Origin of the sequence: Aquipseudomonas guryensis (assembly GCF_014164785.1) — a bacterium.
Classification (GTDB): Bacteria; Pseudomonadota; Gammaproteobacteria; order Pseudomonadales; family Pseudomonadaceae; genus Aquipseudomonas; species Aquipseudomonas guryensis.
This window is the reverse complement of record NZ_JACJFN010000003.1, coordinates 506,122-561,330: the sequence shown is the minus strand read 5'-3', so window position 1 is coordinate 561,330 and position 55,209 is coordinate 506,122. Positions and strand designations below refer to the sequence as shown.

58 protein-coding genes (2 of these 58 cut by a window edge) are annotated in these 55,209 nt (G+C 61.8%); 22 read left to right on the top strand and 36 right to left on the bottom strand.

Annotated elements, in window-relative coordinates; translation table 11 throughout:
* From H3H45_RS14250 to H3H45_RS14225, 6 genes are all read right to left on the bottom strand, one after another.
* Positions 1 to 667, bottom strand: the 5' portion of a protein-coding gene (locus H3H45_RS14250) for a class I SAM-dependent methyltransferase (protein WP_182834396.1). The gene continues 56 nt to the left of window position 1, outside the view; only the first 667 of its 723 coding nucleotides appear in the window; the start codon lies at positions 665 to 667; its stop codon lies beyond the left edge, outside the window.
* A gap of 194 nt (positions 668 to 861) precedes the next feature.
* On the bottom strand, positions 862 to 1,473 hold the full coding sequence (locus H3H45_RS14245) for a hypothetical protein (protein WP_182834395.1): 612 nt from the start codon (positions 1,471 to 1,473) through the stop codon (positions 862 to 864).
* Between the two features lie 144 nt (positions 1,474 to 1,617).
* Positions 1,618 to 2,565 (bottom strand): lysylphosphatidylglycerol synthase transmembrane domain-containing protein, encoded by a 948-nt coding sequence (locus tag H3H45_RS14240; protein WP_182834394.1) that lies wholly within the window; start codon positions 2,563 to 2,565, stop codon positions 1,618 to 1,620.
* A gap of 201 nt (positions 2,566 to 2,766) precedes the next feature.
* Entirely contained in the window at positions 2,767 to 5,067 is a 2,301-nt protein-coding gene (locus tag H3H45_RS14235) for an FdhF/YdeP family oxidoreductase (RefSeq protein ID WP_182834393.1), read from the bottom strand.
* A complete protein-coding gene (gene fdhD, locus H3H45_RS14230; RefSeq protein ID WP_182834392.1) occupies positions 5,064 to 5,915 on the bottom strand; it encodes a formate dehydrogenase accessory sulfurtransferase FdhD in 852 nt (283 codons plus the stop codon). The genes H3H45_RS14235 and fdhD overlap by 4 nt, the downstream gene beginning before the upstream one ends.
* 238 nt (positions 5,916 to 6,153) lie before the next feature.
* Entirely contained in the window at positions 6,154 to 7,050 is an 897-nt protein-coding gene (locus tag H3H45_RS14225) for a LysR family transcriptional regulator (protein ID WP_182834391.1), read from the bottom strand.
* A gap of 373 nt (positions 7,051 to 7,423) precedes the next feature.
* On the opposite strand from H3H45_RS14225, the gene H3H45_RS14220 reads away from it, so the two are divergent.
* The 5 genes from H3H45_RS14220 (at position 7,424) to argE (ending at position 12,900) form a co-directional block, all read left to right on the top strand.
* Entirely contained in the window at positions 7,424 to 8,863 is a 1,440-nt protein-coding gene (locus H3H45_RS14220) for a sodium:solute symporter family protein (RefSeq protein WP_182834390.1), read from the top strand.
* Between the two features lie 284 nt (positions 8,864 to 9,147).
* Positions 9,148 to 10,467, top strand: coding sequence for a flavin-containing monooxygenase (locus H3H45_RS14215; protein ID WP_182834389.1), 1,320 nt, complete (start codon positions 9,148 to 9,150; stop codon positions 10,465 to 10,467).
* Positions 10,468 to 10,538: 71 nt separating this feature from the next.
* On the top strand, positions 10,539 to 10,970 hold the full coding sequence (locus H3H45_RS14210) for a RidA family protein (RefSeq protein WP_182834388.1): 432 nt from the start codon (positions 10,539 to 10,541) through the stop codon (positions 10,968 to 10,970).
* 10 nt (positions 10,971 to 10,980) lie between these two features.
* Positions 10,981 to 11,655, top strand: coding sequence for a DUF1028 domain-containing protein (locus tag H3H45_RS14205; protein WP_182834387.1), 675 nt, complete (start codon positions 10,981 to 10,983; stop codon positions 11,653 to 11,655).
* A gap of 81 nt (positions 11,656 to 11,736) precedes the next feature.
* Positions 11,737 to 12,900 carry an acetylornithine deacetylase gene (gene argE, locus H3H45_RS14200; RefSeq protein WP_182834386.1) on the top strand — a complete coding sequence of 388 codons (1,164 nt, stop codon included), beginning with the start codon at positions 11,737 to 11,739 and terminating at the stop codon, positions 12,898 to 12,900.
* A 4-nt stretch (positions 12,901 to 12,904) separates the two neighbouring features.
* On the opposite strand, the gene H3H45_RS14195 is transcribed toward argE, so the two are convergent.
* Together H3H45_RS14195 and H3H45_RS14190 are read right to left on the bottom strand one after the other, a co-directional pair.
* The gene (locus tag H3H45_RS14195) at positions 12,905 to 13,759 is read right to left on the bottom strand and encodes an alpha/beta fold hydrolase (protein ID WP_182834385.1); all 855 of its coding nucleotides are present in this window, start codon (positions 13,757 to 13,759) and stop codon (positions 12,905 to 12,907) included.
* Between the two features lie 62 nt (positions 13,760 to 13,821).
* On the bottom strand, positions 13,822 to 14,646 hold the full coding sequence (locus H3H45_RS14190; RefSeq protein WP_182834555.1) for an alpha/beta fold hydrolase: 825 nt from the start codon (positions 14,644 to 14,646) through the stop codon (positions 13,822 to 13,824).
* A gap of 345 nt (positions 14,647 to 14,991) precedes the next feature.
* On the opposite strand from H3H45_RS14190, the gene H3H45_RS14185 reads away from it, so the two are divergent.
* Positions 14,992 to 15,375 (top strand): helix-turn-helix domain-containing protein, encoded by a 384-nt coding sequence (locus H3H45_RS14185; protein WP_182834384.1) that lies wholly within the window; start codon positions 14,992 to 14,994, stop codon positions 15,373 to 15,375.
* Here the strand turns inward: H3H45_RS14185 and H3H45_RS14180 are convergent.
* The 3 genes from H3H45_RS14180 to H3H45_RS14170 form a co-directional block, all read right to left on the bottom strand.
* On the bottom strand, positions 15,362 to 16,321 hold the full coding sequence (locus H3H45_RS14180) for a helix-turn-helix domain-containing protein (RefSeq protein WP_182834383.1): 960 nt from the start codon (positions 16,319 to 16,321) through the stop codon (positions 15,362 to 15,364). The genes H3H45_RS14185 and H3H45_RS14180 overlap by 14 nt on opposite strands.
* 213 nt (positions 16,322 to 16,534) lie before the next feature.
* Positions 16,535 to 17,650, bottom strand: coding sequence for a DmpA family aminopeptidase (locus H3H45_RS14175; RefSeq protein WP_182834382.1), 1,116 nt, complete (start codon positions 17,648 to 17,650; stop codon positions 16,535 to 16,537).
* A gap of 97 nt (positions 17,651 to 17,747) precedes the next feature.
* Positions 17,748 to 18,857, bottom strand: coding sequence for a polyamine ABC transporter substrate-binding protein (locus tag H3H45_RS14170; protein ID WP_182834381.1), 1,110 nt, complete (start codon positions 18,855 to 18,857; stop codon positions 17,748 to 17,750).
* A 110-nt stretch (positions 18,858 to 18,967) separates the two neighbouring features.
* Between H3H45_RS14170 and H3H45_RS14165 the strand changes: the two genes are divergently transcribed.
* On the top strand, positions 18,968 to 19,741 hold the full coding sequence (locus H3H45_RS14165) for a helix-turn-helix transcriptional regulator (protein WP_182834380.1): 774 nt from the start codon (positions 18,968 to 18,970) through the stop codon (positions 19,739 to 19,741).
* A 195-nt stretch (positions 19,742 to 19,936) separates the two neighbouring features.
* On the top strand, positions 19,937 to 20,686 hold the full coding sequence (locus H3H45_RS14160) for a substrate-binding periplasmic protein (protein WP_182834379.1): 750 nt from the start codon (positions 19,937 to 19,939) through the stop codon (positions 20,684 to 20,686).
* A 90-nt stretch (positions 20,687 to 20,776) separates the two neighbouring features.
* Here the strand turns inward: H3H45_RS14160 and H3H45_RS14155 are convergent, their stop codons facing one another.
* The 20 genes from H3H45_RS14155 to H3H45_RS14060 all read right to left on the bottom strand — a co-directional run bounded on the left by H3H45_RS14155 (position 20,777) and on the right by H3H45_RS14060 (position 33,766).
* Entirely contained in the window at positions 20,777 to 21,178 is a 402-nt protein-coding gene (locus H3H45_RS14155; RefSeq protein WP_182834378.1) for a GFA family protein, read from the bottom strand.
* 78 nt (positions 21,179 to 21,256) lie between these two features.
* Positions 21,257 to 21,694 (bottom strand): GFA family protein, encoded by a 438-nt coding sequence (locus H3H45_RS14150; RefSeq protein ID WP_182834377.1) that lies wholly within the window; start codon positions 21,692 to 21,694, stop codon positions 21,257 to 21,259.
* Positions 21,695 to 21,758: 64 nt separating this feature from the next.
* Positions 21,759 to 22,175 (bottom strand): bleomycin resistance protein, encoded by a 417-nt coding sequence (locus tag H3H45_RS14145; protein ID WP_182834376.1) that lies wholly within the window; start codon positions 22,173 to 22,175, stop codon positions 21,759 to 21,761.
* Between the two features lie 221 nt (positions 22,176 to 22,396).
* Positions 22,397 to 22,702 carry a cupin domain-containing protein gene (locus H3H45_RS14140; RefSeq protein ID WP_182834375.1) on the bottom strand — a complete coding sequence of 102 codons (306 nt, stop codon included), beginning with the start codon at positions 22,700 to 22,702 and terminating at the stop codon, positions 22,397 to 22,399.
* 80 nt (positions 22,703 to 22,782) lie between these two features.
* Positions 22,783 to 23,112 carry a DUF2834 domain-containing protein gene (locus tag H3H45_RS14135; protein WP_182834374.1) on the bottom strand — a complete coding sequence of 110 codons (330 nt, stop codon included), beginning with the start codon at positions 23,110 to 23,112 and terminating at the stop codon, positions 22,783 to 22,785.
* Positions 23,113 to 23,201: 89 nt separating this feature from the next.
* Positions 23,202 to 23,663 (bottom strand): FxLYD domain-containing protein, encoded by a 462-nt coding sequence (locus H3H45_RS14130; RefSeq protein ID WP_182834373.1) that lies wholly within the window; start codon positions 23,661 to 23,663, stop codon positions 23,202 to 23,204.
* A gap of 87 nt (positions 23,664 to 23,750) precedes the next feature.
* Positions 23,751 to 24,335 (bottom strand): DUF6151 family protein, encoded by a 585-nt coding sequence (locus H3H45_RS14125; protein ID WP_220494282.1) that lies wholly within the window; start codon positions 24,333 to 24,335, stop codon positions 23,751 to 23,753.
* 423 nt (positions 24,336 to 24,758) lie between these two features.
* Positions 24,759 to 25,148 carry an MAPEG family protein gene (locus H3H45_RS20425; protein WP_407926699.1) on the bottom strand — a complete coding sequence of 130 codons (390 nt, stop codon included), beginning with the start codon at positions 25,146 to 25,148 and terminating at the stop codon, positions 24,759 to 24,761.
* Between the two features lie 140 nt (positions 25,149 to 25,288).
* Positions 25,289 to 25,822, bottom strand: coding sequence for a hypothetical protein (locus H3H45_RS14115; RefSeq protein WP_182834370.1), 534 nt, complete (start codon positions 25,820 to 25,822; stop codon positions 25,289 to 25,291).
* Between the two features lie 77 nt (positions 25,823 to 25,899).
* Complete coding sequence (locus H3H45_RS14110; protein WP_182834369.1) at positions 25,900 to 26,283, bottom strand: hypothetical protein; 384 nt, start codon at positions 26,281 to 26,283, stop codon at positions 25,900 to 25,902.
* Between the two features lie 535 nt (positions 26,284 to 26,818).
* Entirely contained in the window at positions 26,819 to 27,193 is a 375-nt protein-coding gene (locus H3H45_RS14105; protein WP_182834368.1) for a hypothetical protein, read from the bottom strand.
* Between the two features lie 908 nt (positions 27,194 to 28,101).
* Entirely contained in the window at positions 28,102 to 28,332 is a 231-nt protein-coding gene (locus tag H3H45_RS20420; RefSeq protein ID WP_182834554.1) for a zinc ribbon domain-containing protein, read from the bottom strand.
* A gap of 235 nt (positions 28,333 to 28,567) precedes the next feature.
* Positions 28,568 to 29,071: a hypothetical protein gene (locus H3H45_RS14095; protein ID WP_182834367.1), complete on the bottom strand. Its 504-nt coding sequence runs from the start codon at positions 29,069 to 29,071 to the stop codon at positions 28,568 to 28,570.
* 111 nt (positions 29,072 to 29,182) lie between these two features.
* Complete coding sequence (locus H3H45_RS14090) at positions 29,183 to 29,509, bottom strand: hypothetical protein (protein ID WP_182834366.1); 327 nt, start codon at positions 29,507 to 29,509, stop codon at positions 29,183 to 29,185.
* A 73-nt stretch (positions 29,510 to 29,582) separates the two neighbouring features.
* Positions 29,583 to 29,945, bottom strand: coding sequence for a hypothetical protein (locus tag H3H45_RS14085; protein ID WP_182834365.1), 363 nt, complete (start codon positions 29,943 to 29,945; stop codon positions 29,583 to 29,585).
* A gap of 975 nt (positions 29,946 to 30,920) precedes the next feature.
* Positions 30,921 to 31,430 carry a hypothetical protein gene (locus tag H3H45_RS14080; RefSeq protein ID WP_182834364.1) on the bottom strand — a complete coding sequence of 170 codons (510 nt, stop codon included), beginning with the start codon at positions 31,428 to 31,430 and terminating at the stop codon, positions 30,921 to 30,923.
* Between the two features lie 85 nt (positions 31,431 to 31,515).
* The gene (locus tag H3H45_RS14075) at positions 31,516 to 31,893 is read right to left on the bottom strand and encodes a hypothetical protein (RefSeq protein WP_182834363.1); all 378 of its coding nucleotides are present in this window, start codon (positions 31,891 to 31,893) and stop codon (positions 31,516 to 31,518) included.
* A 101-nt stretch (positions 31,894 to 31,994) separates the two neighbouring features.
* On the bottom strand, positions 31,995 to 32,237 hold the full coding sequence (locus H3H45_RS14070; protein WP_182834362.1) for a hypothetical protein: 243 nt from the start codon (positions 32,235 to 32,237) through the stop codon (positions 31,995 to 31,997).
* A gap of 83 nt (positions 32,238 to 32,320) precedes the next feature.
* Positions 32,321 to 32,566 carry an Imm32 family immunity protein gene (locus H3H45_RS14065; protein WP_182833919.1) on the bottom strand — a complete coding sequence of 82 codons (246 nt, stop codon included), beginning with the start codon at positions 32,564 to 32,566 and terminating at the stop codon, positions 32,321 to 32,323.
* A gap of 285 nt (positions 32,567 to 32,851) precedes the next feature.
* Complete coding sequence (locus H3H45_RS14060; RefSeq protein ID WP_182834361.1) at positions 32,852 to 33,766, bottom strand: LysR family transcriptional regulator; 915 nt, start codon at positions 33,764 to 33,766, stop codon at positions 32,852 to 32,854.
* Positions 33,767 to 34,038: 272 nt separating this feature from the next.
* Here H3H45_RS14060 and H3H45_RS14055 point away from each other — a divergent pair, with 272 nt between their 5' ends.
* From H3H45_RS14055 to H3H45_RS14015, 9 genes are all read left to right on the top strand, one after another.
* A complete protein-coding gene (locus H3H45_RS14055) occupies positions 34,039 to 35,532 on the top strand; it encodes an aldehyde dehydrogenase (RefSeq protein ID WP_182834360.1) in 1,494 nt (497 codons plus the stop codon).
* Positions 35,533 to 35,623: 91 nt separating this feature from the next.
* A complete protein-coding gene (locus tag H3H45_RS14050; RefSeq protein WP_182834359.1) occupies positions 35,624 to 37,048 on the top strand; it encodes an APC family permease in 1,425 nt (474 codons plus the stop codon).
* A 62-nt stretch (positions 37,049 to 37,110) separates the two neighbouring features.
* On the top strand, positions 37,111 to 38,493 hold the full coding sequence (locus tag H3H45_RS14045; RefSeq protein ID WP_182834358.1) for an aspartate aminotransferase family protein: 1,383 nt from the start codon (positions 37,111 to 37,113) through the stop codon (positions 38,491 to 38,493).
* 249 nt (positions 38,494 to 38,742) lie between these two features.
* On the top strand, positions 38,743 to 39,981 hold the full coding sequence (locus tag H3H45_RS14040; protein WP_182834357.1) for an RNA polymerase sigma factor: 1,239 nt from the start codon (positions 38,743 to 38,745) through the stop codon (positions 39,979 to 39,981).
* An 88-nt stretch (positions 39,982 to 40,069) separates the two neighbouring features.
* Positions 40,070 to 40,420 (top strand): YciI family protein, encoded by a 351-nt coding sequence (locus H3H45_RS14035; protein ID WP_182834356.1) that lies wholly within the window; start codon positions 40,070 to 40,072, stop codon positions 40,418 to 40,420.
* Positions 40,421 to 40,536: 116 nt separating this feature from the next.
* Positions 40,537 to 41,310 (top strand): DUF899 domain-containing protein, encoded by a 774-nt coding sequence (locus H3H45_RS14030; protein WP_182834355.1) that lies wholly within the window; start codon positions 40,537 to 40,539, stop codon positions 41,308 to 41,310.
* An 18-nt stretch (positions 41,311 to 41,328) separates the two neighbouring features.
* A complete protein-coding gene (locus H3H45_RS14025; protein ID WP_182834354.1) occupies positions 41,329 to 41,754 on the top strand; it encodes a YybH family protein in 426 nt (141 codons plus the stop codon).
* A 314-nt stretch (positions 41,755 to 42,068) separates the two neighbouring features.
* Positions 42,069 to 42,995 (top strand): ABC transporter ATP-binding protein, encoded by a 927-nt coding sequence (locus tag H3H45_RS14020; RefSeq protein ID WP_182834353.1) that lies wholly within the window; start codon positions 42,069 to 42,071, stop codon positions 42,993 to 42,995.
* The gene (locus tag H3H45_RS14015) at positions 42,992 to 43,753 is read left to right on the top strand and encodes an ABC transporter permease (RefSeq protein ID WP_182834352.1); all 762 of its coding nucleotides are present in this window, start codon (positions 42,992 to 42,994) and stop codon (positions 43,751 to 43,753) included. The genes H3H45_RS14020 and H3H45_RS14015 overlap by 4 nt, the downstream gene beginning before the upstream one ends.
* Before the next feature lie 783 nt (positions 43,754 to 44,536).
* Here H3H45_RS14015 and H3H45_RS14010 read toward each other — a convergent pair.
* The 5 genes from H3H45_RS14010 to H3H45_RS13990 all read right to left on the bottom strand — a co-directional run bounded on the left by H3H45_RS14010 (position 44,537) and on the right by H3H45_RS13990 (position 49,500).
* The gene (locus H3H45_RS14010) at positions 44,537 to 45,913 is read right to left on the bottom strand and encodes an L-serine ammonia-lyase (protein ID WP_182834351.1); all 1,377 of its coding nucleotides are present in this window, start codon (positions 45,911 to 45,913) and stop codon (positions 44,537 to 44,539) included.
* 147 nt (positions 45,914 to 46,060) lie between these two features.
* A complete protein-coding gene (locus H3H45_RS14005; protein ID WP_182834350.1) occupies positions 46,061 to 46,231 on the bottom strand; it encodes a hypothetical protein in 171 nt (56 codons plus the stop codon).
* A gap of 136 nt (positions 46,232 to 46,367) precedes the next feature.
* Entirely contained in the window at positions 46,368 to 47,300 is a 933-nt protein-coding gene (locus H3H45_RS14000; RefSeq protein WP_182834349.1) for a MurR/RpiR family transcriptional regulator, read from the bottom strand.
* A 155-nt stretch (positions 47,301 to 47,455) separates the two neighbouring features.
* Positions 47,456 to 48,568 (bottom strand): succinylglutamate desuccinylase/aspartoacylase family protein, encoded by a 1,113-nt coding sequence (locus H3H45_RS13995; protein ID WP_182834348.1) that lies wholly within the window; start codon positions 48,566 to 48,568, stop codon positions 47,456 to 47,458.
* A 155-nt stretch (positions 48,569 to 48,723) separates the two neighbouring features.
* Entirely contained in the window at positions 48,724 to 49,500 is a 777-nt protein-coding gene (locus tag H3H45_RS13990; RefSeq protein ID WP_182834347.1) for an ABC transporter substrate-binding protein, read from the bottom strand.
* A gap of 553 nt (positions 49,501 to 50,053) precedes the next feature.
* Here H3H45_RS13990 and H3H45_RS13985 point away from each other — a divergent pair.
* From H3H45_RS13985 to H3H45_RS13965, 5 genes are all read left to right on the top strand, one after another.
* Entirely contained in the window at positions 50,054 to 51,820 is a 1,767-nt protein-coding gene (locus tag H3H45_RS13985; protein ID WP_235983700.1) for a cyanophycinase, read from the top strand.
* Between the two features lie 87 nt (positions 51,821 to 51,907).
* Positions 51,908 to 52,231 carry a hypothetical protein gene (locus tag H3H45_RS13980; RefSeq protein ID WP_160489205.1) on the top strand — a complete coding sequence of 108 codons (324 nt, stop codon included), beginning with the start codon at positions 51,908 to 51,910 and terminating at the stop codon, positions 52,229 to 52,231.
* A 63-nt stretch (positions 52,232 to 52,294) separates the two neighbouring features.
* Entirely contained in the window at positions 52,295 to 53,590 is a 1,296-nt protein-coding gene (locus H3H45_RS13975; RefSeq protein WP_182834345.1) for an OprD family porin, read from the top strand.
* 195 nt (positions 53,591 to 53,785) lie between these two features.
* Positions 53,786 to 54,526, top strand: coding sequence for a transporter substrate-binding domain-containing protein (locus H3H45_RS13970; RefSeq protein ID WP_182834344.1), 741 nt, complete (start codon positions 53,786 to 53,788; stop codon positions 54,524 to 54,526).
* Between the two features lie 79 nt (positions 54,527 to 54,605).
* On the top strand, positions 54,606 to 55,209 hold the 5' end (the start) of the coding sequence (locus H3H45_RS13965; RefSeq protein ID WP_182834343.1) for a cyanophycinase. 665 nt of this gene lie beyond the right edge of the window; 604 of the gene's 1,269 nt are visible here — the first part of the coding sequence; it begins with the start codon at positions 54,606 to 54,608; its stop codon lies off the right edge, out of view.

Below are 55,209 nucleotides of genomic sequence, written 5' to 3'. Positions count from 1 at the left end.
AGCCGAGGCGGGCGAACAGGTATAGCGGGTGCCGTTGGTAGTACAGCAGCACGGCATTGCCAACGCCTTCCGAGCGATGTTGCTTGGCCTGATCCGGGCGCTTGGAGAACAACCCCTTGAACTGCCACCACTGGATCTGCTCGAAGTGCTCCTGCGGGCGCAGACCATGCTGGCGGAACAGGGCGAAGAACGAGCGACGGCTGAAGTCGTGCAGGTGGTGCGGGTTGCCGTCCAGGGTCGGGGTGATCGGCACCGAGGCGATCACTCGACCCCCTGCGGCCAATAGGCGGGCGTAGTTGTCGATCAGGCGCTGCGGGCTGGGCAGGTGTTCGATGGTTTCCAGGCTGACGATGCTGTCGAACGCTTGCTCGGCGGCGAAAAGCTCGGCATCGGCGCAGACGTAGCGCAGGTTGGGTAGCTGGTAATGCTGCTGGGCGTAGGCAATGGCGGCCGGGTCGATATCGACCCCGGTGATCTGCCGTTGCGGATTGCGCTCGGCCAGTAGGGCGGTGCCGTAGCCGCAGCCACAGGCCATGTCGAGAATGCGCTCGCCGCTGAGCTGGCTGGCGGCGAACTCGTAGCGCTCCATGTGGATGCGCAGGGTGTTCTGGTCGTCGCTGCTGTGCGGGTCGAGATCTTTGGGGTAGATCCGCTCGATGGTGTGCATGGCTGCCCTGCCTGATTCTGGTCGGGGAGGACTATAAGGCAGTCAGCTATAGCGCGCCCAGTCGGGTCTGTCGTCGGGCATGAAAAAGCCGGTGAATGCTGGGCAGTCACCGGCTCGTTCGGCTGGGTTGTAGTGCGTCACTGGCAAGACCTTACTGCTGGCGGATATCGATCAGCGTGAGAGGCCTGCTGGCTTCAGGCTACGCGGAATGCCTTGGTGCGCTCGGAGCCGTTCTCAGCGACATCGTCACGCTGGTTCAGGCGGTCGGCACCGCCTTCAGCTACGCGGAATGCCTTGGTGCGTTCGGAGCCGTTCTCGGCGACATCGTCACGCTGGTTCAGACGGTCGGCACCACCTTCAGCTACGCGGAATGCCTTGGTACGTTCGGAGCCGTTTTCGGCGACATCGTCACGCTGGTTCAGACGGTCGGCACCACCTTCAGCTACGCGGAAGGACTTGGTGCGTTCGGAGCCGTTTTCGGCGACATCGTCACGCTGGTGCAGACGGTCGGCACCACCTTCAGCTACGCGGAATGCCTTGGTGCGCTCGGAGCCGTTCTCGGCGATATCGTCACGCTGGTTCAGGCGATCTGCACCACCTTCAGCTACGCGGAAGGACTTGGTGCGTTCTGCGCCATCCTCGGCTACATGGAAAGCCTTGGTGCGCTCGCTACCGTTTTCGCTGAGGGTTTCGCTGCTGTGGGCGGCTTTGACTTCGGTCAGCGGTGGCTGGTCTTTGCCGGGCAGGGCGAAGGCGGAAGTGGTCAGGGTGGCCAGGATCAGGCTGGCGAGAATCTGCTTTTTCATTTTGGGCTCCTTGTGGGGGCGTAAGTGAGTACGGAGCCCATACTACTCACGGAGCCTGAATACAGAACTTGACCCTCCTAATAGTAACCATCGATACGCTTGATGGTCCGCTTTGGAGGCTCTACAGCAGGGCTTTTGGCCTGATCAAGGCTGCTCGCGCTGCTTGCGCCGGCTCGACCACTGGCCCCATTCGAAGCCCAGTACCACCAGCAGCGACAAGGCAAACGGCAGCAGCAGGTAGAAACCGCGGAACACGATCAAGGCGGCCAGCACGTCGGCGGTGGGCAGTTCCGGCATCGCCGCGAGGAAGGTCACCTCCAGCACGCCAAGGCCGCCTGGGGCGTGGGACAGCAAGGCCAGAGAGAAGGAGGCCAGGAACACGCCGAGTACCACCAGGTAGCCCGGGTTGTTATCGGCTGGCAGGGCGAAATAGATGATCGCAGCGGCGCAGGCCAGCTCCAGCGGACCGGCCAGAAGTTGCTTGGCGACGATACCCAGGCGTGGGTATTCAACGTGCAGCTTGCCCCATTTCCAGGGTTTGAACTGGCGCCAGGAGCCGAGCACATAGAGTGCCACCAGACCAAGCATCAGCGAGCCGATCAGCACCGACAGCCAGGGGCTGACATCGGCGACGCGCTTGATCAGCTCGGGTTGGCTGACCAGTACCACGCCGCCGGAGAACAGGGTGCCGAGGGCAAAGGTGAACGAGCAGAAAACAATCAGCACACCAATGTCATGGGGCCCCAGGCCCTTGCTGGTGTAGGCGCGGTAGCGCACCACGGCGCCGGAGAACACCGAGGCGCCGATGTTGTGGGCCAGGGCGTAGGTGGTGAAGGAGCACAGGGTGATGAACCACCAGGAAATCTTCTTGCCCAGGTGGGCGATGGCGATGCGGTCGTACCAGGCCAGAGCGACATAGGCGCCCAGCGTCGCGCCGGCGGCCATCAACCAGTTGTGCGCACGAATGGCGTGCAGGCTGTCGGTGAGCTCGTCGAGGGAGATGGTATGGATTTCCCGGTACAGCAGGTAGCAGGAAAATACGACTGCGGCCAAACCGATAATGGTCCAGATCCAGTCGCTTCTTTTCATCATTAGCGGTGGCTCCTTGAACCAGTGCGGCCATCCTGGGTGGTACGCGGCCGGTACGTTGTTTGGGTATAGCAGGCCGGCTGGCGTGAATCGGGCTGCAGTATCAGGGAGGCAGGCGCCCGGCTCAAGCGATTCGCTTGGCACGGGCGTAACCAGCTGTTACGACATCAGAGCAGATGCTGCGGTGACGGGCCTTGCCGCAGGTCAGTGGATGCGCTGATCGGGGCTGGCGGGGAGCAGGCGGATGGCGATGAATTTGGAGGTGGGCGTGTGGCTGCCGACGCCGAAGCTGTCCAGCGGCACCAGCGGGTTGGTCTCCGGATAATAGGCGGCGGCCTGGCCGGCGGGAGTGTCATAGGCGAGCAGGGTGAAACCCCTGACCCGCCGCTCGATGCCGTCGTCCCACAGTGACAGCAGATCAACCTTTTGCCCCGCCTCGAAGCCCAGGCGCTGGATATCCGCGGCGTTGACGAAGAGCACCTCGCGCATGCCATGCACGCCACGGTAGCGGTCATCCAGGCCATACAGGGTGGTGTTGTACTGGTCGTGGGAGCGCAGGGTCTGCAGCACCAGATGGGGTTGTTCTTCCTGGCTGCGCACCTCGGCCGGCAGCAGGTGCTCGGGCAGGGCGTGGGCGATGAAACGTGCCTTGCCGCCCTCCGTGTTCCAGCGTCGCGCGCCGGCGGCGTTGCCCAAGTAGAAACCGCCGGGCTGGGTAATCTGCTGATTGAAGTTGGCGAAGCCGGGCAGGGTGTCGGCGATCAGCTCGCGGATGCGCGCGTAGTCCTCGATCAGCCATAGCCAGTCCACCGGCTGGCGGCCCAGCAGGGCGTGAGCGATGCCGGCGACGATCGCCGGCTCCGAACGCATCTGCGCCGACAGCGGTGCCAGCTGGCCCCAGGATGCATGCACCATGCTGAACGAATCCTCCACCGTCACCGCCTGTGGGCCATGGGCCTGGCGGTCGATGTCGGTGCGCCCCAGGCACGGCAGGATCAGCGCCTGGCGGCCGTGCATCAGGTGGCTGCGGTTGAGCTTGGTGCTGATCTGCACGGTCAGCTCGCACCGCTGCAGGGCCGCATGGGTGCGCGGGCTGTCCGGGGTGGCCTGGGCGAAGTTGCCGCCCAGGCCGATGAACACCTTGGCCTGACCGGCCAGCATGGCGTTGATCGCCTCTACCGTGTTGTGTCCGTTGGCGCGCGGCACCTGGAACTGGAAGCGTCGCTGCAGGGCGTCAAGGAAAAAGGCCGGCGGGCGCTCGTTGATGCCCATGGTGCGGTCGCCCTGCACATTGCTGTGGCCGCGTACGGGGCACAGGCCGGCGCCGGGCTTGCCGATATTGCCGCGCAGCAGCATCAGGTTGGCGATTTCCTGGATGGTTGCCACCGAATGCCGGTGCTGGGTGATGCCCATGGCCCAGCAGGTGATCACCCGCTCGGCGCCGACATACAGGCGCGCGGCCTGCTCGATCTCGCTGCGCGCCAGGCCGGACTGCTGTTCGATCTGCGCCCATTCGCTGGCCGCCACCGCCGTCAGCCAGTCAGCCAGCCCGTCGGTGTGGGCGTCGATAAAGGCCTGGTCGAACACGCTGCCCGGCTGCTCGCGTTCCCACTGCAGGAGGCACTTGGCCATGCCGCGCACGGCGGCCATGTCGCCACCCAGATGTGGGCGGAAATAGGCGCTGCTGGTCGGCCGGTCGCCGTTGCTGAGCATTTCCAGCGGGTGCTGCGGGTGCTGGAAACGCTCCAGGCCACGCTCCTTCAGCGGGTTGAAGCAGACCACACTGGCGCCGCGCTCGACCGCCTCGCGCAGCGGTTCGAGCATGCGCGGGTGGTTGGTGCCGGGGTTCTGGCCGAACACGAAGATGGCGTCGGCGTGCTCGAAATCGGCGAAGGTCACCGTACCCTTGCCCACCCCGATACTCTCGCCCAGGGCCACGCCACTGGCCTCGTGGCACATGTTCGAACAGTCAGGGAAGTTGTTGGTGCCGTAGGCACGCACCATCAGTTGGTAGAGAAAGGCTGCCTCGTTGCTGGCCCGGCCGGAGGTGTAGAACTCAGCCTGGTGCGGGCTGTCGAGGCCCTTGAGCACGCCGGCGATCAGATTGAAGGCGGCATCCCAGCTGATCGGCAGGTAGCGATCGCTGGCGGCGTCGTAACGCAGCGGCTCAATCAGTCGGCCCTGGTGTTCCAGCCAGTAGTCGCTCTGCTCGCGCAGCTGGGCGACGCTGTAGCGGGCGAAGAATTCGCGGCCGATGCCGCGCTTGGTGGCTTCCCAGTTGACCGCCTTGGCGCCGTTCTCGCAGAACTTGATGTGGCCGCTTTCCGGCGAGTCGCCCCAGGCGCAACCGGGGCAGTCGAAACCGCCGTTCTGGTTGGTCTTGAGCAGGGCGCGCAGGTTCTTGAATGGCTGTTTGCTGTCTAACCAGTGCTGGGTCACGCTGCGCAGCGCGCCCCAGCCGGCGGCCGGGCCACTGTAGGGCTGGTAACGCGGCTGGCTGCTCATGGGCGGCTTTCCTCTATGGCCGGGGCGGGGCTGTAGACCCGTGGCGCGCTGTGGTGCGGCAGGTGGATCAGGTTGAGCTGCTGGCAGCGCGCCCAGTCCACGGTCAGGGCGGTCGGTGCCGAGAGGCTGACCAGGCTGCTGATGCCAGCGCGCACGGCCTTGTGCAGCAGCTCCAGACTGCAGCGGCTGGTGACCACGGCAAAGCCACGGCTGCTGTCCAGGCCTTCGCGTTTGAGGGCGCCGATTAGTTTGTCCAGGGCGTTGTGCCGGCCGATGTCCTCGCGGCACAGGCGGATCGCCCCGTCGCTATCGACAAACAGCGCCGCATGCAGGGCGCCGCTTGACCGTGCCTGGTGCTGCACGGCGGCGATGCGCTGGCGCAGTTCATGGAGATGAGCGACCGGCGGCAGTGGGCTGACGGGCAGCACCGGCAGTTGCGGCAGTGCCTGCTCCAGGGCCTCGACCCCGCACAGGCCGCAACCGCTGTTTCCGGCCAGCTGCCGGCGTTGCTGCTTAAGTGCCCAGAAGGCGCGGCTGCTGATCTGTACGTCGGCGCGCAGGGCGGCGCCGGTACCACTCAGCTGGATGTCATAAATATCGTCGATGGATTCGATCAGGCCGGCACCGAGGCTGAAGCCGCGGACGAAGTCTTCCAGCTCGCCGGGCGAAACCATCATCACCGCCTGGCTGATGCCGTTGTAGCTGATGGCCAGCGCCGCTTCCCCGGCCAGGCTGGTCTGGCCCATGCCTGGCGTGCCTTGCAGCTCGGCATAGGCATAGCCGGCAACGCTGGCGTACAGCTCGCTGGGGATGATGGCTTGGGTGGGGCAAACAGCGCGACGTGGCATGGGCGCGACCCTCGGTGTGGCGGGTATGCGCACAGCCTAGGCCGCCTGCTAGGGAGCGTCTAATCGCTATTGCTGATGCGGTGATCGAGTCGGTCTATCAGGTATATGGTGGTGCACCCTACGGCCCGATCCTGTAGGAGCCAGCTTGCTGGCGATAGGCAGACAGCATCCCGCTGATCGCCAGCAAGGACTAGGCGTCCGCCTGGTTCCTACAAAAGGTTGGGTTGAATAACAGTTTCTACGGGGGCGGCGTTTCGGCCAACAAGCGCTGCGCTTCGGCGAGGCAGGCTTCGGCCAGGGCCGAGCGGGGTGCGCTGTTGCGCAGGATCAGGCCGAGCGGGGCGAGGGTGTGGGCATCGACGATAGGCGTCAGGGCCAGGTGCTGGTTGAGTTCATCCAGGCCACTGGCCAGCGGCATGATCGCGCAGCACAGGCCAGCGCTCACCGCCTGCAGCAGCTGGTGCACGGCGTCGCTTTCCAGGCGCGGCTGCGGGGTCAGGCCGCGGCTGCGGAAACTGTGGTCGATCGACTGGCGAAAGTGCATGCCGGCCGAGAGCAAGCCGAGCGGCAGTTCGCTCAATTCTTCCCAGCTCAATTGCGCCTGTTCGAAGCAGAAATGCCGACGATCATGCAGCAGGCCCATGCGCGTCTCGGCCAGCTCCAGGCTGCTGAAATGCTGGCGGTCGAGGCGCTCCAGGTAGGACAGGCCGAGGTCGAGCTGGTTACGCCCGAGGCGTTCGAGTATCTGCTCGCTGCTCAGGGCGAACAGCTGGAAGCGCAGGCCCGGATGCTCTGCAGCGAACAGCCTGACCAGGCGCATCGGATCGAAGCCGCCGAGCGGCACCACGCCCAGGCGCAGGGTGCCAACCAGTTGCCCGCGGCAGGCCGCCGCCTCGGCATACAGGCCGTCCTCGGCTGCCAGCAGGCTGCGCGCCCAGGCCAGCACGCGCTGGCCGGCTTCGGTGAAGCCTTCGAAGCGCTGGCCGCGCTGCACCAGTTCCAGGCCGAGCTCTTCCTCCAGATTGCGCAGGCGCATGGACAGGGTCGGCTGGGTCACATGGCAACGCGCCGCGGCCTGGCCAAAGTGGCGGGTTTCATCGAGGGCGACGAGGAACTTGAGCTGTTTGATATCCATGGGATCGACTGGCCGGGCGACCGGCTTGGCCGCGCGTCGACGATACAGGCCCGGCCGGCGCCAGTCAGCCCGGGCAACTGCGCATGGTTGGCGTGTGTCAAAAATATGCAACTACCGATATAGGTGCAACTTGTAGCAACCGCAGTAATTACAGTCTGTTACACGACATATTCGGATGAGTGGCCGCTCTGTGTGCAGGCAATTCGTCGTTTTTGTTTGACATATTTTACGTATTTGCCAGACTGCGCGGCCTTGAGTGGCGCGTGCAGCCTCTCATGCATGGTCATAACAAAAACCTGTAGTCCGCCGTCCCCTCCCGTGCCTTTGCACGTGGCGCGCATGCGGTGGGCTGAAGTCTGTGGAACGGGAAAGCATGCTGATCTGGTTCGTTGCGCTCTATCTGCTGGTCACCGTGGGTATCGGCTTCTACGCCGCCACCCGTGTGAAAAACTCCCGCGACTTCGCCGCCGGCGGTCGCAGCATGGGCTTCCCCATCGTCGCCGCCATGGTGTTCGCCACCTGGTTCGGCTCCGAGGCGGTGCTGGGCATTCCGGCCACCTTCATCGAAGAAGGCTTCGCCGGCATCATCGAGGACCCGTTCGGCTCCTTCGGCTGCCTGATGCTGGTAGGCCTGATCATCGCCCGCCCGCTGTACCGGATGAACCTGCTGACTATTGGCGACTACTTCCGCAAGCGTTTCGGGCCGAATGTCGAGCTGATCATCAGCCTGGTCATCGTGGCGTCCTACCTGGGCTGGATCGCCGCGCAACTGACCGCGCTGGGTCTGGTGTTCAACGTGATCTCCGACGGTGCCATCAGTACCACCCAGGGCATGTTCCTCGGCACTTTCGTGGTGCTGCTGTACACCCTGTTCGGCGGCATGTGGTCGGTGGCTCTGACCGACTTCTTCCAGATGATCATCATCGTCGCGGGCCTGGTCTATCTGACCTGGCTGATCGGTGATATGGCCGGCGGCGTCGATGTAGTTGTCAGCAAGGCGGCTAGCGAAGGTAAGTTCACCTTCATCCACAGCTTCGAGCCGAAGGATATTGTTGCCTTCATCGGTGCGGCGGTGACCCTCATGCTCGGCTCGATCCCGCAGCAGGACGTGTACGCCCGGGTGATGTCGGCCAAGACTGAGAACATCGCTGCGCGCGCTTCGATGTTTGGTGCTGGCTTCTACCTGTGCTTCTGCATGCTGCCGATCTTCCTGGCCTACGCCGCCTCCATCATTGATCCAGAAATGGTCAAGCGCTGGCTGGCCGAGGACGCGCAGATGATTCTGCCGCACCTGATCCTGGAGAAGACCCCGCTGTTCGCCCAGATCATGTTCTTTGGTGCGCTGCTGTCGGCGATCATGTCCACCGCCTCCGGTACCCTGCTGGCGCCGTCGGTGACCTTCACCGAGAACGTGCTCAAGCGTTTCGTACCGGTGATGAGCGACAAGCAGTTCTTGCTGGCCATGCGCATCAGCATCGTGGTCTGCGCCATCGCCACCCTGAGCTTCGCCCTGTACTCGGATGCGAGCATCTACGAGATGGTCGGCAACGCCTACAAGGTGACTTTGGTCGCTGCCGTGGTGCCGCTGTTCGCCGGGCTGTTCTGGAAGCGTGCGACCACCCAGGGCGCGCTGTTCGCCATCGTCTTCGGCCTGGCCTCCTGGATCTACCTGGAATACAGCCTGACCGACGAAGCCTTCTGGCCGCCGCAGCTGGCGGGTCTGCTGTTCAGCATGGCTGGCATGCTGATCGGTACGCTGCTGCCGCAGTGGAGCAGCAATCGGAGCAATACCCTGGTGACTCAGCCCGAGTAAAGCTGAACGCTGGATGACAAGACCCCGCCCATTGGCGGGGTTTTGTTTTTCTGCCTGCGCCGAAGGTCTGTTGCGCCCAACTAATTTGTTGCCTCTGCTGCTAAAAAACCTCTAGCCAAGGCCTTGCGCTACGCGGGCCGCAGGCTTGGCCTGCGGGCACGCTTTTACCTTGCCAGCGACTACAAAAATCATAATTTCGCCAATCCCCGGCTCCGAACAGAATGCGGCCAACACCCATAGCCGCAGCAGTGGAAACCCCTGTTCGGAGTCAGAGGAGGCAAGCCATGACCGACCTGAATCAACCCGCCTTTCAGCAGCACACAGGCGTGACCCTTGAAGGAACAGAAATCGACACCCTGGTGGTGGGCGCTGGTCAGGCCGGCGTGGCCATCAGTGAGCATCTGAGTAAGCTCGGCGTACCGCACCTGGTGCTGGAGCGCAACCGCATCGCCGAAGCCTGGCGCACCGGCCGCTGGGATTCGCTGGTGGCCAACGGCCCGGCCTGGCACGACCGCTTTCCGGGCCTGGAATTCGATGATGTCGACGCCGATGCCTTCGCGCCGAAAGATCGCGTAGCGGCCTATTTCGAAGCCTATGCGCAGAAGTTCGCCGCGCCGATCCAAACCGGAGTCGAGGTACGCAAGGTGGTACGCAATGCCGACCGTGCCGGCTTCACCGTGGAAACCTCGGCGGGCGTGATTCAGGCCAATCGCGTGGTCTGCGCCACCGGCCCGTTCCAGCGCCCGGTGATCCCGCCGATTGCACCCAAGGACGAGCGGCTCACGCAGATCCACTCCGCGCAGTACTACAACCCGCAGCAGTTGCCCGAGGGCGCGGTGCTGGTGGTAGGCGCCGGCTCGTCGGGGGTGCAGATCGCCGATGAACTGCAGCGTGCCGGGCGCAAGGTCTACCTCTCGGTCGGCCCGCACGACCGGCCGCCGCGCGCCTACCGCAAGCGTGATTTTTGCTGGTGGCTCGGGGTGCTCGGCGAATGGGATGCGGAAGTCGCCCAGCCGGGCAAGGAGCACGTGACCATCGCCGTCAGCGGTGCCCGTGGCGGTCATACCGTGGACTTCCGTGGCCTGGCCCATCAGGGCATGACGCTGGTCGGTCTGACTCAGTCGTTCGACAACGGCGTGGTGACCTTCCAACAGGATCTGGCCGACAACCTGGCGCGTGGCGATGAGAACTACCTGGCGCTGCTGGATGCGGCCGACGCCTATATCGCCCGCAACGGCCTCGACCTGCCGGAGGAGCCGGAAGCCCGCGCTACCTACCCGGACCCGGAGTGCGTGACTCGACCGCTGCGCGAGCTGGATCTGGCCCAGGCCGGGGTGAGCACGATCATCTGGGCCACCGGCTATGCCTTGGATTTCAGCTGGCTGCAGGTCGATGCCTTCGACGCCAAGGGCAAGCCGCAGCATCAGCGCGGTGTGTCCCGGGAGCCGGGCATCTACTTCCTCGGCCTGCCGTGGCTGTCGCGTCGGGGTTCCAGCTTTATCTGGGGCGTGTGGCACGACGCCAAGCACGTCGCCGGGCATATCGCCACGCAGCGCACCTACCTCGCCTACCGCGATGCCGCGCAGCGCCAGGCGCAAGACTGAGCGCCTACCCAACGCGCTGACCGAGGCCCTGCGGGGCCTCCTCAACCACTCCGCTTAGAGGAAGCAAGTCGATGCCCACTCATACCCGCATCCGCATGTTCAATACCAAAGACACTTACCCCAACCAGAGCCTGGACAACGACCTGTGCCAGGCCGTGCGCGCCGGCAACACCGTGTATGTACGCGGGCAGATCGGCACCGACTTCAGCGGCAAGCTGGTCGGCCTCGGTGACCCGCGCGCCCAGGCCGAGCAGGCCATGAAGAACGTCAAACAACTGCTCGAAGAAGCCGGCAGCGACCTGTCGCACATCGTCAAGACCACCACCTACCTGATCGACCCGCGCTACCGCGAGCCGGTCTACCAGGAAGTCGGCAAGTGGCTCAGGGGCGTTTTCCCGATCTCCACCGGTCTGGTGATCAGCGGTCTCGGTCAGCCCGAATGGCTGATGGAGATCGACGTGATCGCGGTGATCCCGGACGACTGGCAACCAGGCAAAGTCTAAGGAGCAGGCCATGACCTTTTCCATCGTCGGCCGCTGTGCCGAAACCGGCCAGCTGGGCATCGCCATCAGCTCGTCGAGCATTGCCGTTGGTGCCCGTTGCCCCTGGCTGCGTGCCGGAGTGGGGGCGGTGGCCTCGCAGAACATCACCCTGCCGGCCCTCGGCCCGCAGATTCTCGATGCCCTGGCCGCCGGCCAGGAACCGGCGGCGGCGCTGGATCAGGCCCTGACCCGCAATGGCTACAGCCAGTACCGCCAGGTCGCGTTGCTCGACAGCCAGGGGCGCAGCGCGCTGTTCTCCGGCAGCGAGGCGCTCGGTACGCATAATGCGCTGGCCGGCGAGCAATGTGTGGCGGCCGGCAACCTGTTGTCCTCGCCAGCGGTGATCGAGGCCATGGTGAGTGCCTTCGAACAGGCCCCCGGTGCCCTCGCCGAGCGCCTGCTGGCCGCCATGCACGCGGCTATGGCTGCCGGTGGCGAAGCCGGGCCGGTGCACTCGGCGGCGCTCAAGGTGGTCGGCGACCTGGTCTGGCCGATCATCGACCTGCGCGTGGACTGGGCCGACGACGACCCGATTGGCGCACTGGATCAGCTCTGGCAGGCCTACCGGCCGCAGATGCAGGACTACATCACCCGCGCCCTCGACCCCACCGCCGCGCCGAGCTATGGCGTGCCGGGAGATGAGTGACGATGCGCACGGCGCGGCCGATTAGCCGCGCTCCGTAGGGTGCGCCGTGCGCACCAACCCTTCGGCAATCAGGAGTTCTGCATGCTCACCAGCCGTGACCTGCTGGCCCGCCTCGTGGCCTTTCCCACCGTCAGCCGCGACTCCAACCTGGCGCTGATCGAATTCGTCCGCGACTACCTCAACAACCTAGGCGTGGCCTGCGAGCTGGACTACAACGCCGAGCGCAGCAAGGCCAACCTGTTCGCCACCATCGGCCCCACTGACCGTGGCGGTGTGCTGCTGTCCGGGCATACCGACGTGGTGCCGGCCGACGGCCAGGCCTGGAGCCTGCCGCCGTTCGAGCTGACTGAGCGCGACGGCAAGTTGTACGGCCGCGGCACCGCCGACATGAAGGGTTATATCGCCTGCATGCTGGCCGCCGTACCGCTGTTTCTGCAGGGCAATCTACGCCTGCCGCTGCACTTGGCGCTGTCTTACGACGAGGAGGTCGGCTGCCTCGGCGTGCGCTCACTGCTGGCCGAGCTAGAGCGGCGCCCGCACCAGCCGCTGCTGTGCATCATTGGCGAACCCACCGAGCTCAAGCCGGTGCTCGGCCACAAGGGCAAGCTGGCCATGCGCTGCCAAGTACAGGGCGCGGCCTGCCACTCGGCTTACGCGCCGCAGGGCGTCAACGCCATCGAGTACGCCGTACGACTGATCGGCAAGCTGGGCGAGATCGGCCAGCGCCTGGCCGCGCCCGAGCACCACGACCCGCGTTTCGATCCACCATATTCCACGGTGCAGACCGGGCTGATCAGCGGGGGGAGGGCGCTGAATATCGTCCCGGCCGAATGTCAGTTCGACTTCGAGGTACGCGCCCTGCCGGCGGCCGACCCGCAGCAGGTCGCTGACGAGCTGCAGGATTACGCCGAGCGCGAACTGCTGCCGCAGATGCGCGAGCGCAGTGCCGAAACGGCGATCAGTTTCCAGCCGCTCTCGGCCTATCCGGGCCTGGCCACCGACCCGCACAGCGAAGCGGCCGAGTTGCTCGCGCTGCTTAGCGGCAGTCGCGAGTTTTCTACCGTGGCCTTTGGTACCGAAGGCGGCCTGTTCCATCAGGCCGGCATCCCCACCGTGGTCTGCGGCCCCGGCAGCATGGAGCAGGGCCACAAGCCGGATGAATATGTCAGCCAGCAGCAGCTGGATGGCTGCGATGCCATGTTGCGGCGCCTGCTGCAGTGGCTTCAGGACAGTGTCGAGGCCTGATTGGCTAAGCGTGTTCCCCGGCAACAAACGCCGCGATATGCGCCGCGCTGGCCTCGGGGTATTGCGACTGCGGGCCATGCCCCGCGCTGGGCAGGGTCAGCAGTTGCAGGGTGGGCAGGGTGCGATTGAGCGCGTACCAGTTCTCCACGGGAAACACGATGTCGTGGTCGCCGCCCAGGTGCAGCACCGGCGTCTGCGTTTGCTTGAGCGCGTCCAGCGCCGCCTGCAGCGGAAACATCGGGTTGCGCGGCCCGTCGCCCAGGGACTGCGCGGCCCAGGCATAAGGCACTGGCGTGCAGCGCCCTTCACTGCGGTGGGCAATACGCTCGGCCGAACGCCGCGCCGCCTCGCGACTGCTGGCCGAGGTCGGTTCGAAGAACAGGCTGACGAAGTCTTCGAAGTCGTTGTCGCGGGCGGCCAGTTGGTAGAACTGGGGCTCGCCGGTCTTGACCAGCGGGCCGGGCGGCGTGGTGGCGATCAGCAGCAGATGGCTGAGCAGATGCGGTGCCAGCAACAACACCAGTTGCGCCGCGACGCCACCGATCGACCAGCCACCCAGCACTACCGGGCCCAGCTGTAGCGCGCCGATCAGCTCGATGGCGTCCTTGGCCAGCGCTGCCGGGTCATAGGTCGGCTGGCCAGTGGAGCAACCGAGGCCGCTGTAGTCGAACACATACACCTGAAAACCCCTGAGGGCGAGCGCATCGAGGAAGGCCGGATCCCAGTCGTCCATGACGCCCCTGAAACGCAGGCACAGCACCAGCGGCGTACCCTCGCCGATGACGCGATAGGCCAGACGGCGGCCGTCGACCTCGACGAACTGATTGGGCGCTGTGCTGGCAGATGGGGAATGGCTCATGATCGCTCGCTCCATTTCAGGAAGTGTGCTGATGCAATACGCAGCAGCCCGATAACGCTCACTTAGCTGCGCAGAAAAGCCAGCATGTCGGCGCCCAGCTGTTCCTTGTGGGTATCGGTAATGCCGTGGGGCGCACCGGGGTAGATCACCAGCTTGGCGTGCGGCACCAGCTTCGCCGAGGCGCGTGCGGCGGCATCCACCGGGACGATCTGGTCGTCGTCGCCATGTAGGATCAGTGTGGGTATGGAAAACTTCTTCAGGTCTTCAGTGAAATCGGTTTCGGAGAAGGCCTTGATGCAGTCGTAGGCATTTTTGTGCCCGGCCATCATGCCCTGCATCCAGAAGGCGTCGATCACGCCCTGGGAAGGTTTGGCGCCGGGGCGGTTGTAGCCAAAGAACGGGCCACTGGCGACGTCCTTGTACAGCTGCGAACGGTCGGCGATCGAAGCGGCGCGGATGCCGTCGAACACCGAGAGGGGCAGGCCACCCGGATTGGCCTCGGTCTGCAGCATCAGCGGCGGTACTGCCGAGATCAAGCCCGCCTTGGCCACCCGCGCCGTGCCGTGCTTGCCGATGTAACGCGCCACTTCGCCGCCGCCGGTGGAGAAGCCAAACAGCGCAGCACCGCGTACGTCCAGGTGATCGAGCAACTGGGCCAGATCATCGGCGTAGGTGTTCATCTCGTTGCCGTTCCAGGGTTGGCTGGAGCGGCCATGACCACGGCGATCGTGGGCGATCACCCGATAGCCGTTGCTGGCCAGAAAGAACATCTGCGCCTCCCAGCTATCAGAGTTGAGTGGCCAGCCGTGGCTGAGGACGACAACCGGGCCGCTGCCCCAATCCTTGTAGTAAATCTGGGTGCCGTCGCGCGTGGTAATAGTGCCCATGGTCTTGCGCTCTCCATTTTCAGGTTGCAGACGGTTTGCCACGGAGCCACTGCCGCGCATGCAACCGCCCAGGGGTAACAACAGCGTCGTGACCAGCACGGCCGAGCCGAGCAGCAGTTGGCGCCGGCTTTCACTCAGCAGTCGTTCAGGGTTTTGCGGCATCGGCGGACTCTCCCTTGATCGGTGGCGGACGACGAGCGATGGCCTGATGCTGGTGGCATTCAGCGGTTGCCGGCTACGTAAAATCGGCAAAGCTGCGCGGCGTGCAGGATTTGCCTGTTTTACGTAGCGCCGTGGTGCGCTGCAGCGCAGCCTGGAGTCGTCACCCTCGGCCAGGACGCTGCCATGTCGCCACGTACCACGCCGAGCCAGCGTGCCCGCCAGGCCGGCTACGAGAGCCTGCTGAACCAGGTGCTGCAGCTGCTACCGATCTCCTGTGGGCACACGCCACGGCTGGCCGAGTTGTGCCGCGCGGTCGGGGTCAGCGAGCGCACCTTGCGCACGGTTTTTATCGCCACCTTGGGCATGGCCCCTGCGCGCTATCTGCGTCTGCGCCGCCTGCACCTGCTGCGCGCTGCCCTGGCGGTTGCCGACCCGCATCAGAGCAGCGTGGCGGCGATTGCTCGGCGCTTTGGCTACACCGATTGCGGACGTATGGCGGCGGACTACCAGACGCTGTTTGGCGAGTACCCCAGTACCACCCTGTCGCGCGGGGTCAGTGGGGATTGAGCGGCGGCAGCGACCGCCGGCTGCGCAGCGACTGCGACGGCAGCTCGCCGAAGTAGCGCCGGTAGAGGCCGGCGAAACGGCCGAAGTCCCACACGCCAAAACGTGCGCAGAGCTCGGTGATGGTCTCCTCAGGCCCCGCGTGCAGCAGGGCGCGGCGGATCGCATGCAGGCGATGCTGCATCAGGTAGCGGTGTGGACTCATGCCCAGGTAGCGGGTGAACAGGTTGCGCAGCGTGCGCTCCGAAGTGTTGCAGGCCTGGCACAGGTCGGCCATGTGCAGCGGGGTATCCGGCATGGCGTCCAGCAGCTCCAGTGCCCGGCGCAGGATCTGCGGATGGCTGTGCTGGGCGGCCACGCTGCGTTGCACAGGGGTTGCCGGCAGCAGGCTGCGGAACAGGCTATCCAGCAGCTCGTTGCGCGCGCTGTTTTCCGCTGCCGGGGTGTGCAGCTGTTGCGGTGCGCAGTGATCGATACGCAGCAGGCGCAGTGCCAGCCAGACCAGCGGCGCCAGGTCCTGCTGGGCCAGGCAGACCACATTGTGGGTGAGGATCTCCGGGCTGAACTCGTCCTCGTGTTGCTGCATCCAGCGCAGCACCAGCTCACAGGACATGGCCACCGTCATCCAGCTTGCCGGCTGGCTGGCGTCGATATGAAACATCGCCTCGGGCACCATCCAGCCGATCAGCCGCGGATTCAGACGCTGGCCGCCGAGCACGGTGCATTCGTGCCGGCTCAAGGGCAAGAAGATATTGAAGAAGCCAGGCAGGCCGATGCCGCTGTAGACGGTGCCGGCGCCCTCGCGGCCGAACATCAGGGCCACGCCGTCCAGCTCGACGACGCGTAGTCGCCAGTCGCGCTGCTGCCGCGAGCGCAGCACGTAATGCCCCTCGACGCCATATAAGGCCTCTTCGAACTCGTCGAAGTCGGCACAGACCAGTCGGCTCATATTGCCCTCGGAAAAGCGCCCCACGCCGCTACTGGACAACCGCAGATCAACGCGCGGTTCCAGTGTAGAAGCTGGTGCAGTGGCTTGCCGTTCTCTTGGACGGTGTAAGGCGCGGTGTAGGGCGGGTGAAACCCGCGAAGGCTGACAACGCGGGCTGCACTCGCTCTATATGACTCGGTGTTGGCGGCCCCGGATGCAATCCGGGAAAGGTTGTCAGGCTCCCGGCCAACCCGCCTTGCTCAAGGCTTCCAGCAGAGTTTCACGATCCAGCCCCGGAGCCCGATGGCCATTGCCTTCGAGGGTCTCGCCCGCCAGCAGCGCATTGATGATGGCTTCCTCAACCGCCTCCGAGGCGGCGAGGAACAGGTCACCGATATGGTCGTTGTTGACCATGCGCAGGCCGTCGCAGGTGAAGGCGCCCTTGCGCTCGTAGGCGGTGGCCTGCAGCTGCTGATTGCCGGTGGAGAAGGCGACGAAAATGTCGCCGCTGCAGTCCTCGTTGCCGCCGCCGGTGCGGGCGATGCCGATGCTGGCGCGCTGGGCCAGGCGGGTGCACTGGTGCGGCAGCAGCGGGGCATCGGTGGCCAGGCAGACGACGATCGAACCCATCCCCGGATGCGGCAGTTCGGCACGCAGGAAGGGCGAGCTGGCCTTCTCCATGTAACGCCCCACCGGGTAGCCATCCACGCGCAGTTCGCGGCGGGTGCCGTGGTTGGCCTGGACGATGGCGCCGACGGTCCAGCCGCCTTGTGCCGCGTTCAGGCGCCGCGAGGCGGTGCCGATACCTCCTTTGTATTCATGGCAGATCATGCCGCTGCCACCGCCGACTGCGCCTTCGGCCACCGGGCCGCCCTTGGCGCAGTCCATGGCTTCGGCGACATGCTCGGGGCGCACGTGGAAGCCGTTGATGTCATTGAGCAGGCCGTCGAAGGTTTCCAGCACCACCGGCATGTTCCAGTACAGGCGGCCGTCGGCGGGCTGGTTCTGGCGATCCAGGGCGATCATGGCGTCGCGCACCACGCCGACGCTGTGGGTGTTGGTGAAGGCGATCGGGCTGGTCAGCAGGCCGGCCTCGCGAATCCACTCCAGGCCGGTGGCGTCGCCGTTGCCGTTGAGGATATGCACGCCGGCAAAGCACGGCTGCTGGGTGGTGGAGCCCAGGCGCGGCTCGATCAGCGTGACCCCGGTGTTGATGTCGCGGCCACTGGCGCTGCGCCCTCTGACGTTGCTGTGGCCGACGCGCACGCCGGGTACGTCGGTGATGGCGTTGAGGGGGCCTGGGGGCAGTTGGCCGAATTGGATATTCAGGTCGCGGGCACGCAGTTTCATGGTCTTTCTCGTTCTCAGAGTGTTATCAGGGGAAATCAGCTTTGTCGGGTGGATAACGCTCTGCTTATCCACCGTGATGAGGCACGGAGCGAGGCGCTTACTGACCGCTCTTCACCTTGCTCCATACGCGGGTGCGGATACGCTCGGTCTTCTTCGGCAGGGGCTGCAGGGTGAACAGGCGGGCCATGGTCTCTGCCGACGGATAGACGACCGGGTTGTTGCGTGCCGCCGCACCCACCAGCGGCGTAGCGGCGAGGTTGCCGTTGGGGTAGTTGAGGTGGTCGGTAATTGGCGCGACGACTTCCGGGCGCATCAGGTAATCGATAAAGGCCTGGCCCTGGGTCGGGTGGGGTGCATCCTTGAGCAGCACCAGGGTGTCCAACCACACCGGCGCTCCTTCCTTCGGCAGGCTGTAGGCAATGCGCACGCCGTTGCCGGCCAGCTCGGCGTTGGTCTTCGCCTCCAGGGCGGCGCCGGACCAGCTCACGGCCGCGCAGATGTTGCCGTTGGCCAGGTCGCTGATGAACTTGGACGAGTCGAAGTAGCGGATATGCGGGCGCAGCTTGAGCAACAGCGCCTCGGCCTGCTTGTAGTCGTCCGGGTTGCTGCTGTTGGGCGGCAGACCCAGGTAATGCAGTGCCACCGGCAGCATTTCCGCAGGGGAGTCGAGCAGGGCCACACCGCACTGGCTGAGCTTGGCCAGGTTGTCTTCCTTGAACAGCAGGTCCCAGGAGTCCACCGGCGCCTGCTCGCCGAGCACCGCACGCACCTTGTCGATGTTGTAGCCGATGCCGTTGGTGCCCCACAAATACGGCACGGCATAGCGGTTGCCCGGGTCGTTGCTGGCCAGCTTGGCCAGCAGGGTCGGGTCCATGTGCTTGAGGTGCGGCAGCTTGGCTGGGTCGAGCGGTGCGAGCACGCCGGCCTTGATCAGCGTCGGCAGGCTGAAGTTGCTGGCCACCACCACGTCGTAGCCGCTGCCGCCGGTGAGCAGTTTGCCCTCCAGCACCTCGGCGCTGTCGAAGGTGTCATAGACCGGGGTGATGCCCTGGTCGCGCTTGAAGTCGGCCAGGGTGGTGGGGCCGATGTAGTCATACCAGTTGTACACATGCACGCTGGGGCCATCGACGGCGGCACTGGCGGCAGGCAGCCAGAGTGCCAGGCCGGCAGCCAGAGCGGTGTTGAGATACAGGCGATGACGAAGCATGATGCGGCACTCCTGGCCTGTTGCAGGCCCGTTGATTCAGGAGGCCTCAGGCTAGTGCCGCGCCTGCGGCAGACCAATTCCCACCATGGGTTATACGAAAGGGGTAGAGAGTGGATGCCTTGCTCAAGGAACTGCCGGTGCACCAAGGGTTGGCGCGGGTCTTCGCCAACCTCGGCCAGGACGCTTTCTGGCGCAGCCTGGTGGATTGCCTGCGCCTGCTGGTGCCGCTGGACAATGCCCTGGCCGCCCTGATGCAGCCGGGCCGGGTGCCCAGCCTTTTGGCCGACTTCGAGTTCCGCGCGGTGGCCGACGAGGGCGAGGACCTGGCCCACTACTGCGCCGGCATGTACCTGCTTGACCCCTTCTACCAGGCTGCCTGCGCCGGCATCGGCGATGGCCTGCACAGCCTGGAAAGCGTGGCGCCCGACCAGTTCCAGCAGAGCGAGTACTACCTCAGCTACTTCCGCGCGGTGGTCGGCAATGGCGAGCTGCAGTTCCTGGTCAACCACCAGGGCGCTGTGCTGAGCTTGTCCCTCGGCCGGCAGACGTCCTTCAGCCATGAAGAGTTTGGCCGCCTGCTCTGCGTGCGTGACTGGGTGCTGGCGGCCATGCGTCGCCACCTGCAGCTCTGCGCGCTCGAGGTGCCCGCCAGCCAGCCGGCGGTGGGCGACTTCACGACTATGCTGGAAGGGCTGGGCGCGCGCTTGTCCGAGCGCGAAAGTGAAGCGGCGCGGTTGATCCTGCAGGGCTTCTCCGGCAAGGCGATGGCCCAGCGCATGGGTATCTCCCCGGAGACGGTGAAAGTGCACCGGCGCAACCTCTACCACAAGCTCGGTGTTGCGGGGCACGCCGAGCTGTTCGCCCTGCTGCTGCGGCGGGACTAGGCGCAGTTATGCGCTGGCTGCGGTGCTTGCCGTAGCCGTTGTGCCGCTGCCGCGTGTGCTCGTTTGTACTTTGCGGGTTGTACCTTTCCGGGGGGCGCTATGTGGCCTGTATCTGCGATTGCATCGATGTGCCGGTGGCCACTGCGCGGCTGGCCAGCGGCTATTCGGGCAGTCCTCGCGTGCTGCTGCGCCGCCGTGCTGAGCCTGCCCATGGCCCAGGCCGAGGAGGTGCGGCTGCTGCGCTTCGCCATGTCCGCGGAAAGCCCGCCGACTTCCTATGCGCACAACGGCGAGGCCCAGGGCATCCTGCGCGACATGCTGCTCGCGCTGTTTGCCAACCTGCCGCAATACCGGCTCGAATTCATCAGCCTGCCCTGGTCACGCGCACAACTTGAAGTGACCCGGGGCCAGGCCGATGGCTTTTGCACCTTCCCGTCGGAGAAGCGCAAGGGCTATGCCCGCTTCGCGGCCCGGCCGGTCTATGTGTGGGACTATGGCAATCTGGTTTACCACCGCGATAACGCCCAGGGCGCACGGATCGCCAGCGCCACAAGCTTTGACGACCTGCGCGATCTGCGGCTGATTTCCCAGGAAGGGGTCGACTGGGAAATTGAAAACGTACCGGGCTTCATCCAGCGCTACTCGGTCAATACACCGCCGCAGATGATCCACATGCTGCTGCGTCGTGGCGCTGGCGACTTCTTGATCATGAGTGCCGAGCAGGCGCACTACTACGCCAGTCGGTTCGGTTACACCGAGCAGTTGCGCAACGCCAAGGTGGATTTCATCCCCAACAGCCAGGTGCCGTTTCATATCGGCTTGCGCCAGAGCCTGCCGGATATCGAACAGATCATGGCCCACATAGATCAGGCCATGGTCGATCCGGCATTTCAGGTGCGCCAGGAGCAAATCATCCTGCAGTACAGGGTCGCGGGGATACGTTGATGCCCCGGTCTTCCCTAGGGAGCGCCGTGCGCACCGAGGCCACACGCGGGCTTGCTGGTGCACACGGCGCACCCTACGGGCGATGCTCTTCTACAGATGGGCGCAGCATGCCGGCGCGCTTTGCCAGCGGTCATGCAGGCCATCCACATAGCTGATCGGGATGCTTGCCAGCGTCTCCTCGCTCACCTCATCCAGGCAGCCGAGATTAATCCCGATCATCTGCCCGATCGGCGTGTCGTTGCCCACCCCGAAAGCCCGCACGCCGCAGTGTTTGCAGAAGAAATGCTGGTTCTTGCGGGTGTTGAACAGGTACTCGGTCAGCGCCTGCTCACCCGCCAAAAGACGGAACCCCTCAGGCCTGGCCACCGCCACCCAGAAGCGCGTGCGCCGGCAGATCGAGCAGTTGCAGCGGTAGGAGCTTTGCGTGAGGTCGAGGTCGGCCTCGAACCGCACGGCGCCGCAGTGGCAACTGCCGGAGTAGGTCGTGAGCATGGCGCGGTCCTCGGTGCAGGATGGAGCGGGCTGTTCGGTTTGAGAAAGCAATCGCTCCCTGCTTTTTAGCCCAAGTTGTCAGGCCTGGCTCTCCGTTGGCCGAGGCTTCGGCGCCACAGGTTGCTGCTCCACGCGCTCCAGCTGCGGGTCCAGGCAGGCCCACGCGGGTGCGCTGGATGCCCAGATGTTAAAGGTCGGCCGAATGGACGACGGCTCATCCAGATTGCCGGCCCGCACGATACGGAACTCGGGCCGGGCGGCGGACTTGGCAAACAGATGCGTGCCGCAATTCGGGCAGAACTGCCGGGTGGCCTGGTTGCCGCTGTCTGCGGTCTTGCTGTACTCGGCGAGCGCTCCGCTGATGCTGAGCCCGTCAGCGGCCACCAGCAGGTTCACCGTGCCGTTGGCGGCCAGATGCTGGCAGTCGCGGCACCAGCACACGCGGGTGGCCAGCGGTTCGCTGCTGAGGGTGAAACTGACAGCGCCGCACAGGCAGCGTCCGGTTCGTTCGGTCATGTACGAGATCCTTTCGTGAGGGGGTCTTCAATGGCCAAGCTCGTGGATCAGGTTTAAACAGCCCCTAGGCAAGGGGCCGCTTACCAATTTCCTCGGTTAGCCGCAGCAGGTAACCGTCTGGGTCGGCAACCAGCAACTGCCGCTGACCAAACTCACCATCATCCGTGGCGTACCAGGCCTCGTGCAGCTCCTCGAACAGGGCGATACCGGAGGCATGGATGTTGGCGGCGATTGCCGCTAGGTCTGGACACTCGATGGACAGATTCATGCCGCGCCCGAAGGGCCGCACCAGCTCGCCCATGAGCCAGCTGTCGGGCTGAATTTCCTCGAGCATGAGCTGCGCGCCATTGAGCTCAAGGAAGGCAAAGTCTGGGTTGGTGCGTTGGTACTTGATCTCGAAGCCGAGAATGGCGGTGTAAAAGCTCAGGCTCTCGGCGAGATTGGTTATGTTGAGCTCTGGAACCAGTTGGTTGTAGTGCATGGTGGCTGCTTATTGATGGGTGATGTTCAGGTTGGGTTGAGTTATCAGAACTTGTTGACGATCTTTTGGACTAGAGCCAGGCAAGGCGCTACGCCAGTAACAGCCTCCGGCTGGTCAAAACGCCGAGGAAGCGGAGTTTACGAGCTGTAAATGAGCATTCCGAGGCTGTTTTTAACGCCGTATGGCCGACGGCCAGGAGATCGTAAGCAGGTTCTCTGGCGTCACACAAACCAGAACTCGACCTCATCGGTCTCGACCTCGAATACGGCGGAGTGCTCGACATTGGCCGGTACGTGATACCACTGGCCGACGCCAACCCTGGTCGTTTCACCCTTCATGGTCAGGATCAGCTCGCCGCGCGTGATGACCCCATGATTGTCTGTTGCATGGCTGTGCGGCGGGATGGAGGTACCAGCCGGATAGGAGGCAAACAGCACGGTGCTGTCCTTGGCCTCCAGCTGATAGGCGTCAAAACGTCCATCGAACAGAGGGAGTTGCTTGATCTTGTTGGGGTACTGTCCAGGCATATGAGGGTTCTTCCTTGGGCTGCATCAGGATTAAGCGGGCAGGCCGACCTGCCCGGTGAATGAAACGAGCGGTGCTGAGTCTAGGCGTCTGTTTTGCCTGTAGCGGGCGTATTGGCAAAGCCCTTGATGACCAGGTAGAGCAGCGGGCCGATGGAGACAAACACCGCAGTAATCAGCAGATATGGCACTACGGCGATGACCGGCTTGTTGCGCGCCTTGTTGTCCTGATACATCCAGATGCAGGCCAGCGCGGCCAGGATATAGAGATCGATGACGACCTGGGCGGTGTCCAGGCTGGACATCAGCTGCAGGCCGAATTGAATAAGCGACTGCTCTGCCTGCGACATGACAAAACCGGTGTAGGCGGTGAAGGTCAGGAGTACGGCTAGTGGTAGTGCTGCTTTGTTCATGACACCTTCCTTGGTTAATGTTCTGTTAAGTGGCAGCTTTAACCGGGCTCGAGTGAAAGCTGCGGGTAACGTGAGCCAGTGACTATGCGTTAAAAACTGTGAGCACTGACAACGCGCACTGTAACTTTGGTGTACTCCGGCAGAAGCTGGCCTTTGCAGGTGCAAGAAATCTGGAAGTTCTCCGACTCATTCGGCTCAAGCTTTTTGCTGATGTATGTGGACTGCTCCTGCACAAATTCGCCTTCGCTGTTGAAGAACTCTGCTTCAAGTTTTATTGAGCCTACAGCTACTTTGCCTTTGTTGATTATGGAGCCCAGGATGTTGATTTTTCCATCCTTGCTCTTGTCTGAAAATTTTTCTACTGCAATTAGCTTTGCGTAATCAGTCGTGATTTCAGAGAAGTCAGAGTATTCGTCGACTTCGTAGTCTTCACGGTCGCCTGAGTAGTTGACCAGCTTGTCACCTAGCCAGATTCCCAGTGCGATTGGCAATATGAAACCGACGCCAATTATGAATCCATTCTTGATTTTTGATGTGTTGCTAGACGACATTGTTGTTTCCTTTTAATGCATGACGGTTGAGCTGTTGGACAGGTAAGTGTAAATTCTGACTGTCTAACGAACGGTTTGATCCAGTTGTTATACAGAATTCTTCAGCTTCTCCAATTCTTCAGTTTCAAGTATTTTGGGGGCTGTTCGAGGCAAACCTGAAGAGTTAAAAAGCGGCGAGTTGTTGTACCGTCCGCTGACACGGTTCGTGAGCACGATCCATATGAAGCGAACTAAAACCCCCAGAAGCCCGCGTTGCTTTGGTTTTGCTTGGCCTAAGGCGGTTTCAGTGTTTAAAGCTGCGACTTTTTCTCCAAAGTCTTTATCCATTTGTTGACGATCAAGGCAGCTGTGAATAAGTCCGATGAATGACGTTTTTCGGTTGGCCATGGTATTGCCAATAGGCGTTCCGCAACATTTTGCATACCAGCGGAGCATACCGTTCTCGCTGAGGCGTATTGCCGATAGAAGATCTTCCCCTTGGCAGAAACGCAGGCACTGTTGAGCTACTTGGACAATCTCGGTTCCGCCTTGTTCGTCTAGCACAAAAGGAGCTGTACCAAGAAAATGTGCGAACGCTCGGCAATCCGTGCAATAGCAGATGAGACGATTGCTGGTTCCAATGTTTTCGAGTTTGCCTTTAACGGCACCACACTTACATTGAATTGGATGCATAGATATCACCACTCCTTGGCCAGATTACGATAAATGCTGTGCTGTATAACGTTTGGTTAAGGGGCCGGCTTTGCCGGTCCCGAGTGAGCGGAGCGAACGACTTGAGCCAATTGTTAGGCAGAGGACTTCGAGTCGGACGCGGGACATGCCGCCACAGCCGGGCATGATTGATGAAGTGCAGGGCGTATCGGCTTTGGCCCTGGAGGTTATTTATGATGTGCGCATTTCTTGAAAGCAACTCCCTTGCTGAGCACAAATAACGGCATTTACTGCCAGGCGACCATTCGATTCAGGAGTGCCGCGGGGCGGCAGCTTTGTTTTCTTGCACGGTCATCGACCATGACTTTTGCTCTTACGCCTAACGTTTGGTTAAGGGGCCGGCTTTAGTCCCGAGTGAGCGGAGCGAACGGCTTGAACCATTTGTTAGGCTGTTGCACTCGGTTCTAAAGTAAAAATTACAACGATCCACAACCCGAGAGTGGCTAGGAAATTGATTGTGAAAACTAAGCCGCGCAACCGTACGTTTGTGGTGAGTATCTGTACGCAGCTATGAACCACACGCCCAAAAATGAAAATCCACGCTAGCCAGGCTGCAGCAGCTAAAGCTGATTGGTTTTGAATTAGTAGAATGCACGCAGCATAGAAAAATACTGGCCATTCGAACTGGTTTGAAAGATTCGCGCTAATTCGGGGTTCTACTACTGCCCAAGGATTGATTCCATCTGGTTTTTTGCCTATGCCCCATACCTTAGGTGCGCGTGCGATAGTTAATAGCACGTAAAGAAAAGAGGTGAGCGCTATATGAGCTGCCATAGGAAGTATGAGCGGATTCAATGTGGTGGCCCTCCGTGACGACGATTTTAAATCAGCAGCCTAACGTTTGGTTAAGGGGCCGGCTTTAGCCGGCCCCGAGTGAGCGAAGCGAGCGACTTGAACCGTTTGTTAGGTGATGCTCATTGCAGAAAGGAGAGCGCCCACTTGCCATTAGCAAATGAGACTTTACCTTTAACTGGCTGGGATGCACAGCACAGCGAATCTTTTGACCAATCGGGCACAAAACCTGAGAACATAATTTCGCCGTTTTCAAGATAAAGCTGCTCAAGATGCTTTGGGAAGTCAGAGGGGGTTTGCATAGGCGTAGAGAGTTCCGGCATTACATGTATTTTGTGATAGGCGCCATGCTTCATGGTAATTAGCAGTGTTCGCCCCATGGCACTACCGCCCGAGCACCCAACGTCTAAGCCAATTGCTGCGACAAAAACTGGTTCTTTTTGAATTTTGTACTTGACCAGATGGATTGGGTTAAAATTAAAAGAGCAACCTATAGCGTTTCCGTAACTTTCGAGCAGAGTTGGTATCGTTTTTTCTGCTGCTAACTGCCCAGCATCCCAGGCTTTTTCTGCTTCTATGTCCTTCTGCGACATCTCTGCCCAGCACGGCATGCAAAATAGGATGAGCAAAAGAACGCGAAGGCTTTGAAGTTCCATCTTTCACCTAACGTTTGGTTAAGGGGCCGGCTTTAGCCGGTCCCGCAGTGAGCGAAGCGAACGACTTGAACCACTAGTTAGGGGCATGTTAACTCCATGCCACGAGCCAGTTCTGAGTTATAGCGCTCTGCAAATTTTTGAGCTGCTGGCTGTAGATTAACTATTTCATCGCTGCACAGAACATCGGATGTGCCAGGCATGTGCTTAATTTGTGCTTTTTTATGCAGACAAGCGATTGCATCGTTTGTAAGCCCTGGAGTGCTTACGGAATAGCCATGTATGCCATAGAAAGCGGGCTTTGAAAGCTTTGCCTCTTCTTTTGCTAGTTCCTCAGGATTTAGCTGAAGGAGCTTCTTGAGTGCGGCAAGATCTTTTTCTTGCGGCGGACAATTAATCTCTTCAGCTCCAGCGTATGCAGAAAGAAAGGCCAACATGGTGACTAGTGCAATGCGTCCAAGCACAGGTAATGCTCCTAACGATTAAGTTAAGGGGCCGGCTTTAGCCGGTCCTGAGTGAGCGAAGCGAACGGCTTTGAACCATTTGTTAGGGGAGCATTGCATAGATTGCTGCTCCTGCTGCTCCTGCGGCTGATGTGGCGAGAGCTGTAACTGCAATTTTGCAAAATAGTTTGACCCTCGTTTTTGAGCCATATGAGCGTGATTTCGTTATGTATGCGGCAGCTCCGCCTAGAACTACTAGAGCCAGGGATAGCAAAAAAGAAGCTGCTAACCCAGCCATTACTCCAATAGGAAATGCAGGGGAGCCTTGCGGGTGTGGATTATTGGCCGTTGGAGTATACAAGAGTATTCCCTGAGGGCTTTCCCAGTGCGCATACCAGCCCAAAGCCAATGGCATCAATGCTGTGATCAGGGCTGTAACTAATATTGGTGTTGTCTGGCGAAGATCCATCTTGGCCCCTAACGATTAAGCTAAGGGGCCGGCTTTAGCCGGTCCCAGCGAACGAAGTGAGCGATTTGAGCACATTGTTAGGCCTTGCTAGCAGTTGAGTTCAAGGGCTTTTACCCGACGATAAGTAGCTATAGCAAGGAAGAAGGCAGCAGCGCCAAACAGCAGTAGGAACCACTCGGGGGTTCCTGATTTGATGAATCTATAGACTCCGAGACCACTAAATAGCAGGCCAAAAATTGCCCACATGGCGACTGTAAGGGGAAATACCTTTTTGGCGCCTCCGAGGCCGTACATGCGTTTTGCTCTGCTGGTCATTGTGTGAGTGTCAGCAGCTTCACTCATGCAACTGTCTGAACAGGCAACAGCAAAACCTTTATCAATTGCACAGGATTGGCAAACCCCTTTGCCGCAGGACTTGCAGATTGCTATGGCAGCATTGGAGTGGTGGTTGAAGCAGTTCATACGATGTCTCGTCCGTGAAATGATTTTTGATTTGGCCTAACGTTGTGCTAACAGGCGAGCAAAAGCGTAGCTTTTGCGAGTCCAGTGAGCGAAGCGAGCGGTGTTGAGCACATTGTTATATGCGGATTTATTGCACATGGCAATGCTCGAATTTCTTGCACCAAAATACGGTGTTTTGGTATCTGATTTTGGTTAGCACACCATCCTCTCCTGACCACTTGGCGAGAGGTGTGTAGATCGCAGCGTTGATTTTGGATGTGAGGTTTGCAAGCCAGAACCAGTGCGCACTGATTCCGAACAGTTGGATCGGAGTCCAAAGAAAGAATCCAAGCATATATAGCACTGCAAGACTTGCAAGGAGTTTCGTGGATTTAGTCATGTGTGCATATAACGATTAAGCTAAGGGGCCGGCTTCGCCGGTCCCAGCGAACGAAGTGAGCGCTTTGAGCGCATTGTTATGCTTTACTCGAAAGCCTATTCTTGACGAGAACTGTTACGCCAAATGCTATGAATGCTATTCCGATGAAAAACAAACCTGTTTCTCTTGGATACTTGAATAGCCCAGACCAAGAAACTGCCAGATACGAGCCATACAGAATTGTGATGACTGGTATCCAAGCTCGGAGTAGGGATGCGTAACTCTGACTTGATGCTTGGCGGTTAAGTAAATTAACTCGTTGCTCGCAACTTCCTTTGCAGGATAAGGATGCATCTATTTCCTGTACGCATTCGTGGCATAGCCCTTTCATACAGGACTTGCATACTCCAACTGCTTCTGTGCTTCCGTGTATGTAGCAGTTCACGGTATCTCCTTTAGAGCATAACGATTAAGCTAACGGGCGGCCAAAAGCGCAGCTTTTGGACGTCCAGCGAACGAAGTGAGCGACAGTTGAGCGCATTGTTAGGCACTAGCTGCCAAGAAGAACGTCAGCAACAAACGCTGCGCCGCTTACACGTGACTTGTAGAACTCGGTGTATCCGCATTTATTGCAGCTAACGTAATTGAAACTCTCAGTGGCTAAGTCAAATGCTGCTGACAAGCTGCCACCTGCCGCCCGGAATGCACCTGTATTTGATAGGTGATAGTCACATTTGGCGCACCTGAATTTTGATTTATTGCGCACGGCGTCAGAGTTCATGTACTTCTCTTTGTAGCTGTCAATTTCTCGCCCAGAGCATGAGGCTGGGCAGCCGCAGGTGGTGCAGGATTCGTTTCCTGCTGCCACGGTGTTTTCACATGCCTGACATTCCCAATTGTAATTCATTGTTCCCTCAGAGATTGGAGCAGTAGTGCCTAACGTTTGGTTAAGGGGCCGGCTTTAGCCGGTCCCGAGTGAGCGAAGCGAGCGACTTGAACCATTTGTTAGGCGCGGTTCAACTGGCTTGGCTGGTTGTTGGTTTTATTTTGTAGTGGAAAACGATGTAAATGACACCCTGGTTTGAGTGGAAGTTCTTGATTTTTTCCAGGTTAGACTTAAAAGCTAACAGCTGAGCTTTATCCGATTCAGTGTCATCTCTTACCATCATTTCAAATGTCGCTGGATTTGAAGTTGTGAGCTCAAATTTAACCATGACCTCAAATGATGATTTGCTATTTTTGAAGGAGCTTGCGGCGGATTTTTTTACTTCGTCATAGATTCTGTCGAATTCTTTTTGCTCTATATTTTGAACGCATCGATTATCTGGATTCATGTGCTGCAAGGCAGCAAGCTCAACATTTTCTGCTGTAAATTTTTGGTCGTCTGGCAAGAAGTGCGCCCATGCTTCGCCGCAAAAATTCTGCTCAAACTGCTCTCTTTCTTCTTTTGTTAGCTCGGTGCCGAAGGCTGGCTGTATTAATGCCAAGAGTAGATTCGCGGAGATAATTGTGTTTTTCATATACGCCTAACGATTAAGCTAAGGGGCCGCGGAACGCGGTCCCAGCGAACGAAGTGAGCGGTTTGAGCGCCTTGTTAGGCAGTTGCACTCCGATTTTCATGTTGTTTAATCCTACGGTCCTTTCCATGGAAGTAGAATTTCTAGCCAAAAGCCAGATGGGCCTGAAGGTAAACGATGTAGAAAAAGCTCATCCGGAATTTTTACGCCGCTCTTAGATAAGTATTTTGCTACTTCAATTCTGCGTTGATGAAGTAACGCGCGGCAGTTTCTTATGCCAGCACTGCCCCAAAGTTTTTTATATCTTGGCCGCGTCCATAAATGCTCTCTTGCTGCAATTGAACGTAGCGCTCTCCACTGCTTGAGTGTTGAAACACCATGCCAGCGGATTTTAAGATATCGCTGGTCAGGGAATTTGTAGCAGCGAATATTTTTGTTCATATGCCTAACGTTTGGTTAAGGGGCCGGCTTTAGCCGGTCCCGAGTGAGCGAAGCGAACGACTTGAACCAGTAGTTAGACGCCATACTCGCTGTAAGCGGGGCTTGCGTAGTAAGAAACCCAGCCGCAAATGTAAGGCAGAAGAGCTATGAATAGGAAGGCCAAAAATACCAGTGCGCCTCGCCAGCCTCGTGTGTGAATGAGATACGCCGGCAATACAATGGGCCAAAGAAAAAATATAAAAGCGCCAAATTCGTAAGGGCGATGAAAGTTGTATTTTTTTGCATCATCTAAGCACCATAGTGCGACCATAAGCGCAAAAGACCATGCCATTAAACTTTCATATTCAGGCGCAGGGTCATAGCCCAGATAACCCATTATTGAGTAATGGGCTATTGAGATTACAACTACGGCAGCGATGCTGGTGAGCTTACGCATAACTTCCTTGTGGGGTTTAACGGACAGGTTAAGGGGCCGGCTTTAGCCGGTCCCGAGTGAGCGAAGCGAGCGACTTGAACCGTTTGTTAGCCGCGTATATTCGATGCAGATCAATACCTGATGCCACTAGATAAGCGGTGGCTGCCACAGTGTATGTGTACCAGCCTACTAGCAGCTCACTTTCCCATTGGGTCGCGGTGTAGGAGACAAAATACAAGCCCGAAATGCACGCTGTGATACCTGCCAGCGTGGCAGGTAGTTTTAGCTTTGTGCGTACGAACGCCAAAAGTGGCAGTAGGTAAATAGCTGCTACTGCAAGCATGCCACCAAGATCACCAGATAATGGGTAGATAGTACGGAGGTTGCCGTCATGACCACTGCAGGACTGCAATGGTAGAAAAAGGCTGATGGCAATAAAGATGGCTATGATCCGGCGCATACTTTCCCTAGTGGCTAACGATTAAGCTAAGGGGCCGGCTTTAGCCGGTCCCAGCGAACGAAGCGAGCGATTTGAGCGCATTGTTAGACGCCTTCACGAGCTAAGCAGTTTGAAAGTGGTGAGTCTTTCAGTGTGAGACTCGAAGCGCTCTGTGATTTTTGCGGAGTCATTCTGAATCTCCACTGAGCTCAATTGGCCTGAGCTGATTGAGTATTGAATTGGTTTGGGACCAGAAATGATTAAATTGCCGCCACTTATTGTCCATTGAAAATTTTCGACACTGAATTGGATGCATGATTGCGTTGAGCAATGACGATCGTGTCCCCTCTGAGTGTTGTGTGAGATGGACTCAGAAATCTCTACTTTGTGCCCTACAGTGGATTGCAGGAACTCACCAAGAGACTCAATTAGTACGATGCGCTCTGTTGGGTTCGGCATGAGTTCCCTTGGCGTCTAACGCCGCGTTAAGCGGCCGCGGGCCGGAAACGCATCAGAAAACATCGAAACCTCTCCCCGCGGTCCGCTTGGGCGCATAGTTAGACCTGCGCGCCACTTGATTCAAGAGCATATTCAAGCAGACCTTTCGGTTTGAAGTTCAGTTGTGCTGAGAGAGACATGTAAAGCAGAAACACCGCTGCAGCTACCTCTCCGTGGGGAGACTTGAATGCACTCATCAGATCCTGAGAGGGCTTTGTCTCTGAGAACACAAGTTGAACGAACTCCGAGCGCTTCTTCTCGATGTTCTTCGGCTCCAACTGATGCGCAAGTGAGTTGCGCAAAGAGTTGAGCTGGCCAGCAGACCCCCAGACCCAGTCTTTACCTGGGAATTTCAGCAGGGACCTACTCAGGCAGCTTGTCTGCTCAAAGTTGAGCTTCGCCTTCACCAACTGAGCCGGATCATTAACTCGGCTTTGGCAGAATTCCCGCAGCAAATCCTCGACTAGTAGCTGCCCCTTAAGAATTATCAGCGTCTCGTCCTGAGCATCCCACGGCATGTGGGCCAGGAATTTCGCCAAGTCGTGATCAGGCTTCGACATAGTATCCATGTAGGTCTAACGTTGTGCTAACAGGCGAGCAAAAGCGTAGCTTTTGCGAGTCCAGTGAGCGAAGCGAACGGTGTTGAGCACATTGTTATGTTTTCTCCACTGTAACTAAGCCAAGAGTAGCGTGGTTGCTGTACTTAAGCTGGATGCTAAGCGTGTCCTTACTGAAGCTGCTGGAGCTGAAGATAAATGAGCAGCTTGTGACTTGCGGGGTTTCATTGATGCATAGGCCGTTTGAGTATGGAAAAAGCTCTTTATCTATGGCTTCTTTACGTGTGCCTAATGGGAATTTCTGCTTAATTTTTTGAGAGATTTCATTTGGAGTGCTCTGAAACGTCTCTATTCCAAAAGTCATATTTGCAATGTCAGCTTGCGACATACAGGCACAAGGAGACGTAGATACTGACGCCGCGCATGCGCCGAGAAGAAGTGTCAGTGCTGGGGCTGCAAGTTTCTTGGTATGCATTCTCAGGGGCTCCAACTGGCTGAACAGAACGATTAAGCTAAGGGGCCGGCTTCGCCGGTCCCAGCGAACGGAGTGAGCGCTTTGAGCGCATTGTTATGTTCCTACTGACGCTGAATTGCTTTTTTCTTTAGTGCGCTTCGGATTTGCCAGATTACTGTTGCAATATACAAGGCCGCAACCAAAATTCCAGCCCCGTAGTCGTAGCCTGTTGTTTTCCAGTTATCTGGGTGTTGCCCGCTGTCTTGGAATATTAGGGTGGTTGCTAAAATGGCCAGAAATAGCAGCACTAAAAAGACGACTGTTGTTAGAGTGATCTTAATTGCTAGCAGCGCGTAAGTATTCATGTAGGTACATAACGTTTGGTTAAGGGGCCGCGGAACGCGGTCCCGAGTGAGCGAAGCGAACGGCTTGAACCAGTAGTTAGAGGTCACAGCTCATACTCTGGGTTGAATACAATGAAATGGGGTGAGTTTAGGAAGCCTTTGTCTTTGTCAGATAGATGCTCGTGGCACCAAGATTTTCCAGATAATTCCATTCCGCTCGCGCAGTGATCAAGAAATTTTGCGATGCGGCGCAATTCGTCAGGCGATGCTACTAGCGTTATTTCAGCGAGTTCAGACGGAATTAGGTTTTCAACGTCTTGCTCTTCCTTGGCATAACCGTGAACTTTCACTGTGACCTCTAACTATAAGTAGACGACACAAGTGGCGTAATGCGTTGCGCCATTTGTGTCGGATAACGTTCCTTGTCATGCCTAAATCGTTGTTTTGCTTCAAGGTTGTCGTGGAAATTACGACAACTCTGAGCAGGCAAATACGACATGGGGCAGCAAGACCTGAATTCGGGCATTCACCCGCTATTCGTTCCCGACGCTACTGTTTCAGCAAGCGCCTGTCCATCGTTCGAGTGGGCGCAGCGTCTGCAGTTACAGCAGCCTGCGCCTCTCAAGGCATGCGGCTTACTCCGCCTCCGCCTGCCCCAACTGCTGCTGACAGAACTCGATAAACAACTGCGCCGACTTGGTCGGTTGGGCTCGTTTGAGCCAGGCGGCGACCAGGCCGGAGCCGCTGACGGGTTCGACAATCTCCACAGTCACCACTTTTTTGCCGTCGTAGGTGCATTCCGAATGCGGGCGGGTGACCAGCAGGGAGAAGCCGAAGCCCTGGCCGACCATGCCGCGTACCATTTCAATGGAGGGTGAGCTGAAGACGATGTTGGGCGTCAGGCCCAGCTCTTCGAACAGGCTGACGAAGTAGGTGCGGCTCGGTTGCACGTCGAGCAGGATCATCGGTTCCAGGGCCAGGTCGCGTAGCGACACCTGGGCCTGGGCGGCGAAGCGGTGGTCGGCGGGGAGCAGGGCGTAGGGTTTTTGCGGGGCCATCAGCGGTTCGCTGGCGATGGTCGCGTCGAGGTCGTGGTCGTAGAGGATGGCCAGGTCGAAGCGCCCGGCGGTGAGGCCTTGTACCAGTTCCTGTTGTTCGCCGTCGCGCAGGCGGATTTCCACGCCGGGGTACTGGGCGTTGAAGCCGGCGATCAGGCGCGGCAGGTAGAGCGGGGCGACGGTTTCGAAGCAGCCGATGTCGATCTGCCCGGCCACCACGTCGTTGTCGGCCAAGGCGTTCTGTTCGAACTCGCGGGCCATGCGCAGCAGTTCCAGGGCCTTCTTGTAGAAGCGCGAGCCGCCGGGGGTCAGCGATACGCCCTGGGCGTGGTGACGGATGAACAGTTGCAGGCCGAAGCTGTCCTCCAGGCCCTTGATCGCAGTGGAGATCGACGGCTGGGCGATGTACAGCTTGCGCGAGGCCTCGGCCACGCTGCCGCATTCCACGGTGGTAACGAAATACTTGAGCTGGCGCAGGGTGTAGGTGGCCATGGGGTCTCCGCTGGTGTCGGGCGTTGGGGGAGGGGGGCCGGCTGCCCTCTCCCCCGGCCCCTCTCCCACTCTTCATAAAAAGAAGGGCGGAGAGGGGAGGGGAACTGTGCCCAACATACTCCAGCGCGGCCTGGGGCGGGCTTGGCGGCTGAGCAGTTTTTTCATGTGCTGCGAACATATATTTACTAATTTCCGAGTTTTCGCCCCTGGGACACCATCAGCCTCGACAACCACCCAGGCCGCCATGCGCGGTCGGTATGAGGATCGAGGCGATGTTGCAATTCAGCGATTGGCAGCAACGGGCTGCCGCCCAGGGCTTTATCACCGGTGCATTGATCGATGGCCAGGTGCGCGGCGCGCAGTCCGGGGCCACCTTTGCCTCGGTCAACCCGGCCACCCAGCAGTTGCTGGATCGGGTTGCCGCCTGCGATGCGGCGGATGTCGATGCTGCCGTGCGCAGTGCCCGCCGCGCCTTCGATCAGGGCCCCTGGGCGCGCATGGCGCCACGTGAGCGCAAGGCGGTGCTGCTGCGCCTGGCCGAGCTGATCATGGCCAACCGCGAGGAGCTGGCCCTGCTCGACTCGCTGAACATGGGCAAGCCGGTGATGGATGCCTACAACGTCGACGTGCCTGGCGCCGCCCAGGTCTTCGCCTGGTACGCCGAGAGCCTGGACAAGCTCTACGATCAGGTCGCACCGACCGCTTCCGACGCCCTGGCCACCATCACCCGCGAACCGCTGGGGGTGATCGGCGCCGTGGTGCCGTGGAACTTCCCCCTCGACCTGGCCGCCTGGAAGTTGGCTCCGGCCCTGGCCGCTGGCAACAGCGTGGTGCTCAAACCGGCCGAGCAATCGCCTTTCTCCGCCCTGCGCCTGGCCCAACTGGCCCTGGACGCCGGCCTGCCGGCAGGCGTGCTGAACGTGGTGCCGGGCATGGGCGAGACCGCCGGCAAGGCCCTCGGCCTGCACATGGATGTGGACTGCCTGGCCTTCACCGGCTCCACCGAAGTGGGCAAGTACTTCATGGCCTACGCGGCGCAATCCAACCTCAAACAGGTGTGGCTGGAGTGCGGCGGCAAGAGCCCCAACCTGGTGTTCGCCGATTGCGGCGACCTCGACCTGGCGGCGGAGAAGGCTGCCTTCGGCATCTTCTTCAACCAGGGCGAAGTCTGCTCGGCCAACTCGCGCCTGCTGGTCGAGCGTTCGATCCATGACGAATTCGTCGAACGCCTGATCGCCAAGGCCGCCCAGTGGCAGCCCGGTGATCCGCTGGACCCGGCCAGCCGCATGGGTGCCATCGTCGAGTCGCGCCAGGCCGAACGCATCATGGCCTTCATCGACCAGGCTCAGGGCGAACGGGCGCGCCTGGTCTGCGGCGGCCAACGCCTGAGCTTCAACGGCTCGGACAACTTCATCCAGCCGACCATCTTCACCGGCGTCAGCGCCAACATGCGCCTGGCCCGTGACGAGGTCTTCGGCCCGGTGCTGGCGGTCAGCGCTTTCGACAACGAAGAGGAGGCCGTGCGCCTGGCCAACGACAGCCAGTATGGCCTGGCCGCCTCGCTGTGGACCGACGACCTGCACCGCGCCCACCGCGTGGCCAAGCGCCTGCGCGCCGGCACCGTATCGGTGAATACCGTGGATGCCCTCGACGTGTGCACCCCGTTCGGCGGCTGCAAGCAGTCCGGCTTCGGCCGCGACCTGTCGCTGCATGCCTTCGACAAGTACAGCCACCTGAAGACGACCTGGTTCCAGCTGCGCTCCTAAGCCCCCCGGTGCTCACGGAGCGCGGCATATCCGCGCGAGTCGCTACGCAAGTTCCACCTCGCACAACAATAAAATCGCAGGAGAACGCACCATGTACGATCCCGATATCACCCTGACGCCACCGCGGGCCGTGGGCGTCGAGGCCAAAGGCAAGTTCAGCAAGAGTCTGGGGCTCGGCGCCCTGTTGTCGGTCTCTATTGGCCTGGTGGTGTCCCAGGGCGTGATGGTGCTGATGCTGCAAGGCGCCGGCATCGCCGGGCCGGGCTTTCTGATCCCGTTGTTCATCGCCTTTCTGCTGGCGCTGAGCTACATCTTCTCCTTCGCCGAACTGTCGCTGATGATTCCCCGCGCCGGCAGCCTGAGCAGCTACACCGAGGTGGCCCTGGGGCACTTCCCGGCGATCGTCTCGACCTTCTCCGGCTATGTGGTGGTGGCGATGTTCGCGCTCTCGGCCGAACTGCTGCTGCTCGACCTGATCATCAACCAGGTCTACCCCGGCTTGTTCCCGCACATGAGCATCGCCTTCGGTGTGCTGGTGCTGTTCACCCTGCTCAACCTGCTCGGCATCGACATCTTTGCCCGCCTGCAGACCGCCCTGGCCACGGTGATGGTGATTGTCCTGTTGTCCCTCGGCCTGGCTGCGGTCAGCGGCAGTGGCAGCGAACCGGCGCTTAGCAGCAGCCTGCCGCAGGACTGGAACCCGATGGGGGCCGGCGTGCTGACCCTGGTGGCGCTGGCCATCTGGGGCTTCGTCGGCGCCGAGTTCGTCTGTCCGCTAGTGGAAGAGTCGCGTCGCCCTGAGCGCAATATTCCCTGGGCGATGATCATTGGCGTCACGGTGATCTTCGTCACCATCGCCCTGTACGCCATCGGCGCGCTGTACTACGTACCGCAGGAAAAGCTGGCCAGCGATGCGCTGCCGCACTTTCTGTATGCCACCGCGCTGTTCGGTGAAACCGGCAAACATGTGCTGGTGATCGCCGCGCTCACTGCCACCTGCAGCACCCTCAACACCTCGCTGGCGGCCATCCCGCGCATGCTCTACGGCATGGCGCAGAACCGCCAGGCGTTCCCGCAGTTCAAGCTGCTCAGCCGTGGCTTCAACACCCCCTGGGTGGCCGTGCTGTTCGTCGCCGCCATCACCGGCATCCCGGTGCTGTTCATGGGCGACAACCCCGGCGCGGTCAACCTGCTGCTGATCGCTGCGGCCATCGCCTGGCTGCTGGCCTACATCGTCTGCCACCTGGACGTGATCGCCCTGCGCCGCCGTTATCCGCACCTGGCGCGCCCGTTTAAGACGCCGTTCTACCCGCTGCCGCAGCTGCTCGGCATCGTCGGCATGCTGGTGTCGATCTACTACGCCTCGCCGACCCCGGAGATGGCCGCGTCGATCTTCACCAGTGCCGGCGTGGTGCTGGGCCTGGTGTCGTTGATCGCCGTGGTGTGGATCAAACTGGTAATGCGCAAACCGCTGTTCACCCCGGTGTCGCTGGACGAGGTTCTGGCGCGCAAATGAGCTACTGCCGGGGTGTTGCACCCCGGCCATTCAACAACACGTAAACAGGCGAGGCCGCTGTCATGACACTCCCCCAGAACCCCACCCGCACCACCCGTGATTACCAGGCGCTGGATGCGGCCCACCACATCCACGCCTTTGTCGACCAGAAGGCGCTGAACGCCGAAGGGCCGCGCGTGATGGTGCGCGGCGAGGGCCTGCACCTGTGGGATAACGAAGGCAAACGCTACCTCGACGGCATGTCCGGCCTGTGGTGCACCAACCTCGGCTACGGCCGCAAGGACCTGGCCGCCGCCGCCACCCGCCAGCTGGAGCGGCTGCCGTACTACAACATGTTCTTCCACACCACTCACCCGGCGGTGGTGGAGCTGTCCGAGCTGCTGTTCAGTCTGCTGCCCAGCCACTACAGCCACGCGATCTATACCAACTCCGGTTCCGAGGCCAACGAGGTGCTGATCCGCACCGTGCGCCGCTACTGGCAGATTCTCGGCAAGCCGCAGAAGAAGGTGATGATCGGCCGCTGGAACGGCTACCACGGCTCTACCCTGGGCAGCACCGCACTGGGCGGCATGGGCTTCATGCACGAGATGGGCGGCATGCTGCCGGACTTCGCGCATATCGGTGAGCCGTACTGGTACGTCCAGGGCGGCGAGCTGACGGAAGAGGAATTCGGCCTCAAGGCGGCCCGCGAGCTGGAGGCCAAGATCCTCGAACTGGGCGCCGACAACGTTGCCGCCTTCGTTGCCGAACCCTTCCAGGGAGCCGGCGGCATGATCTTCCCGCCGGCCAGCTACTGGGCGGAAATTCAGCGCATCTGCCGTCAGTACGACGTGCTGCTGTGCGCCGACGAGGTGATCGGTGGCTTCGGCCGTACCGGCGAATGGTTCGCCCACCAGCACTTCGGCTTCCAGCCGGACACCCTGACCATCGCCAAGGGCCTGACCTCGGGTTACATCCCCATGGGCGGCCTGGTGCTGAGCAAGCGCATGGCCGAGGTACTGGTGGAGCAGGGCGGTGTGTTCGCCCACGGTCTGACCTACTCCGGTCACCCGGTGGCGGCGGCCGTGGCCATCGCCAACATCAAGGCGTTGCGTGACGAAGGCGTGGTCAGCCAGGTGAAGAACGACAGCGGCCCTTACCTGCAGCAGTGCCTGCGCCAGGTGTTCGAGGGCCACCCGCTGGTCGGTGAAATCCAGGGCACCGGTCTGGTCGCCGCCCTGCAGCTGTGCGAGGACAAACCCAGCCGCAAGCGCTTCGCCAACGAGACCGACATCACCTGGCGTTGCCGCACCATCGGCTTCGAGGAGGGTCTGATCATCCGTGCCACCGGCGGGCGCATGATCATGGCGCCGGCCCTGGTGGCCACGCGCGGCGACATTGAGGAGCTGGTCAGCAAGACCAAGCTGGCGCTGGATCGCACCGCCCAGGAGCTCGGTCGCCTGTAACAACAACTGCAAGCAAGCTGGTCGCAACCCTTGGCGCCCACCGGCGGCGCCAAGGGTTTTTATTGGGCGCTGTCCCGCTCGCCCTGGGGGCGCCATGCGTACCCAGGGCAGCGGCAACACATCGCGGTACAGCGTCTGGGTGTGGGCAATTGGCCAGCGTGCCGCTTGTCGATTTCGTTCCCTCTGGTTCGACCAATAGGTAGGCTTTGGTGGCTACCTTTGCCTGCCTCTGGCCGAACGAGACGCACCATGGACCTGGATTCCAAGCAGCTGGAACTGCACCTTGAGCGCCTGTACCGCGAGGAATCGCGGCGGGTACTGGCGACCCTGATTCGCCTGCTCGGCGATTTCGACCTGGCCGAGGAGGCGCTGCACGAAGCCTTTCGTGCCGCCCTGGAACAGTGGCCCAGCCAGGGCGTGCCGGCCAACCCGCGCGCCTGGCTGGTCTCGGCCGGGCGCTTCAAGGCCATCGATCAGCTGCGCCGCCAGGCGCGCTTCCAGGCCCTGGAGGACAGCCCCGAACCGCTCGCCGAGGGTGAGGCCTGGGATGGCGAGCATCTGGAGGATGACCGCCTGCGCCTGGTGTTCACCTGTTGCCACCCGGCCTTGGCCTTCGAGGCCCAGGTGGCGCTGACCCTGCGCGAAGTCTGCGACCTCACCACCGAGGAAATTGCCCGCGCCTTCCTCGCCACGCCCAGCACCATCGCTCAGCGCATCGTGCGGGCGAAGAACAAGATCCGTGACGCGCGCATCCCCTACGAAGTGCCGGGGCGCAACGAGCTGGCCGAGCGTCTGCAGGCGGTGCTGCAGGTGGTCTACCTGGTGTTCAACGAGGGCTACTTCGCCAGCTCCGGTGCCGAGCTGACCCGCCAGCACCTGTCCGCCGAGGCCATCCGTCTCGGCCGCCTGCTGCTGGAGTTGCTGCCGGAGGCGGAAGTGCAGGGCCTGCTGGCGCTGATGCTGCTACACGAGTCGCGGCGCAGTGCGCGCACTTCGCCGGCCGGCGAGCCGATTTTGCTGGAGGAACAGGACCGCAGCCTGTGGGACAAGGTGCTGATCGCCGAAGGCGAGACGCTAGTGCTGTCTGCGTTGCAGTCGCGGCGCTTCGGTCCCTACAGCCTGCAGGCGGCCATCGCCGCGGTGCACGCCGAGGCGGCGAGTATGGACGCGACCGACTGGGTGCAGATCGTCGGCCTGTACGACGTGTTGCTGCGCGCCACGCCCTCGCCGGTGATCGAACTCAACCGCGCGGTGGCCCTGGCCATGCGCGATGGCCCGGCGGCCGGATTGCAGCTGATCGAGGCGCTGCTGGCGCGCGGCGAGCTGGCCGACTACCACCTGGCGCATGCCGCCTGCGCCGATCTGAACCGGCGACTGGGGCAGTGGGAGGCGGCGCGCGCCGCCTATCAGCGCGCCCTGCAACTGAGCCAGCAGGGCGCCGACCGGCAGTTTCTCGAACGGCGGTTGGCCGAGTTGCCGACGGGCTGAAAGATTTTTTGCGGGCCTTGTCGATTTGCCTAGGCACCGCCCGACTACTGGGTAAGGCAGCCCGTCATGCTGCCAGGGAGAGACTGCAATGAAATACCTGTGCCTGATCTACAGCGACGAAAAACTGCTGCACAGCCTGCCGGAGAGCCCGCGCGACGGTGAGTGCCTCGACTACTTCCAGAGCGTGCAGCAGAGCGGCCGCATGCTCGCCGCCGAGCCGCTGGAGCCGGTCGCCACCGCCACCACGGTACGCATGCGTGGCGGCAAGCTGAGCATCACCGACGGGCCGTTCGCCGAAACCAAGGAGCAGCTGGCTGGCTTCTACCTGATCGAGGCGCGCGACCTCAACGAGGCGCTGCAGATCGCCGGCGGCATTCCCGCGGCGCGGGTCGGCAGCGTCGAAGTGCGGCCGGTACGTCAGCTGCAACTCGAGGACTGAGGCCGTGTGCCCGTTCTGTCTGGCCGCCCTGGTCGTGGGTGGTGCCAGTGTCGCCGGTGCCAGTGGCCTCGGCCTGTGGTTGGGCTGCCGCCATACGGCCACCAGGAGGAATAACGATGAAACCTGAATACCCGAAAATCGCCAGCCGTGAACAATGGCTGGCCGCGCGCCTGGCCCTGCTGGAGCAGGAGAAGGCCCTGACCCACCAGCGCGATACGCTCAACGCCGCGCGCCGCCAGTTGCCTATGGTAGAGGTCACGGCGGGCTACCGCTTCAACGGCCCGGATGGCGAGGTGCCGTTGCATGAGTTGTTCGCCGGCCAGCGTCAGCTGATCGTCTACCACTTCATGTACCACCGCGACAAAGGCGAGGGCTGTCCCGGCTGCTCCTTCCTGGTCGACAACATCGGCCATCAGGCTCATCTGCAGGCCCGCGACACCCGCTTGGTGCTGGTCTCGCGCGCGCCACTGACCGAGCTGGAGGCCTTCAAGCGGCGCATGGGCTGGACGCTGCCCTGGTACTCGTCGTTCGGCAGCCGCTTCAACTACGACTTCCACGTGAGCATCGACGCGGCCGAGGCGCCGGTCGAGTATAACTACCGCGATCAGGCCGAGCTGCAGCGCCTGGGGCAGCTGGATGGCGTAAAGGGCGAACTGCCCGGCGCCAGCGTGTTCCTGCGCGACGGCGAGCGGGTGTTCCACTGTTACTCCACCTATGGCCGTGGCCTGGACATGCTGATGAACACCTACCACTACCTCGACCTCACGCCGTTCGGCCGTGGCGAGGGCTGGGATGGCATGCCCGACCTGGAGGGTAAGGGGCTGATGTGGACCCGTCTGCACGATGAGTACCAGGACGCCGCGCCTGCCCGCCACGACTGCTGCGCCTGAGCGCGCAAGGAGAAGAGCATGAGTACCACGACCGAACTGCGCGGCCTGATCGACACCTGGGTGGCGGCCAACCTGGCGAAGAACCTGGACGCCATCATCGAGCACTACAGCGAAGATGTGCTGGCCTTCGATGCCATCCTCCAGCTGCAATTCAAGGACCGCGCCGCCTACCGGACGCACTGGCAGATGTGCCTTGAGATGTGCGCCGGGCCGACCACCTTCGAGGTGCGCGAACTGCAACAGGAAACCAGCGGTGAGCTGGGCTTCGGCCACTTCCTTGCCTACTGCGGCGGTACCGACGCCGAGGGCAAAAGTCAGGGCTGCTGGTTGCGCGTCAGCCAGGGCTATCGCAAGCAGGGCGGGCGTTGGCTGATCGCCCACGAACACTTCTCGGTGCCGTTCGACCCTGAGAGCGGCCAGGCGCTGTTCGGCCTGGAGCCTTGATAAGGAAGCGCAAATAGCCCGGATTGCTTGTCTCCCCTCTCCCACTTGTGGGGAGGGGCCGGGGGGAGAGGGCGTGGCCAAGCACCCTCTCCCCAGCCCTTGCCGATCCACCGCTTTGCCGATGGCTCCCACGCTCCCGCGTGGGAGCCTGATCCGGGGACGCTCCGCGTCCCGCAGACGCGGAGCGTCTGTAGCGGCGTTCCCACGCAGAGCGTGGGAACGATCAAAACCTGGCACTCCCGACAAGCTTGCCAAGCGCGACTGGGGACTCCTGCTCTACAATCGCGCTTTTGCTGCCTGGCTAAGGAGCTGCCGTGGAATCGGTGATTGCGGTCGAGAACCTGAGCAAGACCTACGCGTCCGGCCATCCGGCGCTGAAACAGATCAATCTGCAGATCGAAAAGGGCGAGATCTTCGCCCTGCTCGGCCCCAATGGCGCCGGCAAGACCACCCTGATCAGCATCATCTGCGGCATCGTCAATCCGGGCGAGGGCCGGGTGCGGGTGGCCGGCTACGACATCAAGGCCGACTACCGCGCGGCCCGCTCGCAGATCGGCCTGGTACCACAGGAACTGGTCAACGACGTGTTTGAAACCGTCTGGGCCACGGTCAAATTCAGCCGCGGTCTGTTCGGCAAGAAGCCCAACCCGGCCTATCTGGAACAATTGCTGCGCGACCTGTCGTTGTGGGACAAGCGCGACGCGAAGATCTTCGAACTGTCGGGTGGCATGAAGCGCCGGGTGATGATCGCCAAGGCGCTGTCCCATGAGCCGTCGATCCTGTTTCTCGACGAGCCCACCGCCGGGGTCGATGTGGAGCTGCGCCGCGACATGTGGAACATGGTGCGCCAGCTGCGCGAGCGCGGGGTGACCATCATTCTCACCACCCACTACATCGAGGAAGCCGAGGAAATGGCCGACCGCATCGGGGTGATCCGCAAGGGCGAGATCATTCTGGTGGAGGACAAGGATGTGCTGATGCACAAGCTTGGCAAGAAGCAGCTGACCCTGCAGCTTAAGCACCCGCTGGCGAGCATCCCTGTCGAGCTGGCGAGCTACGGTCTGGAACTGGCCGACGCCGGCCACGCCCTGGTGTTCACCTTCGACGCCCAGCGCGAGCACACCGGCATCGCCGAGCTGCTCAAGGACCTGGCCCAGCACGGCATCGACTTTAAGGATCTGCAGTCCAGCGAGAGTTCGCTGGAAGATATCTTCGTCAGCCTGGTGAGGTCGCCGGTATGAATTTCCACGCCATCAAGGCTATTTACCTGTTCGAACTGGCGCGCACCTGGCGCACCCTGCTGCAGAGTATCGCCACCCCGGTGATCAGCACGTCGCTGTACTTCGTGGTGTTCGGCTCGGCCATCGGTTCGAGCATGACCCAGGTGCAGGGCGTCAGCTACGGTGCCTTCATCGTGCCGGGGCTGATCATGCTGGCGCTGCTCACCGAGAGCATCTCCAATGCCTCGTTCGGCATCTACATGCCGAAGTATTCGGGGACCATCTACGAGCTGCTTTCGGCGCCGATTTCCTACCTGGAGATACTTATCGGCTTCGTCGGCGCGGCGGCCACCAAGTCGGTGATCCTCGGCCTGATCATCCTGGTCACGGCGCGCCTGTTCGTCGATTTCGAGATCGCTCATCCGTTCGTCATGGCGCTGTTCCTGGTACTGACGGCGATTACCTTCAGCCTGTTCGGTTTCATCATCGGCGTGTGGGCCGATGGCTGGGAGAAGCTGCAGGTGGTGCCGGCGCTGATTGTCACGCCGCTGACTTTCCTCGGTGGCAGCTTCTACTCGATCAGCATGCTGCCGCCGCTGTGGCAGCAGGTGACCCTGTTCAACCCGGTGGTGTACCTGATCAGCGGGTTTCGCTGGAGCTTCTACGGGGTGTCCGACGTCAACGTGGCGGTCAGCTTGGGCATGACGTTGGGCTTCCTGCTGCTGTGCATCATCACTGTGGGGTGGATGTTCAAGACCGGGTATCGGTTGCGTCAGTGAGGAGTAGGGCGGGTGAGACGCTGGTTCCACCCGCCCTACGGTGTGTTCTGTGCCTAGCTGATTAGCGCGCTGACTTGATGGTTTTGGTTTCGCCCTCCTGGGCGAGTCCCTTTTGGCAAACGCCCCAAAAGGAACCAAAAGGTCTGTGCCCCTGCATCCGGGTCTGGCTACGCCAGACTGATTCGCTTCGCTCACCCTTCGGGCCAGCCTGCGGCTGTTACTGCGCTACGCTTCGTTTCCCTCACTCCATCATCGCTCCAGGGGCCCGCCGCGAAGGGCCATCCCTGGCCCATCGCGGCTCTCGCGACATCCATGTCGCTCAACCCCTTACGCAATGATTCCGTTCGGCCTCCTGAAAGGGGCGTTTGGCGCTGCCTGACAGTTGCTTCGTCTGTTATTGCACAACCTTCAAGCAGCTCGGAGTCCGATCCCCCGTCAGGAGGCCGAGCGTAGGTGTTGCGTAGGGGGGGGGCGAGCCGCATGGATGCGGCGAGAGGCTTAGAGGGCCAGGGACGGCCCTTGTAAGCCGGCCCCGGAGCAGCACCGGAGGGAGGGAAACGGAGCGTAGCGCAGTAACAGCCGCAGGCTGGCCCGAAGGGTGAGCGAAGCGAATCAGTGGAGCGCAGCGAAACCCGGATGTCGGGGCGCACTTCTCTTTGGTTACTTTCTCTTGTGCGAGCAAGAGAAAGTGACTCGCCCAGGAGGGCGAAACCAAAAGGTTGAGCCGACTGGTTAATTGGCCGGGCGCGCAATTGCAGCCAATGCCGATCTTGCTCCTGCGCTTCAGCACTCGATGATATTCACCGCCAATCCCCCGCGTGCCGTCTCCTTGTACTTGCTCTTCATGTCCGCCCCGGTATCGCGCATGGTGCGGATCACCCGGTCCAGGGAAATGAAGTGCTGGCCATCGCCACGCAGGGCCATGCGCGCGGCATTGATCGCCTTGATCGAGCCCATCGCGTTGCGCTCGATGCACGGCACCTGGACCAGGCCGCCGACCGGGTCGCAGGTCAGGCCGAGGTTGTGCTCCATGCCGATCTCCGCGGCGTTCTCCACCTGGGCGATAGTCCCGCCCAGCACTTCGCACAGCGCGCCGGCGGCCATCGAGCAGGCCACGCCGACTTCACCCTGGCAGCCGACTTCGGCACCGGAGATCGAGGCGTTTTCCTTATAGAGGATGCCGATGGCGGCGGCGGTGAGCAGGAAACGCACCACGCCGTCGTCGCTGGCACCGGGCACGAAGCGTCGGTAGTAGTGCAGCACCGCCGGCACGATGCCGGCCGCGCCGTTGGTCGGTGCGGTGACCACGCGGCCACCGCTGGCGTTTTCCTCGTTGACCGCCAGAGCGTAGAGGTTGACCCAGTCCAGCACGGTCAGCGGGTCGCGCAGGCTGGCTTCCGGGTGCTCGCTGAGCTGGCGCTGCAGGGCGGCGGCGCGGCGGCGCACCTTGAGTCCGCCGGGCATGATGCCTTCGTTGCGGCAGCCGGCACTAACGCAGTCCTGCATCACCTGCCAGATCTTCAGCAGTCCGGCGCGGGTTTCTGCTTCCGGCCGCCAGGCCGCCTCGTTAGCCAGCATCAGCTGGCTGATCGAAAGCTGGTGTTCGCTGCACAGGGCCAGCAATTGCTTGGCGCTCTTGAACGGGTAGGTCAGCGGGGTCTGATCTTCGACGATGCGATCGAGGCCGGCGGCCTCTTCGTCGACCACGAAGCCACCACCCACCGAGTAGTACTCGCGCGAGCGGATCTGCAGGCCGGCGGCATCGAAGGCGCGGAAGATCATGCCATTGGGATGGAAGGCCAGTGGCTTGCGGATCAGCGCCAGGTGTTCCTTCTCGACGAAACGAATGTGCCGTTCGCCGCCCAGGTTCAGCTCGCCGCTGGTGCGGATCGCCGCCAGACGCGGTTCGATGGAGGTGGTGTCGATTGTGTCGGGTTGCTCGCCTTCCAGGCCGAGCAGCACCGCCTTGTCGCTGCCATGGCCCTTGCCGGTGGCGCCGAGCGAGCCATACAGCTCGACTTTGAGGGTAACCGTGGCGCTCAGCAGTTGTTCGCGCTTGAGCCCTTCGACGAAACGCGCGGCGGCGCGCATGGGCCCAACCGTGTGTGAGCTGGAGGGGCCAATGCCGATCTTGAACAGGTCGAATACGCTGAGGGCCATGCCGTGCTCCTGTGACTGGTCAGTCAGAAGCTTACACCTACTGGCAAGGCCCTAGGGTCTGTTGCCGTTTCGTTCACGGCCGTCCCTGCGGGTTGCGCAGCAACGCGGTTCGCGAACGAAGCGGCAACAGACCCTCCGTGGAAGCGACTAGCAGTTGCCTTTCTTCGCCTGGCCAGGTGGGCAGTGGTGCGGGCCACCGTGGCCGCCGTGGTCACCAATGTCGATGCCGATGCCGGGCAGGCGCAGGCTGCAACCGCTGATCAGCAGGGCGGCGAACAACAGAGGGAGGGTGCGGGTGAACAGGGAACGGTACTTCATGGGGATACTCCTCGAATTCCACAGGCGATGATCGCACAAGCAGACTACCTGAGCGTTAGACGCTCGATTGGCTGCCCTGTTCCATTCGTGGCCGAGCCGACAGCTATTGTGTGGCGCAGTCGACAACCACCGCGACTCAGCGCTCCTTGCGCTTGCGCAGCCGCTTGCGTGCCGGGGTCTCGCTGCTCGGAACATGCAGGTAGGACAGCACGCTTTCGGTCAGCTCGGCGGCCAGCTTCACGGCCTCCTTGTTGCGCGTCATTACGGCCGCGACCAGGCTTTCGATCAGCGCCAGTACGGCGGTGTTGGAGCTGATCAGCACCGGGTGGCTGGCCGGAGCGAACAGGCAGTGGTCGGCGATGGCGGCCAGCGGCGAGGCCGGCGAGTCGGTGATGGCCAGTACCTTGGCCCCACGTTCGAGGGAGAAGCGCGCCAGCTGCAGGGTGTCCAGCGAGTAGCGCGGCAGGGAGATGGCGAGCAGGGCGTCATGCTCGGTGATGGTGGCCAAGCGATAGGCGGCGTTCTCGTTGCCGCCCTCCATGCTGACCGCCACCGCGTCGGCGCAATAGGGCACCAGGTTGGCGGCGGCCAGGCCGGCCATGTAGGCGCTGTTGCCGAAGCCGAGGATGTAGATACGGCGGGCGGCGGTCAGGCTGCCGACGAAGGCTTCGAAGGCGGCGATACTGTTGCTGTTGGCGGTGCTGCCCAGGTTGCTGCTGGCGATCTGCATCTGTTCCTGCAGGCCGAAGGTGCCGTCCGGGCGATGGGCCAGCTCGTTGCGCAGCTTGTCCACCGGCGACACCAGTTCCTGCAGGGTGGCCACCAGGGCCGACTTCAGGGCGCTGTAGCCGCCCAGCTGCATGGCGCGCGCCAGGCGGTTGACCGCGGCGGCGGAGGTGGCTGTTTCCTGGGCCAGTTCTTCGATAGTCAGGGTCGCCGCTTTCAGCGGGTGACGCAGGATGAAGTCGGCCACCTTGCGCAGCGAAGGTTGCAGGTCCGGGGTGATGGCCGCCAGCTTGCGCATGACGGGCGAGGCGTAGACGGTGACGTTGCTGGGCGTGGATGTCATGCGTGTGCAGGCCTGTTCGGGAAGGGCGGTAACCACCACGAGAAGGCCGCAGTGTATCCGAAGGCGCGGTGCCGGTGGCCGCGTGCCAGCCTGGTGCTGGCCACCAGCGCAGTCGAAGAGGGTGGCGTCCTTGCCAGAAACATTGCGCGCCTGTGTCAGTCGCTGAGCAGGCGACCCGTGCGGATCGGTGTGGCCCCGGCGACCTTGGCCAGCCACAGGCCAGGTTGGGCGAAGCGCAGGCGTTCGCGGGCGTAGAGCACACCGTCGGTGGTGGCGCGCACCAGCGAGCGGCGATCGCTGATCGGATCGAGCACCTCGAACAGCGGGTCGCCGAACTTGACCTGGGCGCCCAGCGGCTGCAGGAAGCTGACCACGCCCGGGTGGGGCGCGTAGGCGTACTGGGCGCCGGCAAACGGCGTGGCGCTGCAGGTGCTGGCGGGGATGGCCGGCCAGTTGCCGCTGAGCAGGCCCTGGTCGGCGAGGAAGGCGAGGATCGCCTCGGCGTCACGACTGGCGCGTTGCGGTTCGGTATCGGCCATGCCGCCCAGTTCGATGGTGGCGGTCAGGCAGGCCAGTGGTACGGGGGCGCCGGGGAAGGCCTCGGCCAGTTGCAGCCAGGGCGCGGCGCAGGCCTCGTCGAACGATTGGCCGCCGGAGTCTTCGGCCAGCAGCACCGCCTTGGCTTCCAGGCGCGCGGCCAGGCCCTGCAGGCGCGGCCAGGCTTGCGGCAGCGCATAGAGCAGCATCACCGACTCGAAGTCGCAATGCAGGTCGAGCACCACGTCGGCGTCGCAGGCGTGCTGCAGCAACAGGCGCTGCAGGCCGTCGAGCTGCGATTGCGGCTCGGGCAGCTGGCTGATCGCGCGGCGCATGGCCTGGCGGATCAATTCGATGTTGCTGTCCGCGTCATCGCCCAGCTGGCCTTGCAGGCTGTGGATCAGTGGCGCAGCCAGGTTGGGGAAGTCGCGGTTGAAATTCTTGCCGCTGGAGAAGTCGAAGCGGCCCTGGTGGGTGGCCTGGAACATCTGCGCCAGGCCGATAGGGTTGGCGGCGGGGACCAGCTCGATCACTCCGCGCAGGCAGCCGGCGTTTTCCAGCTCCTGCAGACGCCGCTTGAGTTCCACTGCCACGCGCATGCCCGGCAGCTCATCGGCATGCAGGGCGGCCTGGATATAGGCTTTGCGCGCACCGCTGCCAAAACGGAATACCGACAGATTGCGCTGTGTGCCGAGACCGCTCCAGGGCAGGGAATACTCAAGGTGTTGCATGCTGCTTCCTTGAAGCCTGTGCCTCTGTGCGCGACGCGGCCGGGCCTTCTGCGAGGACTTGGCGGGTACGCGGGCGGGCAGGCTCGTCGAGTTAATAGGGAGTTGTACCATGCAGTGTACCCGGCACTGGGCCGGGTGCACGGTGTGGGCGGGTGTTACTGGCCGTAGATGTCGTAGGCGAAGTACTTGCCCTGGATTTCCTGGTACTTGCCATTGCTGCGCAGGGCGGCGATGGCGTTGCTGAATTTCTCCGCGGTGGCGGCGTCGCCCTTGCGTACGGCGATACCGGCGCCATTGCCGAAGTACTTCGGATCGTTGAAGTCCGGGCCGACCAGGGCGAAGCCCTTGCCGGAGTCGGTTTTCAGGAAGCCTTCGCCGATGTTGACCACGTCGGCCAGGGTCGCGTCGATGCGGCCGGAGGCGAGGTCGAGGAAGGCTTCGTTCTGCGAGCCGTAGCGCACCACCTCGATGCCTGCGGCGGCGAATTTGTCGCTGGCGTAGCGATCATAGGTCGAGGCGCGCTGCACGCCGACTTTCTTGCCCTTGAGGTCGACCAGCGGGTCGTTGACCACGCTGCCGGCCTTCATCGCCAGCTTGCCGGGGGTGTGGTAGTACTTTTTGGTGAAGTCGACCGACTTCAGGCGGTCCGGGGTGATCGACATGGACGACAGCACGGCGTCGACCTTGCGCACTTTCAGGGAGGGGATCAGGCCGTCGAAGGCCTGCTCGACCCACTCGCATTTGACCTGCATCTCTGCGCACAGGGCGTTGCCGATCTCGTAGTCGAAGCCGCTGATCTTGCCGTCCGGCGTCTTGAAGGCGAAGGGCGGGTAGGCCGCTTCGATACCGATACGCAGGTCGGCTTCCGCCGCTTGGGTCATGGCGCTGAAGGCGCTGAGCGCCAGGGCGCCGAGAAGTGCGATTTTTTTCATTGTGATGACTCCTGTAAGTGGCGATTGAGCTCGCCTGAACGGCCGGTGGCCGTCTGGCGGGCGGTGCTGCTTCGCACGCTGGCGAAAAGGTGCGGCAGGAACCTTGTGGGTGCCTGCCCTGTCGTGGCTGCCTCGGTACAGCAAGCCCAGCAGTAATTGATAATTGAGTGACACGTTTTTGTTCGTTAACGGTACTTATAAGAAAAAAATGTGTCAATCAGGATTCGTCCGTGAATTGTTTGAGTGGTCCGGCGAATTGCCATTAAGTGGCTGTTTAATAGTGTTTTTATTAGTGATTTCCTGATCGCTTGGTCGGTTAAATGACCTGGATCGGGGGTTGCTTGATGCTTTTTGTTGATATACAAGATTTCAAAAATATGATTATTTGAAAAAAAACATTCGGTGCGGTTGCGCCCCGTCGAGCGGGTTTCGGGGCAAGGGAGTGGTCGGTGCGCGGTTGGTGTGCCGGGGTATCAGGAGGATGCGCTGGGTCTGCTGGGCTGGGCCGTCAGGGCCCGTGGTATTCACAACAAGAAGAGCAACAAGAATGACAATGCAGCCGAAACGTGGCGCCCTGGTCGCCGCCCTGATCCTTTGTGGTTTTTCCGCGCCGGCCCTGGCCGATGGCAACCTGCTGGCCGTGGGCGGCATGCTGCGTGCCAGCAACAGTGCGGTATACGAGAAGCTCATCGAGCTGGCCGGCGGTGCCGACCAGGCCCGCATCGCCATCATGCCCACCGCCAGCGGCAGCCTCAGTTCGAGCAAACGCTTCCAGGGCGAGCTGCAGGCCCTGGGCGTACCGGCCGAGCACATCAGCATCGTCGGCATCGACAATCAGAACTACCAGACCAGCATGAACGACCCGGCCGCGGTCAAACCGCTGACCGAGGCGACCGCCGTATGGTTCGTCGGCGGCGACCAGGCGCGCATCGCCCGCGCCCTGTACAACGCTGATGGCAGCGAGTCGCTGACCCTCAAGGCGGTGCGCCAGGTGTTCGCCAAGGGCGGTGTGGTGGCGGGCAGCAGTGCCGGTGCGAGCATCCTCGGCGCGACCATGCCGACCGCCTACGGGGTGGTCATGGATACCCTCGACTTCGGCGTCGCGCAGCAGGCTGACCAGCGCGGTACTGCCCTGCTCAAGGGTGCCGGACTGTTCAAGGCCGGCATCATCGACCAGCACTTCGACCAGATCGAGGAAACCAGCAGCGGGCGAGCTGCGCGCATGGCCAGCTACCTGGTCGGCCAGCAACCGGCCAAGGGTTTCGGCCTGGATACCAACACCGCGATCTGGGTCAAGCCCGATGGCCAGCTGGAAGTGCTCGGCGAGGGCTACCTGACGGTGATGGATGCCAGCCAGGCCAGCAAGGACTTCGGGGTCTACGGCACCCGCCTGCAGAACGTGCGCCTGGCCATGCTCGGCCATGGTGATCGTTACGACCTGAACAGCGGCAAGGTGCAGCCGGCCGAGGGCAAGGCGGCGATCACCGCCGGCAACGAATACCTGGTCGGCAACCAGCTGCTCACCGATCTCTCCGCCGTCTCGGCCATGTCGCGTGCCGTGCTCTATGGCCTGGCCGACAACACCGCCACCCGTCAGGTCGGCCTGATGACCCGCTACAACCCGGCCAACGGCTACCACTACGGTTACCGCTTCGAGTTCAGCGAAACCGAGGGTTTCAGCGCCCACAGCCGCTTCCAGGATTCCCTGACCAACTACACGGTGAGTGGCGTGCGCCTGGACATCACCCCGGTCGATGCAGCACTGCGCGATCCGGCGCGCAGCAGCCCGCAGGATGCCATTGCCAGTCGCTGGCCGGAGGCGGTGCGGGCGGTGACTTTCCGCGGGCTGATGACTAGCGATGCCAACAACCGTTTCGAGCCCAAGCGCGCGCTGACCCGTTTCGAGCTAGCCAATGCCCTGCAGATGACCCTGGCCGCCGAGCCGGCCCTGGACAAGCTGCCCAAGCTGGCCGACGTCCCGGCCGATCACCCGCTGCGCGAGCAGATCGAGGTGGTGCTTTCCAATGGCTGGCTGCAGGCCGATGGCCGCTTCGAGGGCGAACGCCCGGTCACTCGCCAGGATTGGGCGCTGGCCTGCAAGGCGCTGGTCGAGGGCTTCGCCAAGACCAGCCTGGTCCAGCGCGCCGAACTGAAGGATGTGCAAGGCCTGGATCCGGCCGTGGCCGAGGCCGCGGCGCTGACCGTCGGCGCCGGCTGGCTGAGTGCCGAGCAGGGCCGCTTCGAGCCTGAGCGTGCGGTGACTCGCGAGGAAGTGGCCTACAGCCTGGCGCGCTTGCTCGGTCTCGCCAAGCCGTCCTGACCCCCTGAAACACCGTTGATTTCGCCCTGCTGCGGTAGGGCGAGCGGGGCCCTTTGTGCCCGAGAAAAGCAAGTCGAGAAGGTGCTCATGCAATTAACCAATCTGGAGTTGTTCGCCCTGGACAAGCTGCTGCACGACCACGAGCCCGCGGTGGAGGCCCTGAAAAGCCCGGTCGCCACGGTGCTCGAACGGGTCGAGACGCCAGCCGGCTTCTACTCGGTGATCCAGCTGCAGCAGCGCCTGGCCAGTGCCGGCGAGCTGTTGGAACGCGAGTGGAAGTTTCGCCTCAAGCGCCTGAAAAGCGCGGGTTACTTCGTCTGCTGGCTGGATGGCGAGTCGACGTTGTGCCTGGAGGCGGTGATCAGCAGGGGCGTACGGCCAGCGGTGTTCACACCGGAACTGTTTGTCTGACCGGGTCGGCAAAAACCTGAAGCCCTGCGAGGGGCTTTCCAATAACACTAAACGGAGTAAGTCATGAACCTTGTAAAACTGAGTTGTCTCGCGCTGGCCATCAGTGCCGCCAGTACCCAGCTGGCGCTGGCTGGCCAGGCCGATGCCAAGGGCTTTGTCGAAGACAGCGAGCTGAACCTGCTGAACCGCAACTACTACTTCAATCGCGACTTCAAGAACAAACCGGATAGCCAGAGCTACCGCGAGGAGTGGGCGCACGGCGTGATGGCCGAGTTCGCGTCCGGCTTCACCCAGGGCACCGTGGGCTTCGGCGCCGATGCCTACGGTTACATGGGTATCAAGCTGGACAGCGGCCGTGGCCGTACCGGCACCGGCCTGCTGCCGATCAGCGACGAAGGCCGCGCCCAGGACGAATACGGCGAAGCCGGTGGTGCGGTGAAGCTGCGCGTCTCCGACACCGTGCTCAAGTACGGTGAAATGCGCACCGCGGCACCGGTGTTCGCCACCGCCCACAGCCGCCTGCTGCCGGAAACCGCCACCGGTTTCCACGTGGCCAGTGACGAGATCGAGAATCTGGCTTTCGAAGCCGGTCACTTCACCGCGTACAACAACCGCAACTCGACCAACAGCGATGACGAGCTGAACCTCAACTATGGCAGCGGCGAGATCGGCAAGACCCTCGACTTTGCCGGTGGCTGGTACACCGTCAACGATGACCTGAGCCTGGGCTTCTACGCCTCGCAGTTCGACGAGACCTGGAACCAGTACTACGGCAACCTCAACTACAACCTGGCGATCAGCGAAGGCCAGGGGCTGAACTTCGACTTCAACCTGTACCGCACCACCGACACCGGTGACGCCCTGCAGGGTGATATCGACAACACCACCTTCAGCCTGGCGGCCACCTACACCCTGGGTTCCCACAGCCTGCTGCTGGCCTACCAGGCGGTCGATGGCGATACCCCGTTCGACTACGTTGGCGGCGACTCGATCTTCCTCTCCAACTCCATGCAGTACTCCGACTTCAACGCGCCGAACGAGAAGTCCTGGCGCGTCGGCTACGGCTACGACTGGAGCGAAATGGGCGTGCCGGGCCTGACCACCAAGGTCACCTATGTCAAAGGTAGTGACATCGATGGCACCGACGCCGACGTCAACGGTGGCTATGTCGGTTACTACGGCGCCGACGGTGAGCACAGCGAAACCGACCTGGACATCAAGTACGTGATCCAGGAAGGCCCGGCCAAGGACCTCTCCGTGCGTCTGCGTCAGGCGTTCCACTACGCCAACGGCGATCAGGGCGAGGGCGACATCCACGAGTTCCGGGTGATCGTCGACTACCCGCTGAGCATTCTGTAACGCGTCGTCCAGCCCGTGGTTATGCAGCCACGGGCTGCAGCCGTTTTTCTTAAGGTCTGCTCCGATTGCTCCTTTGACCTTACGGCGCCCGTATGGCGCCGTTTTTTTCGGTAGAGGGCACCTGTGGCAGTACCGGCCGACCTGCAACAAGGAGGCGTGGATATGCGTGCGTACGGGTTGTTATACGGATTGTTAATGGCAGGGTTGCTGGCCTTCACGGTCCAGGCGGAGCCCCTGCGAATCGCCATGGAAGGACAGTTTCCGCCCTTCGAGGAGCTCGATCAGAACGGGCAGCTCAAGGGCTTCAATGTCGACATCGCCAATGCCTTGTGCGAGCAGATGAACACCGACTGCCAGTTGCAGCGGTTCGCCTGGGACGACCTGATCCCGGCCCTGCAGGAGCGACGCACGGACCTGATCCTGGCGTCCATGTCGATCACCGAAGAACGCCTCAAGCAGGTGGACTTCACCGCGAAATATGCGCAGACGCCGGCGTTCTTCTTCGCCCGCGAAGGCGCCATCAACGAAGTCATCATTACCCCACGGCGCATCGGTAACCGACGCCTGGGTGTGCAGCGTGGCACCACCTATGACCGTTACCTGAGCGAGCGCTTTGCCAAGCATGTGGCGATCGAGCGTTTCGACAGTGCGGCGGCTACCTACCAGGCGCTCTACGAGGGGCGCGTCGACCTGGTGCTGGACGATGCGGTGTCCGGTTACTTCGGCTTCATCGATTCGGCCAAGGGCGCTGGCTTCGAACGGGTCGGCAATGCCGTGGTGGCACCCAAGTTCTTCGGCAAGGGCCAGGGCATTGCCCTGCGCAAAGGCGAGGAGGCGCTCAAGGTCCGCTTGAACCGGGCGCTGGTGGCCATTCTCGATAATGGCGTGTATGCGCGAATCGAGAAGCAGTACTTCAAGCAGTTCAGCGTTTATTGAGTGTTTCCATAAGGCAATTCCGTTCTACGACAACCCCACAACAACAGTGCAGGCAACTGCACGTCTCGGAGAAATCACGATGACGATAAGAAAGAAGGTATGGCGTTCCGCGGTTCTACTCATCGCCCTGTTGCCCGGATTGGGGCAAGCGGCCGGCGCTCTGTTGCTGGTCGGTGGCGGCCTCAAGGATGACAACGCGGCCATCTATCAACGCTTCATCCAGCTGGCCGGCGGCACCGGCCAGGCCAAGATCGGCGTGATCACCGCCGCCTCCATTCCGGAAAGCCAAGATCCGGATGCCGGTACCGCCGATGCCGCCAACTCGCGGGCCAATGGCGAGTACTACGCCAACCTGTTACGCACCACCTATGGTGCAGCCAATGCCCAGTGGATTCCCATCGACCTGGACAATATCGCCAACAGCAGCAACCCGACGGTGGTCAGCCAGATCAATGGCATGACCGGCTTCTTCTTCGGCGGCGGTGACCAGTCGCGTCTGACCCAGGTGCTGCAGACCAGCAGCCGCACCGATACCCCGGCGTTGGCGGCGATTCGCTCGCGCTATGCGGCGGGCGCGGTCCTAGCCGGTACCAGCGCCGGCACCGCGATCATGGTCGACGGGCCGATGGTCACCGGCGGCGAGAGCTACGAGGCGCTGCGCTACGGGCCTTACACCACGCCGT

Bases quoted from the DNA above. Each gene is read 5' to 3' on its own strand.
- H3H45_RS14205 (WP_182834387.1), top strand. From the start codon at position 10,981: ATGACCTTTTCCATCGTCGGCCGCTGTGCCGAAACCGGCCAGCTGGGC.
- fdhD (WP_182834392.1), bottom strand. From the start codon at position 5,915: ATGCCACGTCGCGCTGTTTGCCCCACCCAAGCCATCATCCCCAGCGAG.
- H3H45_RS14215 (WP_182834389.1), top strand. From the start codon at position 9,148: ATGACCGACCTGAATCAACCCGCCTTTCAGCAGCACACAGGCGTGACC.
- H3H45_RS14150 (WP_182834377.1), bottom strand. From the start codon at position 21,694: ATGACCGAACGAACCGGACGCTGCCTGTGCGGCGCTGTCAGTTTCACC.
- H3H45_RS14155 (WP_182834378.1), bottom strand. From the start codon at position 21,178: ATGCTCACGACCTACTCCGGCAGTTGCCACTGCGGCGCCGTGCGGTTC.
- H3H45_RS14055 (WP_182834360.1), top strand. From the start codon at position 34,039: ATGTTGCAATTCAGCGATTGGCAGCAACGGGCTGCCGCCCAGGGCTTT.
- H3H45_RS14005 (WP_182834350.1), bottom strand. From the start codon at position 46,231: ATGAAGTACCGTTCCCTGTTCACCCGCACCCTCCCTCTGTTGTTCGCC.
- H3H45_RS14235 (WP_182834393.1), bottom strand. From the start codon at position 5,067: ATGAGCAGCCAGCCGCGTTACCAGCCCTACAGTGGCCCGGCCGCCGGC.
- H3H45_RS14070 (WP_182834362.1), bottom strand. From the start codon at position 32,237: ATGAATACTTACGCGCTGCTAGCAATTAAGATCACTCTAACAACAGTC.
- H3H45_RS20425 (WP_407926699.1), bottom strand. From the start codon at position 25,148: ATGGCAGCTCATATAGCGCTCACCTCTTTTCTTTACGTGCTATTAACT.
- H3H45_RS14185 (WP_182834384.1), top strand. From the start codon at position 14,992: ATGTCGCCACGTACCACGCCGAGCCAGCGTGCCCGCCAGGCCGGCTAC.
- H3H45_RS13980 (WP_160489205.1), top strand. From the start codon at position 51,908: ATGCAATTAACCAATCTGGAGTTGTTCGCCCTGGACAAGCTGCTGCAC.
- H3H45_RS13990 (WP_182834347.1), bottom strand. From the start codon at position 49,500: ATGAAAAAAATCGCACTTCTCGGCGCCCTGGCGCTCAGCGCCTTCAGC.
- H3H45_RS14190 (WP_182834555.1), bottom strand. From the start codon at position 14,646: ATGGGCACTATTACCACGCGCGACGGCACCCAGATTTACTACAAGGAT.
- H3H45_RS14195 (WP_182834385.1), bottom strand. From the start codon at position 13,759: ATGAGCCATTCCCCATCTGCCAGCACAGCGCCCAATCAGTTCGTCGAG.
- H3H45_RS14030 (WP_182834355.1), top strand. From the start codon at position 40,537: ATGAAACCTGAATACCCGAAAATCGCCAGCCGTGAACAATGGCTGGCC.
- H3H45_RS14240 (WP_182834394.1), bottom strand. From the start codon at position 2,565: ATGATGAAAAGAAGCGACTGGATCTGGACCATTATCGGTTTGGCCGCA.
- H3H45_RS14045 (WP_182834358.1), top strand. From the start codon at position 37,111: ATGACACTCCCCCAGAACCCCACCCGCACCACCCGTGATTACCAGGCG.
- H3H45_RS13985 (WP_235983700.1), top strand. From the start codon at position 50,054: ATGCAGCCGAAACGTGGCGCCCTGGTCGCCGCCCTGATCCTTTGTGGT.
- H3H45_RS14025 (WP_182834354.1), top strand. From the start codon at position 41,329: ATGAGTACCACGACCGAACTGCGCGGCCTGATCGACACCTGGGTGGCG.
- H3H45_RS14125 (WP_220494282.1), bottom strand. From the start codon at position 24,335: ATGCATCCAATTCAATGTAAGTGTGGTGCCGTTAAAGGCAAACTCGAA.
- H3H45_RS14095 (WP_182834367.1), bottom strand. From the start codon at position 29,071: ATGAAAAACACAATTATCTCCGCGAATCTACTCTTGGCATTAATACAG.
- H3H45_RS14035 (WP_182834356.1), top strand. From the start codon at position 40,070: ATGAAATACCTGTGCCTGATCTACAGCGACGAAAAACTGCTGCACAGC.
- H3H45_RS14245 (WP_182834395.1), bottom strand. From the start codon at position 1,473: ATGAAAAAGCAGATTCTCGCCAGCCTGATCCTGGCCACCCTGACCACT.
- H3H45_RS14010 (WP_182834351.1), bottom strand. From the start codon at position 45,913: ATGGCCCTCAGCGTATTCGACCTGTTCAAGATCGGCATTGGCCCCTCC.
- H3H45_RS14015 (WP_182834352.1), top strand. From the start codon at position 42,992: ATGAATTTCCACGCCATCAAGGCTATTTACCTGTTCGAACTGGCGCGC.
- H3H45_RS14075 (WP_182834363.1), bottom strand. From the start codon at position 31,893: ATGCATACCAAGAAACTTGCAGCCCCAGCACTGACACTTCTTCTCGGC.
- H3H45_RS14225 (WP_182834391.1), bottom strand. From the start codon at position 7,050: ATGGATATCAAACAGCTCAAGTTCCTCGTCGCCCTCGATGAAACCCGC.
- H3H45_RS14180 (WP_182834383.1), bottom strand. From the start codon at position 16,321: ATGAGCCGACTGGTCTGTGCCGACTTCGACGAGTTCGAAGAGGCCTTA.
- H3H45_RS14105 (WP_182834368.1), bottom strand. From the start codon at position 27,193: ATGAACTGCTTCAACCACCACTCCAATGCTGCCATAGCAATCTGCAAG.
- argE (WP_182834386.1), top strand. From the start codon at position 11,737: ATGCTCACCAGCCGTGACCTGCTGGCCCGCCTCGTGGCCTTTCCCACC.
- H3H45_RS14060 (WP_182834361.1), bottom strand. From the start codon at position 33,766: ATGGCCACCTACACCCTGCGCCAGCTCAAGTATTTCGTTACCACCGTG.
- H3H45_RS14130 (WP_182834373.1), bottom strand. From the start codon at position 23,663: ATGTCGTCTAGCAACACATCAAAAATCAAGAATGGATTCATAATTGGC.
- H3H45_RS13970 (WP_182834344.1), top strand. From the start codon at position 53,786: ATGGCAGGGTTGCTGGCCTTCACGGTCCAGGCGGAGCCCCTGCGAATC.
- H3H45_RS14220 (WP_182834390.1), top strand. From the start codon at position 7,424: ATGCTGATCTGGTTCGTTGCGCTCTATCTGCTGGTCACCGTGGGTATC.
- H3H45_RS14085 (WP_182834365.1), bottom strand. From the start codon at position 29,945: ATGCGTAAGCTCACCAGCATCGCTGCCGTAGTTGTAATCTCAATAGCC.
- H3H45_RS20420 (WP_182834554.1), bottom strand. From the start codon at position 28,332: ATGAACTCTGACGCCGTGCGCAATAAATCAAAATTCAGGTGCGCCAAA.
- H3H45_RS14000 (WP_182834349.1), bottom strand. From the start codon at position 47,300: ATGACATCCACGCCCAGCAACGTCACCGTCTACGCCTCGCCCGTCATG.
- H3H45_RS14115 (WP_182834370.1), bottom strand. From the start codon at position 25,822: ATGGAACTTCAAAGCCTTCGCGTTCTTTTGCTCATCCTATTTTGCATG.
- H3H45_RS14040 (WP_182834357.1), top strand. From the start codon at position 38,743: ATGGACCTGGATTCCAAGCAGCTGGAACTGCACCTTGAGCGCCTGTAC.
- H3H45_RS14145 (WP_182834376.1), bottom strand. From the start codon at position 22,175: ATGCACTACAACCAACTGGTTCCAGAGCTCAACATAACCAATCTCGCC.
- H3H45_RS13975 (WP_182834345.1), top strand. From the start codon at position 52,295: ATGAACCTTGTAAAACTGAGTTGTCTCGCGCTGGCCATCAGTGCCGCC.
- H3H45_RS14090 (WP_182834366.1), bottom strand. From the start codon at position 29,509: ATGAACAAAAATATTCGCTGCTACAAATTCCCTGACCAGCGATATCTT.
- H3H45_RS14175 (WP_182834382.1), bottom strand. From the start codon at position 17,650: ATGAAACTGCGTGCCCGCGACCTGAATATCCAATTCGGCCAACTGCCC.
- H3H45_RS14080 (WP_182834364.1), bottom strand. From the start codon at position 31,430: ATGGATACTATGTCGAAGCCTGATCACGACTTGGCGAAATTCCTGGCC.
- H3H45_RS14050 (WP_182834359.1), top strand. From the start codon at position 35,624: ATGTACGATCCCGATATCACCCTGACGCCACCGCGGGCCGTGGGCGTC.
- H3H45_RS13995 (WP_182834348.1), bottom strand. From the start codon at position 48,568: ATGCAACACCTTGAGTATTCCCTGCCCTGGAGCGGTCTCGGCACACAG.
- H3H45_RS14135 (WP_182834374.1), bottom strand. From the start codon at position 23,112: ATGAACAAAGCAGCACTACCACTAGCCGTACTCCTGACCTTCACCGCC.
- H3H45_RS14210 (WP_182834388.1), top strand. From the start codon at position 10,539: ATGCCCACTCATACCCGCATCCGCATGTTCAATACCAAAGACACTTAC.
- H3H45_RS14140 (WP_182834375.1), bottom strand. From the start codon at position 22,702: ATGCCTGGACAGTACCCCAACAAGATCAAGCAACTCCCTCTGTTCGAT.
- H3H45_RS14170 (WP_182834381.1), bottom strand. From the start codon at position 18,857: ATGCTTCGTCATCGCCTGTATCTCAACACCGCTCTGGCTGCCGGCCTG.